This window comes from Streptomyces sp. NPDC048417 (assembly GCF_040651615.1).
Lineage (GTDB): Bacteria > Actinomycetota > Actinomycetes > Streptomycetales > Streptomycetaceae > Streptomyces.
Genome location: NZ_JBEZKI010000009.1, coordinates 57,072 through 112,481 on the forward strand (window position 1 = coordinate 57,072; position 55,410 = coordinate 112,481).

The window sequence follows — 55,410 nt, forward strand, 5'->3', positions numbered from 1 at the left end:
CCTTCCCGAACTCGCCCTCCCGCACATCCCCTCCGGCGGCTACCACCTCTGGCTCCGCCTCCCCGAGGGCGTCGACGACACAACCCTGACCGCCGCCGCTCTGCGCGCGGGCGTCGCCGTCACCCCCGGCCGCCCCTACTTCAGCGCCGAACCCCCGGCCGGCCACGTCCGCCTGAGCTTCGCGGCGGTCGCCGGGACGGGGGAGCTCCTGGAGGGCGTACGACGACTGCGGACGGCCTGCGACGAGGTCCTGCGCCCCGCGCCCTGAAGCCCGACCCCCGGATCCGGGTTCCGAAATCCGATCGACGCCGGCGCCGCCCACCGGCGAGGATCCCCCCATGAGCGACGCACCCAGCCTCCCCGCGGGCTACGAGTTCTCCGCCGACACCGACCGGATGGACGTCGAACGCGTCCACCACTGGCTGTCCACCGACGCCTACTGGGCGACCGGCCGCCCCCTTGAGCAGCAGCGGCGGGCCATGGCGGCCTCCCTCAACTTCGGGACGTACGACACGGTCACCGGGGAGCAGGTGGCGTACGCGCGCGTGGTGACCGACCAGGCGCTGTTCGCCTGGCTCGCCGACGTGTACGTCGACCCGTCGGTGCGCGGCAAGGGCGTCGGCACGGCGATGGTCGGGGCGATCCGCGAGCACCTGCGGCCGTACGGAATCCGGCGGGTGCTGCTCGCCACGCACGACGCCCACGGGGTCTACGAGAAGCTCGGATTTTCCCCGCTCGAACACCCGGACCAGTGGATGGCGCTCTACTACGAGCCGCCGAAGTGACATTCCGGCCGACTTGTCCGACACCTCCTGACCTTTGGGTAACGTTTCTCCCACCTCGTGCAATTCACGTATCAAGAGCCCTTGACCTGCGCACTTGAGCGTCACACCATCGCCGCATGTCACTTCGGGTCACGTTCGTCGCGGCCGCGCGCAGCTCACCGCTGCTCGCGGAGCGCTTCGAGGACGCCCGCCCCCTGGACCAGGCGGGCTGGGACGAGGTGCAGCGCGTCGCCGCCGACCTGCTACCGCTCGCGGCGGCCGAGCTGCGCTACTGTTCGCCGACTCCGCGCAGCCGCGCGACCGGCGAGGGTCTGGGGTACGCCCCGCTGGTCCAGCTCGCCCTGCGCGACTGCGACATGGGCCGCTGGCGCGGGCTGACGCTGGGCGAGGCGATGGCCAGGGAGCCGGACCAGGTGGACGCCTGGCTCTCCGACCCGCGCGCCACCCCGCACGGCGGCGAGTCGCTGCTGTCGTTCATCTCCCGGGTCGGCGGCTGGCTCGACACCCGCCCGGTGGACGACGGCGGCCGGATCGTCGCCGTCGCCGAGCCCTCGGTGATCCGCGCCGCCCTCGTCTACGCCCTCAAGGCGCCGCCGTCGACCTACTGGAACATCGACGTACGTCCGCTGTCCACGACCACGGTGACGGGCCGCGGAGGCCGCTGGAACCTGCGGTTCGACGTGTCGCCGACCCAGGCGTCACGCATCTGAGCGCTCCGCCGGAAGTGCCGGAGCGAGCCGTCGGCCAGGCGCGGCGCCGTCGTGGCCGGCCGTGCCCGGCGAGGGTGGGCGGCGGCCCGGTCCGCCTGTCCGGTCTCAGGCCTCGCGCACGTAGTCGGTGGTCAGGACCAGGTCCTTCGCCGGGCCGCCGACCCGCCACACCGTGCGCCAGTGGTCGGCGTCCCGGACGGTGAACTCGCCCCGGTAGAGGTCGGCCGCACACGGGTGGTCGGCGACATACCGCCCCGACGTCAGGTCCAGGTCGTGGAAGGGCCGCCCGTCGGCGAACCGCACGTCCGCCGTCCCGGACCGCGGCCCCGGCAGGAACCGCAGCGTCCGCTCGGCCGGCCGTGCCACCCCCTGCCAGGTGAACGTCCCCGACTCCTCGTGCAGCAGCCCGCCCCCGTCCAGCGCGCGGAACACCGTGGCCCCCTCGAACCACCCCTCGTCCCCGCTCGCCAGATCCCGCACGCTCCGCTCGACACGCCAGCGCCCGAGCAGATGCGCGAGCACATCCGCCACCGGCCAGAAATCATCCACGGTCTTGCCTTCGGTCTTGCCTTCGGTCTTGCCTTCGCTCATGGCTTCGGGCGGGGCGAGCCGGTCGGGGCCTTGCGCCGGGCCTGCTGCCGGATCTCCTGGTAGGCGACATGGCTGGTCGCCCGGAACGCCTCCTCGTACGCGGCGAGCGCCCCGCCCAGCCCGCCACCCGCCGTGCCCCGCCGCCGGATGTGCCGCGCGAGCCAGGCGAAAGCCGTGAGGACGACGGCCAGTCCGGCGACCACGATCAGGTACGGCAGCAGCGTCTGCATGCCCCGACCTTACGCCCGCGGTGTCACCCGGCCCGGAGCCGCGGCCGACGTCCGCCCCATTGACGCGCTCATGCCCGGTACCTATCTTTCCGTTCGAAGTGCTGACCGCTGTCCGATATTTCGAACCTGAACGAACCTGGTCGTACCCGGTAGCACCTGGTCGATCCAGGTCAACTCCTTCACGAGCCGCGGAGTATCCATGTCACGCACCACCCGCACCCGGCTGAGACTCGGCCTTGGAGCAAGCGCTTTCCTGCTCGCCGCAGGCCTGGTCCCCGCCCCCGCCCACGCCGAGGACGTCACCGACTACGCGATCACCGTCGACCCGACGGCCCAGGGCGCCGAGATCGACAGGACGATGTACGGCGTCTTCTTCGAGGACATCAACCGCGCCGCCGACGGCGGCCTCTACGCGGAACTGGTCCAGAACCGTTCCTTCGAGTACACGACCGACGACAACAAGTCGTACACCCCGCTCACCGCCTGGACGGTCACCGGCACCGCCCAGGTCGTCGACGACTCCGGCCGCCTCGACGACCGCAACCGCAATTACCTCGCCCTGTCCGCCGGTTCGGCCGTCACCAACTCCGGCTACAACACCGGCATCCGGGTCGAGGACGGCAAGAAGTACGACTTCTCGGTCTGGGCCCGCGCCGAGGGCCGTACGGCCCTCACCGTCAGCCTTGCGGACTCCGGCGGCACACTCGCGAGCGCCCGCCGGGTGGCCGTCAGGAAGAACGGCTGGGCCCGGTACAAGGCGACCTTCACCGCCACCCGCACCAGCTCCACCGGCCGCCTCACCGTGGCCGCACCGGACGCGGCCGCGCTCGACATGGTCTCCCTCTTCCCGCGCGACACCTACCGGCACGAGCCCAACGGCCTGCGCAAGGACCTCGCCGAGAAGATCGCCGCCCTGCACCCGGGCTTCGTCCGCTTCCCCGGCGGCTGCCTGGTCAACACCGGCTCGATGCAGGACTACAGCGCGGCCTCCGGCTACCAGCGCAAGCGGTCGTACCAGTGGAAGGACACCGTCGGCCCGGTCGAGACCCGCGCCACGAACGCCGACTTCTGGGGCTACAACCAGTCGTACGGCCTCGGCTACTACGAGTACTTCCGCTTCGCCGAGGACATCGGCGCCATGCCGCTGCCCGTCGTCCCCGCGCTGGTGACCGGCTGCGGCCAGAACAAGGCCGTCGACGACGACGCGCTGCTGAAGCGGCACATCCAGGACACCCTCGACCTCATCGAGTTCGCGAACGGCCCGGTGACCAGTGAGTGGGGCCGGAAGCGGGCCGAGATGGGCCACCCCAAGCCCTTCCACCTCACTCACATCGAGGTCGGCAACGAGGAGAACCTCCCCACCGAGTTCTTCGCCCGGTTCACGCGGTTCCGGGCCGCCATCCAGGCCAACTACCCGTACATGCAGGTCATCTCCAACGCCGGCCCGGACGACTCGGGCACCACCTTCGACACGGCCTGGCAGCTCAACCGGGACGCCAAGGTCGACATGGTCGACGAGCACTACTACAACAGCCCGCAGTGGTTCCTGCAGAACAACGACCGCTACGACTCCTACGACAGGAGCGGGCCCAAGGTCTTCCTCGGCGAGTACGCCTCCGGCGGCAACGCCTTCAAGAACGGTCTCGCCGAAGCCGCCTACATGACCGGCCAGGAACGCAACGCGGATGTCGTCAAGCTGGCCTCCTACGCGCCGCTGTTCGCCAACGAGGACTACGTCCAGTGGAGCCCGGACATGGTGTGGTTCAACAACCACGCCTCCTGGGGCTCGGCGGACTACGAGGTCCAGAAGCTCTTCATGAACAACGTCGGCGACCGGGTCGTCCCCTCCACGGCCACCGGAACCCCCTCCCTGCTCGCCCCGATCAGCGGCGCCGTCGGCCTGTCGACCTGGAACACCAGCGCCGCGTACGACGACGTCAAGGTGACCGACGCCGAGGGGACCACCCTGCTCAGTGACGACTTCTCCGGTGACGCCTCCCGGTGGACCCACACCGGCACCGGCAGCTGGACCGTCCAGGACGGGCAGTACGTGGAGACCTCGGACACCGCCGAGAACACCATGGTCTCCGCCGGCGACCCCTCCTGGCACGACTACGACCTGCACGTGAAGGCCGCCAAGAAGTCCGGCAAGGAGGGCTTCCTCGTCGCCTTCGGCGTCAAGGACACCGGCACCTACTACTGGTGGAACATCGGCGGCTGGAACAACACCCAGACCGCGGTCGAGCAGGCCGTGGACGGCGGCAAGTCGACGCTGGTCGCCAAGCCGGGGTCGGTGGAGACCGGCCGGGCCTATGACGTGGACATCAAGGTGCGGGGGCGGCAGGTCACCCTCTCCCTCGACGGGCAGGAGTGGGGCAGCTTCACCGACGACAAGCCGGCCGAGCCGTTCCGGCAGGTCGTCACCAGGGACAAGAAGAGCGGCGACCTGATCGTCAAGGTCGTCAACGCCCAGTCCTCGGCGGCCCGTACGGCCATCGACCTCGGGGGCGCCGAGGTGTCGAGGAAGGCGAAGGTGACCACGCTCGCGGCGGCGCCGGACGCGGTGAACACCGAGACGTCCACCGCGGTCGCCCCGGTCGCGTCCACCTTCACCGGAGTCGCCGGCAGGTTCACGTACACCTTCCCGGCGAACTCCGTCACCTTCCTGCGGATCAGGCAGAAGTAGTTCCCTGCGTGGGCTGCTGCCCGACCGGCAGCAGCCCACGCTCGGCGAAGACCTTCTTGGCGACCAGGGTGGCGTTGAGCGCCTTGGGGAAACCGCAGTACCCGGCGGAGTGCAGCAGCGCCTCGACGATCTCCTGGGGAGTGAGTCCCGCGTTCAGGGAGAAGTTGATGTGCACCTCCAGCTGGGGCTCGCAGCCGCCCAGCGCGGTGAGCATGCCCAGGGTCACCAACTGCCGGTCACGGGGCACCAGTTCGGGCCGGGAGTAGATCTCCCCGAAGCCCCAGGCGACGACCTGGTGGCCCAGCTCGGGGCTGATGTCGGCCAGCGACTCCAGGACCCGCTCCCGGAGCCCGCCGTCGACCTGGCTCATGACCTCGAGACCGTGGGCGAAACGCTCGTCACGGGTGGTGCTCTCGCTCGTGTCAGCTCGTGCGTCCATGGAGAGAACGCTAGGAGTTGGAGCGTGCTCCAGGTCAAGCCCGCTTCGCGATCAGCCCCTGGCGCGGATGGTCTCCGCCGCGGCCCGCAGTTCGCCGAGCACGGTCCGTACCGCTCTGCGGGCCGTGCGCTCGGGGCGGTGGAGCGCGTCGATGTGGCGGTGGGCCTCGATGCCGTCGAGGGGTCTGAGGGTGACGCCCGGGTGCGGACGGGACGTCCAGCGGGGCATCAGAGCGATCCCGCCGCCCGCGGCGACCAGCTCGGCGACGACCGAGGTCTCGTTGACGCGATGGACGATGTCGAGCCGGTGTCCGGCCGCGGCGGCGATGGCCTCCACGGTCGCGAGCAGCGGAAAGCCGTCGTGCACGGTGATCCAGGGCTCGCCGGACACGTCCCGCGCGGTCAGGGCGGTCCGCGCGGCCAGCGGGTGGCCGACCGGCAGGGCGATGTCGAGGGGTTCGCGCAGCAGCGGGGTGGCCGTGGCGGTCCGCGGCCAGGGCGGAGCGTGGTCGAGACGGTGGGCGAGGACCAGGTCGTAGGCGCGGGTCAGGGGCGGGAAGTCGGCCTGGGCCACGTCCTCGTCGTGCAGGGTGATCCTCGGGGAGCCCGGGCCGCGCACCTGTCGTAGCAGCAGCGGATAGAACGCGGCGGCCCCGCTGTGGAAGGCCGCCACCGACACCGTGCCCTCGGGCTCCTCGACGTACTCCTCGACGGTGTGGCGGGCCCGGGCCAGGGCCGTCTCCACCCCGATCGCCGCGTCGGCCAGGGCCTGCCCGGCCGCCGTGAGCACCAGCCGGCGCCCGGCGCGCTCGGTGAGCGGTACCGGGAGGGAGCGCTGGAGCAGGCGCAGCTGCTGCGAGATCGCCGAGGGCGTCACCCGCAGCGCCTCCGCGACCGCCGTGACGCTGCCCAGTTCGCCCAGCTCCCGCAGGACGCGCAGCTGCCGTTCGTCCATGCCGTCAGTGTAGCTTCACTACAGGGTTGGTTGAGCAAGTCGTCGTTTACTTCAAAGTGCTGGCCAGGGATCGTGAACGGCATGCCGCACACCCGTCGTACCGATGGGGTGCTCCTGGCTCTCGCCGCCGTCTGGGGTTCCAGTTACCTGACGGCGAAGACGGCCACGGACGCCCTCCCCGTGCTGATCGTCCTCTTCCTGCGCTACGCCATCGGCGCCCTCGTCTGCCTCGCCGCACTACGCGGCGTCGGTTCCCTCACCCGGGACGAGAAGCGTTACGGCTCGCTCCTCGGCCTCACCCAGGCCGCCGTCCTCGTCCTGGAGACCTACGGTGTCGCCCACACCAGCGCCGGGAACGCGGGCCTGATCATCAGCCTGACCCTCGTCCTCACCCCGGTCCTGGACCGCGGGCGGCTGCCGGGGAGGTTCTTCCTCGCCGTCGGTGTGTGTGTCGTCGGCGTCGGGCTGCTGGTGTCCGGCAACGGGCTGCGCGCCCCCGGCGCCGGGGATCTGCTGATGCTCGGTGCCGCGGTGGTCCGGGCCGGTCATGTGGTGCTGGTCGGGCGGGTGACCGCGGGCCGGGCCGTGCGCCCGTTCCAGGTCACGGCCGTGCAGACCGCCGTCGGCGCGGTTCTCTTCCTCGTGCCCGCCGCGCCCGGCCTGCCGGTGCTCGCCCGGACCGGCGCCGCCACCTGGGCCCAGTTGGTCTACCTGGCCCTGTGCTGCGGCCTGTGCGCGTTCCTCGCCCAGACCTGGGCGGTCCAGCGCACCTCCGCGACCCGGGCCAGTCTGCTGCTGGGCACCGAACCGGTGTGGGCCCTCCTGGTCGGTGTCGGTCTCGGCGGCGAACGCCTCACCGCGCTCGGGGTGCTGGGAGCGGCGCTGATCGTCTCCGGGACGTACTGGGGCCAATCCGTCGAACGCGTCCATCGCGCGGCCTCCTCGGAGGCGGTGCGCGATGCGGCCCTCCGCCGTGCCGGCGCGGACCTCTCACGGGCGCGTTAACCAGAAGAACACCTTTCTGAAATCCTCAGTTCCCTTTGAAGTCGCGAATTCTTTCCCGGGTCGCACGCGGATTCGGAATTCGACTTATTACTTCATAGGTGAGGCACAACCATCAGCAACAACTACCCGTCTAAGTCGGCGAAACACCGACCAGCGGGGAGTAACACCCCCGTTTTTCTCTGGGGGCCACACAGAATGAATCGCACGACCCTGACCGGGCGCGAACAGGGGGTGAAACCGGCGGGGGGCGAAGAGCGGGAGACCGAACCCGCGCGACGGCTCGACGCCGATCCGCGCTGGGCGGCCGCCCTGCTCGCGGCGCTCCTCACCACCGCCGCGTTCTGTACGGCCGACGTCGTGGCCCGCAGCTACCCCTTCGGCTCCCACACCCGCAGCGTCAACGACCTCGGCAACCAGTACGTGCCCTTCCACGCCCATCTGTGGGACCTGTTGCACGGCAGGGCCGACGGCGGGGTCGTCTTCAACTGGCAGTCCGGCTACGGCTCCAGCTTCCTGCCGGACATCGGCACCTATGTCAGCAGCCCGTTCGCCCTGCTGGTCGGGGTGTTCCCGCGTGACGAGATCGACCTCGCGGTGTATGTGATCACCGTCCTGAAGACGGCGGTCGCCGGTGCCGCCATGGCCTGGCTGCTGCTCAGCCTGCGCCGCGGCCGCTGGTGGGCGGCCGGGATCCTGGGCACCTCCTACGCCCTGTGCGGCTGGAGCCTCGCGCTCGCCTCGTTCAACCCGATGTGGCTCGACGGGCTGATCGCGCTGCCGCTGCTCTGCCTGGTCGGCGAGTGGGCCATGGCCGGCCGGCGCCCGCTGCCCAGCGTGCTGATCGTGGCGCTCGCCTGGATCGCCAACTTCTACACCGCCTACATGGCCACCCTCGGTGCCGCCCTGGTGCTGCTGCTCCGGCTGGTGCTCGCCGAACTGCCGTGGCGGCGGGCGCCGGCGGTGGTCGGCCGGGCCGCGGTCGTCGTCGGGCTGGGGGTCGGCCTGGCCGCGCCGCTGGTGATCGTCGTCTACTCCGGCACCAAGCACGCCTACCCGGGCCGCGAGGGCCACTTCGCCCCGGTCGGGGCTGACGACCTGTTCGCCCGGCTGCTGCCGACCACCTACAGCTACAGCTCCCCGGCCCTCTACGTGGGCATCACCGCGCTGGTGCTCGCCCTGGCCCTGCCCTTCCACCGCAAGGTCCCGGTCCGGGTGCGGGCGGGCTGGACGGTTCTGGTACTCGCCGTGGCGCTGTCGCTGCAGTGGGCGCCGACCAGCCTGGCCTGGCACGCCTTCGCCGCCCCGAACGGCAGCTCCTACCGCCAGGCCTTCGTGCTCTGCGCCCTGCTGGTCATAGCGGCTTGGCATGCTCTTGCCTACGGTCTGCCGGACTGGCGTGCCCTGGGTCCGGCGGCCGTGCTCCTGGCCCTGGTCGCCGCCGTCGCCGGCCGCAGCACCCTCACCCAGCAGCACTCCCACCACACCTGGCCGGTGGTGCTGCTCGCCGCCGCCGGCGCCCTCGGCGGACTCGCCCTCCTGAGCCTCAGGAACGGCCGGCCCCTCCTTGCCGGACTCGCCGCCGTACTGCTGATCGGCGCCCAGTTCGGCGAGGCCGCCGCCACCTCCGCCGTGGCCACCCACATGCGCCTCGGCCAGATGGACGACTACGCCCCCTGGGGCGACCGCCAGCAGCGGGAGTCGGACGCCGTCGCCGAGGCCGATGCCTGGCCGAGGTACCGCACCGAGCCCGGCCGCGACCAGACCGTCGCCAACGACCCGATGATGGTCGGCGGCCAGGGCTCCCAGTACTACAGCAGCCTCACCGCCGACGTCCTCAGCCGCACCATGACCTCCCTGGGCGACGGCTGGACCTCGCGCGGCCGCAGCCTGCAGAGCCTTGACAACCCCGTCACCGACGCGGTCTTCTCGGTGGGCGCCCGGGTGCACAACCCGCCGGACCCGCACCAGAAGTGGCTGCCCCAGGGCGGCGGTCCGTCGACCGTCACCCGCGAGGACGTCCCGCCGCTGGTGACCGTGCGGCCGGCCGCCGCGCGCACCACCCCGGCCGCCTTCGGCCCCTCGCCGTACCGCAACCAGGAACTGCTGCTCGGCACCCGCGTCTACACCCTGCCCCGCACCACCCTCAGCGGTGCGCGCAAGGGCGACGAGGCGCGCGGGCTGCTGGTCGACGGAGCGCAGACGCTCACCGCACGCTGCCGGGCCGGCAGCGAGGCGTTCCTGTGGGCGCCGCACTACTCCGGCACGGCACAACTGGCCGGCGGCGAGCAGCAGCTCTACCGGTCCGACGCCGAGGGCACGAAGATCGCCGCGATGCAGCCGCTCGGCACGGTCCGCGCCTCGGGGCAGATACGGATCGACCTGAAGCCCAACCGGCTCAGCCGCGTCCCGGCGCAGGGCGCGGTCGGCTGCCTCGACACCGGCAGACTGCACGCCGCCGTACAGCAGTTGAAGGCCACGGGGGCTACCGAGGTGACCGTCTCCGACGGCACCCTGCACGCCCGGCTCCCCGCCGGCAGCACGGGAACCGCCGTCGTGGCCGCCCCGCGGATCGCCGGCTGGCGCTGCTCGGCCGGCGGCGACGAGGTCGCGGCGAGCGAGTTCCACGGCCTGATCGCCGTCCCGCTGGGCGCCTCCGCCACCAGCCTCACCTGCACGTTCCACCCGCCCGGACTGCGCCTGGGCACGGCCGTCGGCGGCGCCTCGCTGCTGACCCTGATCCTGCTCGGCGCCTTCTCGGCCCTGCGCCGCAGAACCGCCGTCCGCTCCGGCGAGCGCACGACCACCGCTCACTGACCCGTCCCCAGGGGGAGAAACCCATGCTGATATCGATCGTCGCGCCCTGTTACAACGAGGAAGACGTCATCGAGCGCTTCCACGAGCAGGTCCAGAAGATCGCCAACGAGCTTCTGCCGCTCGGTCACGACATGGAGTTCGTGTACGTCGACGACGGCAGCCGTGACCAGACACTGTCCCTCCTCAGCCAGATCGCCGACGGCGACTCGCGCGTCCGGTACGTCTCCTTCAGCCGCAACTTCGGGAAGGAGTCGGCGCTGCTCGCCGGCCTGAAGCACGCCACCGGCGACGCCGTGATCGTCATGGACGCCGACCTCCAGCACCCGCCGGAACTCATCAAGCGCATGGTCGAACTGCGCGGCGAGGGCTACGACCAGGTCATCGCCAAGCGCACCCGGCAGGGCGACCGCTTCACCCGCACCCTCACCGCCCGCCTCTACTACCGGCTCATCAACCGGCTCGTCGACGTCGAACTCGTCGACGGCGTGGGCGACTTCCGGCTGATGTCGCGCCGGGTGGTGGACGCGATCGTGGACCTCACCGAGTACAACCGGTTCTCCAAGGGCCTGTTCGCCTGGGTCGGCTTCCCCAGCACCACCTTCGAGTACGAGAACGCGGTGCGCGAACACGGGAGCAGCTCCTGGTCGTTCCGCAGCCTGCTCAACTACGGCCTCGACGGGCTGCTCTCCTTCAACAACCGCCCGCTGCGCGCCGCGCTCTACCTCGGCCTGACCTTGCTGGCCCTGGCCGGCGCGTACACGGCGTGGATCGTGGGCGGCGCGATGATCAACGGCGTCCAGACGCCGGGCTATGTCACCATCATTACAGCCGTCACCGCCCTGGCCGGCGTACAGATGATCATGCTCGGGGTCATCGGCGAGTACACCGGCCGGATCTACTACGAGGTCAAGGGGCGCCCGCACTTCCTGGTGAAGGCGACGAACGTGGATCGAGCGGACAGCCGCACCCGCGGCACGACGAAGGACCTCATTCCCTGATGCCGAACGCCACCCCGTCGACCGCCACCGGACCCACTCGCCCGATATCGGGGCAGATCATCACCTTCGCACTGATCGGGGTCATCAACACGGCGACGTACTACGGCCTCTACCTGCTGTTCCTGATGTATTTGCCGTACCTCGCCGCGCATATTCTCGCGTTTCTGCTGAGCATGATCGGTTCGTTCTTTCTCAACGCGAAGTTCACTTACCGAATACGGCCCACCTGGCGTAAATTCCTGCTGTTCCCGCTGACCAACGCGACGAATTTCGTGATCACCACGGTGGGGGTGTACGTGATCGTCGACGTCCTGCACGCCGGCAGCCGGTTCGCTCCGCTGATGGCGTCGGCGGCGGCGATTCCGGTGACTTTCGTGGTGTCGCGCTGGGTCATGCTGCCGAAGGTGGAGGCGGCGTAGGGAGAGCGAGCATCTCGTCGATCGCGGACCGGATCTCCTCGTCGTCCAGGAACGCGCGGTAGTCCCGATACGGCGACAGCCGCCGGTCGGTCTCCCGCATCCTGTGCAGGGCGGCTCGCACGGCCGGTGAGGCCGTCCCGAGGCGGACGATCGCACGCAGTGCCATGAGGAAGCTGCCGTAGGACTCGTCGCCGTCGGCGACGGGCAGGACGTACGTCTCCAGGACGGACAGGCTCGACTCCGTCTCGCCCGTGATCGGCCACAGGGCGACCGCCGCCCCTATCTCGCACCAGGTGTCGCCGTCGTCCATGATCTGCCGTATCCGGTCGGCGTACGGCAGGGCCCCGGACCGAAGTCGCCGAGCAGGGAGGCGGCGTCGCACGGCCGGTCCTCGGACAGCGCCGCCTCGCCGATTCGCCCGTATGCCCGTGACGGGCAGCACCAGCCAGCTACGACGATCACAGACGCCAGGTCACGACTTGCTGTCGGCCTGCGGGCGGACGGTGAGCACCAGCTTGCCGGTGGCGCCTCCCGCCTCGGCCAGCGCGTGGGCCTTGGCCGCCTCGGCGAGCGGGAAGGTCGCGGCGACGTGTGGGCGCAGCCGACCTGCCTCGGCGAGGGCGGCGAGGCCGGTCATGCCGGCCCGGTCGTGCTCGACGACCAGGTTCGTGGCCCGCACCCCCAACTCGGCGGCGCGTTCGGTCACTTCGTCGAATTCGACGGGCAGGCTGGAGACCAGGATGCCGCCGGGCCCGAGGGTCTGGAGGGAACGCAGCCGGTCGGCGCCGCCGACCACGTCGAGAACCACGTCGATGTCGTGGGCCTCCTTGACGACGTCGGCGGCGCGGTAGTCGATGACGTCGTCCGCTCCCAGGTCGCGCACGAGGTCGCCCTTGTCGTCGGACGCCGTGCCGATCACGTACGCGCCGCGCGCCTTGGCGACCTGTACCGCGATGTGTCCGATGCCGCCGGCCGCTCCGAGGACCAGCACCCGCTGCCCGTCCCGCACGTCGGCGGTGTCGACCAGCGCCTGCCAGGCGACGAGGCCCGCCATCGGCAGCGCGGCGGCATCGGTGTGGCTGAGCGCGGCGGGCTTGGGCGCGAAGGCGCGGGCGGGACCGGTGACGTATTCGGCGTAGGCTCCGGCCCCGTTCGGGTACGGCAGCATGCCGAACACCTCGTCGCCCGGCTCGAAGAGCGAGACGCCCAGGCCGACCGCCTCGACGACGCCGGACACGTCCCAGCCGAGCGTGAAGGGCGGCTCCCCCAGGAACAGGCCGAGCCTGCGGTGCTGGGCGTCGGTGGGGTTGACCCCGGCGGCGTGTACGGCGACGAGGACCTGACCGACGCCGGGCTCCGGGCGCTCGCGCCGGACGGGGCGGAGCACGTCCGGGTCCCCGAGGGTGTCTTGGCTGATGACCTGCATGGTGTGCGTGTTCATGGCTCCAGGCTGCGGCCGGGGCCCTGACCTCGCCAATGGCAAGATGGTCATAAACCCATAGAATCGTGCCATGGTCGCGCTCGAACCCTTAACCGCCCCTGACAGCCCGCCGCACCGGGTCGTGGTCCTCGCTCTCGACGGCGTGTACCTCTTCGACTTGGGCATCCCCGAACGGGTCTTCGGCGGGGTCCGCTACGCCGGGCTTCCGAAGGCGTACGAGGTGGCCAGCTGCGCCGCGACCGAGGACCGCACGGTCACGACCAGCGCCGGCCTCACCCTCACGCTCGACCACGGGCCCGAGGCGCTGGAGAGCGCCGACACGGTCGTCCTCCCGCCCTGCGACATGTGCCGCTTCACGGCCGACCTGCCCGGCCCGGTCCGCTCGGCGCTCGCCCGCATCCGCCCCGGCACCCGCATCGTCTCCCTGTGCACCGGAGCGTTCACCCTGGCTGCGGCCGGCCTGCTCGACGGGCGGCCCGCGACCACGCACTGGGCGCTCGCGGACGAGTTCCGCCGGCTGTTCCCCCGCGTGGCGCTTGACCCTGCCGTGCTGTTCGTCAACGACGGTGACGTGCTCACCTCGGCCGGTGTCGCCTCCGGGATCGACGCGTGCCTGCACCTGGTGCGCCGCGACCACGGAAGCGCCGTCGCCAACCAGGTCGCCCGGCAGTGCGTGGTTCCGCCCTGGCGCGAGGGCGGCCAGGCCCAGTTCATCGTCCAGCCCATGCCCGCGCAGGGCGCCACCGGTACCGGAGCGACCCGCGCCTGGGCCCTGGGGCACCTCGACCGGCCGCTCGCCCTGCGGGAGCTTGCCGCGCACGCCCGGATGAGCCCGCGCACCTTCTCGCGCCGCTTCCAGGAGGAGACGGGCACCAGCCCCGGCCGCTGGCTCACCCAGCAGCGGGTGAACCATGCCCGCACCCTCCTGGAGACCACCGACCTCTCGGTCGACCGGATTGCTGCGGAGGTCGGCTTCGCCACGGGGAACTCGTTGCGGCAGCACCTGCATGCGGCCATCGGCGTCTCGCCCCAGGCGTACCGCACCACGTTCCGAATCCGCAGCGAGATGCCTGACGAAGACTGAGCACCTCGCCCATGGCCGACGGTATCGGCGCAGGCGAAACAGGCGAGCGACGGCACCGGCGTTCGGCCCCGTCTACCAGCCGCGCTCTGTCGCCAACCTCGGTGGCTGGAGCGGCTAGTTGACGAGAAGAACGTCGCCGGCCGGTTCAGGAAGCGGCCTCGGGGGTGGGCGAGATGGCCGGCGTGAGAGTCCGCCCGCTGGTGCGGGTGAGTGGAGACGGGGCCGGGCGGCATCCTGGACGCGGACGAGCTCGCGGCGTCCGGGATGCTCGGCGCGAGCCTCGCCGACTGAAGTGCTCGGTCACCCGCCCTCGGGTATGCGGCGAAGGGGTCCGTTGCATAAAAGTGCAGAGAACCGTATAGTCATGCCATCCAGAGGAGGATGGACATGGCGGTACGTGCGGCGGTTGCCGGAGCTAGCGGGTACGCGGGCGGAGAGGTCCTGCGGCTGCTCCTCGGGCACCCCGAGGTCGAGATCGGTGCCCTGACCGGCAACTCCAACGCCGGGCAGCGCCTGGGCGCGCTCCAGCCGCATCTGCTGCCGCTGGCCGACCGCGTACTGGCGCAGACGACCGCCGAGGCCCTCGCCGGGCACGACGTCGTCTTCCTCGCGCTGCCGCACGGCCAGTCCGCCGCCGTCGCCGAGCAGCTCGGTCCGGACGTCCTCGTCGTCGACATGGGCGCCGACTTCCGCCTGAACAACCCGGCCGACTGGGAGCGCTTCTACGGCTCCCCGCACGCCGGCACCTGGCCCTACGGCCTCCCCGAACTGCCGGGTGCCCGCGCCGCGCTGGAGGGGTCCAAGCGCATCGCGGTACCCGGTTGCTACCCCACCGCCGTCTCCCTCGCCCTGTACCCGGCCTACTCGGCCGGGATCGCCGAGCCCGAGGCGGTGATCGTCGCCGCCTCCGGTACCTCCGGCGCCGGCAAGGCGCCCAAGCCCCATCTGCTGGGCAGCGAGGTCATGGGATCCATGACGCCGTACGGCGTCGGCGGCGGCCACCGGCACACCCCCGAGATGATCCAGAACCTCAGCGCCGTGGCGGGGGAGCGCATCGCCGTCTCCTTCACGCCGACCCTCGCGCCGATGCCCCGCGGCATCCTCGCCACGTGCAGCGCCGCGGCGAAGAGCGGGGTGACGGCCGAGACCGTCCGCGCCGCCTACGAGAAGGCCTACGCCGACGAGCCCTTCGTCCACCTCCTCCCCGAGGGCCGGTGGCCCGCGACGGCGTCCGTCTACGGTTCCAACGCCGTTCAGGTGCAGGTCGCGTACGACGACGCCGTGGGCCGCATCATCGCGATCAGCGCCATCGACAACCTGACCAAGGGCACCGCCGGCGGTGCCGTCCAGAGCATGAACCTCGCCCTGGGGCTCGACGAGACCACGGGGCTGACCACGATCGGAGTTGCGCCGTGAGCGTGACGGCAGCGAAGGGATTCACGGCCGCGGGCATCGCCGCCGGGATCAAGGAGAGCGGCAACCCGGACCTGGCCCTCGTGGTCAACACCGGGCCCCGCCGTGCCGCCGCGGGCGTCTTCACCTCCAACCGTGTGAAGGCCGCGCCGGTCCTGTGGTCCGAGCAGGTGCTCAGGAGCGGCCAGGTCTCGGCCGTCGTCCTCAACTCCGGCGGCGCCAACGCCTGTACGGGCCCCAAGGGCTTCCAGGACACCCACGCGACGGCCGAGAAGGTCGGCGAGGTGCTGGGCCGTGGCGCCATCGAGGTGGCCGTCTGCTCGACCGGTCTGATCGGCGTGCTCCTCCCGATGGACAAGCTGCTGCCGGGGGTCGAGACCGCGGCCGTCGCCCTGAGCGAGCACGGCGGCGAGAAGGCCGCCATCGCCATCAAGACCACCGACACCGTGCACAAGACGTCCGTCGTGACGAAGGACGGCTGGACGGTCGGCGGGATGGCCAAGGGCGCCGGCATGCTCGCGCCCGGCCTGGCCACCATGCTGGTCGTGCTCACCACGGACGCCGTCGTCGAGAGCGAGGCCCTGGACACGGCGCTCCGGGCCGCCACCCGCACGACCTTCGACCGCGTCGACTCCGACGGCTGCATGTCCACCAACGACACCGTGCTGCTGCTCGCCTCCGGTGCCGCCGAGGTCACCCCGGAGTACGAGGAGTTCGCCGAGGCCGTCCGCGCCGTCTGCGACGACCTCGGCCAGCAGCTGATCCGGGACGCCGAGGGCGCCAGCAAGGACATCAAGGTGGAAGTGGTCAACGCCGCTTCCGAGGACGACGCCGTCGAGGTGGGGCGCTCCATCGCCCGCAACAACCTCCTCAAGTGCGCCATCCACGGCGAGGACCCCAACTGGGGCCGCGTCCTCTCCGCCATCGGCACCACCGCGGCCGCCTTCGAGCCCGACCGGCTCAACGTCGCCATCAACGGCGTCTGGGTCTGCAAGAACGGCGGCGTCGGCGAGGACCGCGAGAAGGTCGACATGCGCTACCGCGAGGTGCACATCGTCGCCGACCTCGCCGCCGGCTCCGAGACCGCCACCATCTGGACCAACGACCTGACCGCCGACTACGTCCACGAGAACAGCGCCTACTCCTCATGAGCACCACGCGTAAGCACACCGCGCTGCCCAAGGCACAGATCCTCATCGAGGCACTGCCCTGGCTGACCCGGCACCACGGCAGGACCGTCGTCATCAAGTTCGGCGGCAACGCCATGATCGACGAGGACCTGAAGGCCGCCTTCGCCCAGGACGTCGTGTTCCTGCACCACGCCGGCCTCAAGCCGGTCGTCGTGCACGGCGGCGGCCCGCAGATCAGCGCCGCCCTCGACCGGCACGGCATCGTCAGCGAGTTCAAGGCCGGACTCCGGGTCACCACCGAGGACGCCATGGACGTCGTACGGATGGTGCTCGCCGGCCAGGTCCAGCGCGAACTGGTCGGACTGCTCAACCAGCACGGACCGCTGGCCGTCGGGCTGACCGGCGAGGACGCCCACACCATCACCGCCACCAGGCACCGGCCCGAGATCGACGGCGAACTCGTCGACATCGGCCGGGTCGGCGAGATCACCGCGATCGACACGGGCGCGATCGAGGCCCTGCTCGCAGACGGCCGTATCCCGGTCGTCTCCTCCATCGCCCGCTCCGAGGACGACGGACATGTCTACAACGTCAATGCTGATACGGCGGCTGCGGCACTCGCTGCTGCGCTGGACGCCGAGACTCTCATGGTCCTCACCGACGTCGAGGGCCTTTACGAGGACTGGCCGAACTCCGACGAGGTGATCAGCCGCCTCACCGCTTCCCAACTGGAGAAGCTGCTGCCGGAGCTGAGCTCCGGCATGGTGCCGAAGATGGAGGGCTGTCTGCACGCCGTACGCAACGGCGTCACCACCGCCCGCGTCATCGACGGCCGGGTCCAGCACTCGATCCTGCTGGAGATCTTCACGGACGAAGGCATCGGCACGATGGTCGTGCCCGACGAGCAAGAGGGGAAGCAGTCGTGAGCAACCAGGAACTGACCACCCGGTGGCAGGGCGCGCTCATGAACAACTACGGCACCCCACGGCTGCCCCTCGTCCGAGGCGAGGGCGTCAGGGTCTGGGACACCGAGGACCGCCCGTACTACGACTTCGTCGGCGGTATCGCCACCAACGCGCTCGGCCACGCCCACCCGGCGATCGTCGAGGCGGTCAGTAAGCAGATCGCGTCCCTCGGCCACATCTCCAACTTCTTCATGGCCGAGCCCACCGTCACCCTCGCCGAACGGCTGCTCCAGCTCTTCGGCCGCGACGGCAGGGTCTTCTTCTGCAACTCCGGCGCCGAGGCCAACGAGGCCGCCTTCAAGATCGGCCGGCTGACCGGGCGCACCCACATGGTCGCCACCGACGGCGGCTTCCACGGCCGTACGATGGGCGCCCTCGCGCTCACCGGGCAGCCCGCCAAGCAGGACCCGTTCCGCCCGCTGCCCGCCGACGTCACCCACGTGCCCTACGGCGACGCGCAGGCGCTGGCCGCCGCCGTCACCGAGGACACCGCCCTGGTCGTCATCGAGCCCGTGCAGGGCGAGAACGGCGTGGTCGTACCCCCGGTCGGCTATCTCAAGGCGGCCCGGGCGATCACCGCGGCCACCGGCGCCCTGCTCGTCCTCGACGAGGTGCAGACCGGCATCGGCCGGACCGGCACCTGGTTCGAGTACCAGGCCCACGAGGGCGTGCTGCCCGATGTGGTCACCCTCGCCAAGCAGCTCGGCGGCGGACTGCCGCTCGGCGCGACCGTGGCCTTCGGCCGGGCAGCCGACCTCCTCCAGCCGGGCCACCACGGCACGACCTTCGGCGGCAACCCGGTCGCCTGCGCCGCCGGCCTCGCCGTCCTCGACACCATCGAGAACGAGGGGTTGCTGGAGAACGTCAAGCGGCAGAGCGAGAAGTTGCGGGACGGGATCGAGGGCCTCGGCCACCGGTTGATCGATTATGTCCGGGGTGCGGGCCTCCTCCTGGGTATCGTGCTCACCGAGCCGCTGGCAGCACAGGTGCAGCAGGCGGCTCAGGAGGCCGGGTTCCTGGTGAACGCGCCCGCCCCGGACGTCGTTCGGCTGATGCCCCCGCTGAACCTCCGCGACGACGAGGTGGACGTGCTGCTGCGGGCCCTGCCCGGCATCCTCGACGCAGCGAGCGGGGACGGACGATCCGGAGAATGAGACGACGATGAGCCAGGCGCAGGAGTTCGACCAGTCGGGCGGGGCGGGGCCCGCGGTACCGCAGACCCGGACCGCCCGGCACCGCCGGATCGTGGACATCCTCAACCGGCAGCCGGTGCGCTCGCAGAGCCAGCTCGCGAAGCTGCTCGCCGACGACGGGCTGACGGTCACCCAGGCGACGCTCTCCCGGGACCTCGACGAGCTGAACGCGGTGAAGATCCGCAACACCGACGGGGAACTGATCTACGCGGTGCCGAGCGAGGGGGGTTTCCGTACCCCGCGTGCGCCGCTCGGGGGGTCGGCGAAGGAGGAGCGGATGCGGCGTCTCTCCCAGGAGCTCCTGATCTCCGCGGAGGCGTCGGCGAACCTGGTCGTCCTGCGGACCCCGCCCGGCGCGGCGCAGTTCCTCGCCTCGGCGATCGACCAGGCGGAGCTGCAGGACATCCTCGGGACGATCGCCGGTGACGACACGCTGCTGCTGATCAGCCGCGAGCCGACCGGCGGCCAGGCCCTCGCGGACCACCTGCTGCGCCTGGCCCAGAACGGCCACTGACCCGCGTGCGGGGCCCGGCCCGCCGACGGACAATGGACATGTGATCTTCCGCGGCGGGCGGACAGGCGGGAGAGCAATCCCCTGGCGGCCGTCGAACGTATACAGAGGTGTGTCGGGATTCCGGTTCCCCGTCGGCCGCCTCCCGGACGAGGCTCTGCTGTCCGGGCTGGCCACCGGAGATCCGGAGCTCGCTGTGATCTTCGTACGGAGGTTCCAGCACCGGGTCTTCGGAGTCGCCATGGCCGTCACCGGGGACCAGCAGCTCGCCGAGGACGTCGCCCAGCAGACGTTCGAGCGCGCCTGGCGGCATGCCCAGATCTACGACTCGCGCCGCGGCTCGGTCGCGACCTGGCTGACGACCATCGCGCACAACCTCGCCGTCGACGCCGTCCGCGCCCGGCGGACGGAACCGATGGCACCCGAGGACCTCGACCCCCTCCTCGAAGCCGTCACCGAGACCCCCGAGCAGTGGGCGCTGGCCGACGAGGCCTCCACCCAGCTCCGGGCCGCACTGGCGCGGCTGCCGCGGGAGCAGGCCAGGGCCCTGGTGATGGCAGGCATCTACGGCATGACCGCCCAGCAGATCGCCGACGCGGAGCAGATCCCGCTGGGCACCGCCAAGACGCGGATCAGAGCGGCGATGGCGAAACTCCGTACCGCACTCGCGTCTCCGAAGCGAGGCGACCATGTCCAGTGACGCGCACTGCGAGAAGCTGCGGGAGGTCGGCGCCGAACTGGCGCTGGGCGTACTGCCCGGCCGCGAGCGGGCCGAGGCCGTCGCCCATCTGGACCGGTGCGCGGACTGCCGGGAGTACGTACGCCAACTGACCGGGATCGGCGACCGGTTGATCGGCCTGCTGCCGGAGCGCGAGCCACCGGCCGGCTTCGAGGCCCGGGTGGCGCGCAGTCTCACCGAGCAGGCGGCGGGATCCGAAGGGCAGCGGCCCGCCGCCCGCGCCCCCCGGGACTGGCGCAGCCACGCCCGGCGGGCCCGGCTGCGGCTCGCGGCGGTCGCCGCCGCCCTCGCCGTCGCCGTCGGATTCGCCGGCTGGGCGGTCGGCACCGCCGTCCAGGAGGTCACCGCCTCGGCGCCGCCCGCCGTCGAGTCCGAGCCCGTGCTGGTCGGGGACATGATCCCGGCCGGCGGGAGGCAGTCCGTCGGCGAGGTCTACGCCCACCCCGGCAGCCCCGCCTGGATCTTCGTGTCCGTCGCCCTCACCGGCACTCCGTACACCGGCAAGGTCACCTGCCTCCTCGAACACGCCGACGGCACCACCGTCAGGGTCGGCGAGTTCCCGCTGCGGGCCGGACGCGGCAACTGGGGCGTGGCGGTACCCGTCGACCTCACCAAGTACACCGGCGCCCGTCTGACCTCTCCCGCCGGCGCCGTCCTGGCCACCGCCGAGCTGCAGAAGGGCAAGGTGGTGGCCCCGCAGACGTGAACCGCCCCTCTCGAGCACGCACCGGCAGGGCTTGGCCTCGAGCACGCACCGGCAGGGCTTGGCCTCGAGCACGCACCGGCAGGGCTTGGCCCGCGAGGCTCAGGACAGCACCGCGCCCGCGTTCAGCCGGTGCAGCCGGGCGTACATCCCCTCCTGCCGGAGCAGGTCCGCGTGCGCGCCGTCCTCGACGACCCGGCCGTGGTCGAGCACCACGATCCGGGTGGCGTCGCGGACGGTCAGCAGATTGTGCGAGATGACGACGGTCGTCCGCCCGGCCATCAGCCGGCGCAGCGGGTCCATGATCCGCCGGCCCGAGCGGACGTCGAGCCCGGCGGTCGGTTCGTCCAGGAGCAGCACCGGCGCGTCCCGGATCATCGCCCGGGCGATCGCCAGCCGCTGGCACTGGCCGCCGGAGAGCGTCCGGCCGCGCTGCCCGACGAGCGTGTCGTAGCCCTCCGGAAGCCGCTCGACGAACTCGTGCGCGTCCGCGGCCCGCGCCGCCGCGACGATCTCCGCCTCCGTGGCCGCCGGCCGGCCGTAGGCGATGTTGTCCCGCACAGTGCCGTGGAAGACGAGCGTTTCCTGCAACACCACCGCGATGCTCTCCCGCACGTCCGACAGGCTGAACTCGCGCAGGTCGGTCCCGTCCAGCCGGACCGCGCCCCGGTCGGGGTCGTAGAACCGCAACTGCAGCTTCGCGAGCGTGGACTTGCCCGCCCCGCTCGCCCCGACCAGCGCCAGCGTCTGACCGGGCGCCACCTCGAAGGACACGTCCGACAGCGCCCAGGCCGCCGTACCGGGATAGCGGAACCACACCCCGTCGAACTCCAGGGCACCCCGCGCCCGGTTGATCCGCCGGGCCCCCGGCGCCTCGGTCACCTGGGGGCGCTGGTCCAGCAGTTCGATGATCCGTTCCGCCGAGGCGGAGGCCGCGTAGAAGGTGGTGCCGAGCCCGGACAGGCCGTGCACCGGGCTGTACAGCTTGCCGATCAGGGCGAGGAACACCAGCAGTCCGCCGAGGGTGAGCTGGCCCTCCGCCAGCTTCCAGGTGCCGAGGCCCAGCACCGCGAGGCCGCCCGCCACCTCGATGAACTCGACGACGGGTCCGTACACGGCACGGATCCGCGCCGAGGCCATCGCCGCCCGGAACCTGCCGACGTTCTCCCGGTCGAACCGGCGTGCCTCCCAGCCCTGCCGGTTGTACGCCTGCACCAGCACCACGTTGCCCAGCGACTCCTCGGCGATCGCGCTGAGCGAGCCGCCGCGACGCCTGCGCTCCCGCGACGCCTCCTTGATCAGCCGGGAGAAGTGCCGGGCGGACCCCCAGAACAGCGGCACGATGACGAGGGCGAGCAGGGTCAGATCCCAGCGCAGATAGAACAGCAGACCGACGAAGACACCGAGGCGGATCACGTAGTACAGGGCGTCCGCCACGCCCGAGAGCAGGAACGTCTCCACCGCGTCGACGTCGCCCGTGACCCGGGAGAGCACGTCCCCGAGCCGCCGGCGCTCGAAGAAGCCGAGCGACAGCCCCTGGACGTGCCGGAAGACATCGGAGCGCAGCGACAGCAGAAAGCGTTCGCCGACCCAGGTGGACGTCACGTCGTCGGCGAAGCCCAGCACGCCGGAGCAGACGACGAGACCGAGATAGGCCGGTGCGACCCACAGGAACGGCCGCAGATCCCGAGGTACCAGCACGTCGTCCACGACGGTCTTGAACAGCCAGAGTTCCGCCGCGTCCACGACCGGGGCGGTCAGGCTCAGCAGGACGACGGGTACCAGCCAGCGGCGGCCACCGCGGGTGTACGGCCAGAACCGTCGGAACACCTCACGCGGGGACACCGCGGGCGCGGCCGTGACGACGGCGTCGGACGGCTCGCCGGGCGACGGCGGATGCGGCAGGAAACGCACCATGACACAGATTCCCCGGGAGCCGGCGGCAGAGCGGACCGGCTTTCCCGGTCGCCGGTCCGCTCACCCTTCCCGTGCGCTCAGTAGCCGTTGTGCCCGTGCCGGTCGCCGTGGTCGTGGCGGTGGCCGTGCCGGTCGTCGTGGCCGTGGCCGTGGTCGTGGTCGTGACGGTGCCCGTGCCGGTCGTCGTGGTCGTGGCCGTGGCCGTGGTCGTGGTCGTCATGGTGCCGGTGCATGGCCGGCATGAGGTTGCTGAAGATGGCCATGGTGTTCCTCCCGGAACTCGCTTCACAGGGGATACGGCCGAGAGGGGAGATGAGATGGCGTATTACGGGAGAAATTCGAAAAACTTCGCAGCAAGGTCCCGCAGTCGTTTCGTCCGCGGGTGGACGGGGGCTGATCGGGCCCCGCGGCGGAGCCGCAGATCGCCACAGCCCGGCGCCCCTGAAGGGGCCCAAGGGGCCCCGGGTGGACGCAGGAGGCGCCCCGCCGGCGCCGGTGAGCGACACTCCGCCCTCAGCCCAGACGCGCCGCAAGCCCCCCGGTGCACCGCACCTCGTCACCAGCCGTGATCAGCAGCGCCTCGACATCCGGCAGGGACTCCAGCCAGGCCAACCCGGCCCGCGAACCCATCGCGAACGCCGCCGTGGCCCAGCAGTCCGCCCACGTCAGCCGCGGCCCCACCACTGTCACCGCCACCAGGTCCGTCACCGCCGACTTCCCGGTCCGCGGGTCGACGATGTGGGCGCCCCGCTCCGCCGTACCGGAGGTGGCCACCGCCAGTTCGTCCACGCCCGCCGCCGTGATCACCGCCGCCAGTCCGCCCGGCCTGAGCGGATCGGCGATCCCCACCCGCCACGCCCGCGTCGGCTCGGGCGCGCCGAACATCTGGACGTCGCCCCCGCCGTTCACGCTCACCCCGGTCACCCCGGCCACCCGCGCCAGCGCCCGCGCCGCCCGCTCGACGGACCAGCCCTTGACGATGCCGGTGGGGTCGAGGCGCCCCCGGTAGCGCGTGCTGAACCAGCCGTCGCTCACCCGTTCCGCCTCGGCCGCGAGGTCCAGCACCTCGGCCATCTCGGGGGCGCACTCCGCGAGGCCGATCTCCTCCCGCGCCAGCCGGGACACCTGGCTGTTCTCGCGGTAGGTGCTGAACACCTCGTCGACCCGGTGCAGCCCGGCGACCGACTCGTCGAGGGCCGCCCGTACGGCGTCCGGATCCCCGCCGCGGACGTCGAAGGAGAAGACGGTCCCCATGACCTCCTCCGCGTGACGTACCGCGACCGGAGCCTGCGCGGACTCGGCCACGGCCTCAGCCACCGGCCTGGTCCAGCGCCGACTGCAGGGACTGCTTGTAGCCGGTGCTGGTGTAGGTGGCCCCGGAGACCGAGTCGATGTTCGCGTTCCCGGCCGCCACCGCCTCCTGGTTGAGCTTCGGTACGGACAGCGCGGTCTTCTGGTCGCTGGTGCCGCCGCTGGGCGCCTGTACGGCCTCCGCCTTGGTGATCTTTCCGCCGGCGACGGTGATCCGGACCTGCACCGGCCCGTACTGGGTCTGCGCGACCTGCCCGGTCACCGTCTTGGCCTGCGCCTGCGCGGAGCCGGAGGAGGACGAGCCGGACGAGGAACCCGACGAGCTGGACGCGGCGGCTTCCTTCATCTTGTCCAGCGCCGACTGGAGCGACTGCTTGTAGCCGGTGCTCGTGTAGGTCGCGCCGGAGACCGAGTCGATGTTCGCGCTCTGCGCCGCCACCGCCTCCTTGTTCAGCTGCGGCACCGACAGCGCGGTCTTCTGGTCGCTGGTGCCGCCCTTGGGCGCCTGGACCGCCTCGGCCTGGGTGATCTTGCCGCCTGCGACGGTCAGCCGCACCTGCACGACCCCGTACTGGGTCTGGGTCGCGTCACCGGTGACGGTGGTGGCGCCGCCGGCGGCCCCGGTGCCGCCCTGCGGCGACTCCTGGCCTGCCGCCGCGGCCGAGGGGGCCGCGCCCGCCGCCGACGCGGACGCCGGGTCGGACGACGGCTTCAGCGACAGCAGCAGCACGACACCGGACACGGTCGCCGCGGTGGCCAGCACCACACGCCTGACGGGGTGACTCTTCCTCATCGTTTCCGAACTCCCGATTCCCTGGATTCCGTGGTCCCGTCGCTCACATCTCGAACGACTCGTGATGGATGCGGCGGGCGGGAACCCCCGCGCCGCGCAGAGCGTCGTACACCTGCTGCGCGAACCCGGGCGGGCCGCACATGAAGACGTCGTGGTTGTCGATGTCCGGGATCTTCCGCTGGAGGTTCTCCGCGGAGATGTCCGGCCGCTCGCCCTCCGGGCTGTTGACCGCGTACATCAGCCGGGCCCCGCGCTCGCCTGCGATCTTGGCGAGTTCGTCCCAGAGCGCCAGGTCCTGCGTGGTGTTGGCCCGGTAGAGCAGGGTCAGGTCGCCGGCGGCGCCGGGCAGCGTCTCGAACAGCGCCCGCATGGGCGTGATCCCGACACCGCCCGCCACCAGCAGGACCTTGCCGCGGCTGCGCCGGGACGCGGTCATCGCCCCGTACGGCCCTTCGGCCCACACCCTGGTTCCGGGCCGTAGTTCGCGCAGCCGCGCGCTGTGGTCGCCGATCGCCTTGACGGTGATCCGCAGCATGTCGGGGCGGGGCGCCGCCGACAGCGAGTAGGGGTGCGAGCTGAACCGCATGCCGGGGGCCATGAACCGCCAGCGGAAGAACTGGCCGGCTTGCGCGCCCATCCGGTGCAGCTTGCGCCCGCCGATCAGCACCGACACGATGCCCGGCGTCTCCTCGATGACCGCCTCGACCCGCATCCGGTGCCGCAGGTTGAGCCGGATCGGGGTGAAGATCCGGTACCAGACGACCAGCGCGGTGACGGCGCCGTACAGGCCGTACCAGAAGGTCTTGGCGATCGGCGTGAGGGCGAAGTCGTTGCCGGTGGTGATCTGGTGCCAGAAGGTCAGGAACACCGCCGCGTACGTGAGCAGGTGCACGTGGTACCAGGTGTCGTACGGCATCCTGCGCCGGACCGGGCCGATCGACGTGAGGCCGATGACCACGAACAGGCCGGTGCCGATGGCCGCCTTGCCCATGTCGGGGAGCTGGTTGATGGAGTCGATGGTCTGCTGGACGATGTCGTTCAGCGTCTTGCCGGCCTGCAGGGCATAGCCCCACATGATGAGGAAGACGTGCGCGAAGACCAGGCAGAGGGTGTAGCGGCCGCTCATCGCGTGCCAGCGGGCGACGCGGTCGGAGCCGACCCGCCGCTCCAGCGCCGGCACCCGGGCCATCTGCAGCACGACGAGTGCCATCAGGTATCCGGCCAGCAGACCGGTGATGCGGCCGGCGTTGAGGATCTTGCCGTTCTGGTCGGCGATGGACGGGGTGTTGTGCCACCACAGCCACAGCACGGCCGCCGCGCCGGCCCATACGGCGAGCAGCAGCGGTACGGCCGGGGAGCGGCGCGGGCGGATGCGGCGCATCGTCTGGCGGCGGGCGGCACGTCCGCCTGCGAGCGTGGTGGTCACGGTTCCTCCGTGGGGACTTGACCCTTGGCCCACAGATACGCGCCGCACGGCCCGAGTGTTCAGAGACCCGCGGAGTCCAGTGCGGACTGGAGTGACTGCTGGTATCCCTCGCTGGTGTAGGTGGCCCCGGAGACGGTGTCGATCTGCGCGCTCTGTGCCGTCAGCGTCTCGCGGCGCAACTGCGGGATGGCGTAGCTGTTGATCTGCTGGTCACGGGGGTTCTCCGTCGGGTACTGCACGGCCGTGACGTCGGTGATCTTTCCGCTCTTGACGGTCACCTTCACCTGGACGGGGCCCCAGCGGGTCTGGACCGTGTCCCCGGTGACGGTCCGGGTGCCGGAGCTGCTGCTCCCGGACTTGCCGGAGCTGCTGCTCGCGCCCGGTGAGTCGCTCGCGCCGGCCGACGGGGCAGGAGCCGCCGAGTCGCTGATCACGGTCGGGGTGGTGTGCGGCTTCAGCGCCAGCAGCATCACCATCCCGGAGACGGTGGCGGCACTCGCCAGCATGATCCGCCGCAGCGGCCGGTTCTTGTTCAGTGCGTGCACGACAGGGGCCTCACAGCTCGAAGGACTCGTGGTGGATACGGCGATCGGGCACCCCGGCGGCGCGCAGCGCCCCGTACAGCTCCTGGGCGAAGCCGTGCGGACCGCAGATGTACACGTCGTAACCGGCAAGGCCGGGGAAGGCCGCCCGCAGCGACTCCGCCGTCAGGGCGGGGCGCTCGCCCTGTGAGCCGTTGAGGGCGTACAGCACCTGGGCCCCGCGCCAGCGTGCGATCGCCTCCAGTTCGCCGCCCAGCGCCAGGTCCTCGGCGGTACGCGCCCGGTAGAGCAGCGTGACCTCGCCGGGCAGGGTCTCGAAGAGCGCCCGCAGCGGGGTGACGCCGACGCCGGCCGCGATCAGCAGGGTCCGGTGACTGCTGGCCCGGTCCGCGGTGAGTGCGCCGTACGGGCCCTCCGCCCACACCCGGGTACCTGGGCGCAGCAGTGCCACCGCCGTGCTGTGGTCACCGAGTGCCTTGACTGTGATCCGCAGCAGGTCCTCGCGCGGCGGTGCCGACAGGGAGTAGGGGGTCGACGTCCAGCCCATGCCGTCGCCGCCGAAGAAGCGCCAGCGGAAGAACTGCCCGGCCTGGGCGCCCAGCTCCTCGATCCGCCGGCCCTGGACGATGACCGAGTAGACGCCCGGCGCCTCCTTCTGCACGGAGTGCACCCGCAGCCGGTGCCGGAGGTTGAGCCGCACGGGCCCCAGGATCCGGAACCACAGCACCAGCGCCGCGACCCCCAGGTACAGCGCGTACCAGAAGGCGGTGGCGACCGGCTTGCCGTTGAAGTCGTTGCCCAGCGTCAGCTGGTGGAAGAAGGCGAGGAAGACGGCCGCGTACGTGAGCAGGTGGACGTAGTACCAGAACTCGTAGCTGGTACGGCGCCGCGCCGCGCGCATCGAGGTGATGCCGACGGCGAAGAAGATCATCGTACCGGCGGTCGCCTTCAGCATGTCGGGGTAGTCCAGGACGACGTTCAGCGTCTCGTGGACGAGCGAGGCGTGGTCCTGGGCCGCGTACCCGGTGAGGATCAGCGCGACGTGGACGACCAGCAGACAGACCGTGTACCGGCCGGCCATCGCATGCCAGCGGGCGACCCGGTCCGAGCCGATCCGCACCTCCAGCATGGGCACCCGGGCCATCAGGCCGACGAGCACCGCGCAGGCGTACCCGCACAGCAGCCCGGCGATCCGGCCGGCCCCGGTCAGCCAGCCCGCCGCACCGACGACCGAGCCGGTGTCCGACCACCACAGCACGACCACGGCCGCCGCACCGGCCCACAGCAGAGCGAGCACGGCGGCGGCGGGGGAGCGGCGCGTGGCCACGGCGTGCATGGCCGAGGCCGTACGCCGTTCGTCCACGGTCGTCATGAGTCGTGTCCTTTCTCCGGTCAGGACGCCACTGTGCAACCCGAACTTCTGAGCAGCCTCTGAACCGGGACCGCCTGAGCCGGCTCAGAGGAAACTCAGAGCACCGGGGGTCCCTCAGCGCGGCTCGAAGGAGCGATGCTGGTAGACGCGATGAACACGACCCGCTCCGGCCGCCCTGCCCTCACCCGACCCGACGGCACCCCGCTCCGGGTCCTCGTCGTCGACGACGACCCCGACCTCGCGGAGGTGCTCACCGGTGCCCTGCGCTACGAGGGCTGGGAGGTCCGCGAGGCCGGCGACGGCGCGACCGCGCTGACCACCGCCCGCGAGCTGCTCCCGGACGCGGTGGTCCTCGACGTGATGCTCCCGGACACCGACGGCTTCGCCGTGCTCCGCTCGCTGCACCAGGTCAAGCCGGATGTCTGTGTGCTCTTCCTCACCGCCCGGGACGCCGTCGAGGACCGCATCACCGGCATCACCGCGGGCGGCGACGACTACGTGACCAAGCCCTTCAGCCTGGAGGAGGTGGTCGCCCGGCTGCGCGGCCTGCTGCGCCGGGCCGGCATGGCCCGCCAGCAGGAGGACGGCCCCCGGCTGGTCGTCGGCGACCTGACCATGGACGAGGAGGCCCGCGAGGTGACCCGGGCGGGCGAGCTGATCGAGCTCTCCCCGACCGAGTTCGAACTCCTCCGCTTCCTGATGCGCAACCCGCGCCGCGTCCTCAGCAAGGCACAGATTCTCGACCGCGTCTGGTCCTACGACTTCGGCGGCCGCGCCCACGTCGTCGAGCTGTACATCTCCTACCTGCGCAAGAAGGTGGACGCGGGCCGTGAGCCCATGATCCACACGGTCCGCGGCGCGGGTTACGTCCTCAAGCCGGTGACCAGGTGAGTCTCGTACGACGGCTACGAGCGCTACGGCGCCTGCCCCGCCCCCGCACCCTCCGCGCCCGCCTCACGGCCGGCCTGGTCGTTCTGCTCGCGCTGAGCTGCGCGGCCGTGGGGATCGCGGCGGTGGTCGAGCTGAACGGCTTCCTCACCGGGCGCCTGGACCAGCAGCTCCAGCAGACCGGGCCGAGCTTCCCGCAGTCGCTGGAACACGGCACGTACAAGCCCAGTGACCGCGACGGCGACGAGCATGGCGACACCCGGCGCCAGGCCGCCGGCACCTTCGGCGCCCGCCTCCTCAACGGCCGGGTCACCAACGCGGCCCTGATCCCGTCCGGCGCCGACCCCGACCTGACCGTCGGCCTCACCGCGGGCGACCGTGCGGCCCTCGCCCGGATTCCGGTGGACGGCAGGGCGCACACGGTCCCCCTCGCCTCGATCCACGACTACCGGCTCCTGGCCTGGACCGGCCGCGACGGCGACGTCCTGATCACCGGTCTGCCCCTGGAACCCGTCCGGGCCACCGTGCACCGCCTGGAACTGGTCTCCGCCGCGGTCTTCGGCCTCGCCCTGGCCGTGGCCGGAGTGGCCGGCGCCCTCTGGGTCCGCTGGTCCCTGCGTCCCCTGAGCCGCGTCGCGGCGACGGCCGCCCGGGTCAGCGAACTCCCGCTCGCCAGCGGCGAGGTGGCCCTGCCGCCCCGCGCCCCCGAGTCCGACCCCCGCGGCGAGGTCGGCCGGATGGCCACCGCGTTCAACCGCATGCTGGGCCACGTCGAGGACGCGCTCACCAAACGCCACGCCAGCGAGGAACGCCTGCGCACCTTCGCGGCCGACGCCAGCCACGAACTGCGTACCCCGGTCGCCTCGGTCCGCGGCCACGCGGAACTGGCGCTGCTCCACCCGGGCCCGCTGCCTCCCGAGATCACCCGGGCCCTGGAACGCATCGCCGCCGAGTCCGCCCGGATGGGCGAGATGGTCGACGACCTCCTCCTGCTGGCCCGCCTGGACGCGGGCCGCCCGCTGGAGAGTCACCCGGTCGACCTCACCCGCCTGACCCTGGACGCGGTCACGGACGCCCGCGCCACGGGTCCCGACCACCGCTGGACCCTGGACCTCCCCGAGGAACCGGTGACGGTGACCGGCGACACGCACCGCCTGCAACAGGTGCTGGCCAACCTGTTGGCCAACGCCCGTCTGCACACCCCTGCGGGCACGAAGGTGACGGTGACGCTGGAGACGGACGGCACCAGGGCGGCCCTCCAGGTCCACGACGACGGCCCCGGCATCCCGCAGGATATCCAGTCCGGCGTCTTCGAACGCTTCACGAGAGCAGAACACCGCCGCCGCGCGGACGCCTCCGGCGGGGGAGCGGGGCTGGGCCTGTCGATCGTGGCGGCGGTGGTGGAGGCGCACCGGGGGACGGTGACCTTGGAGAGCCGCCCGGGCGCGACGACGTTCACGGTCGGACTTCCGGCGACGGGTGCGCGGAGCGCCGCAGAGCTGTGAGGCGGAGCGGCCGGCCTGCGCGGCGGCGTCGGCCGAGGCGAGGCCCGCGTCGGCCGCGGCCCGCCGGTCGCGTGCGGGCTGCCAGTCCGGCAGCCCGAACCAGCCGTGGACGTGGCCGGGCGGGGTCCGGCTGACGGCCTGGCCGCGGGCGTCACGCAACCGCGCCGCATGCGATACGGGAATCGACGAAGTCGACCGTCGCGGTGCGGTTGACGGTCATCTCGATCTCGTGGATCAGGTCTGCCTGGAAGCCGGATGCGCGGCCGGCCTCATGGAACGCGCGGGCCGCACACCGCCCATCCGCGAACGGAGAGGCGGACTCAGTACCGCGTGAGGGCCGTGTCCCCACTCACCGTCCCGACGGCGATATGCGGCCCCTTTCCCGGATCCACCCACCGCACGATCTCCCGCATCGCGTCCACCGGCACGGACACGCACCCTGCGGTGGCCCCGTTCCCGTTGACATGCAGGAAGATCCCGGCCCCGCGCCCCCGGACCGGACGCTCGTAGTTGAACCCGATGACCAGTGCGTACGCGTACTGCGTCCCGTACGACGACAGCCGTTCCGCCTCGGTGGCCCGGCAGTCGGCCGGCAGTGGCTCCACCCAACGGTTGTAAGAAGCCGAGTCGTTGTCCTGGCACCACCAGGAAGTATCCGTCACCGCCCGGTACTTGACGGAGGTACCCGTCGGCGCGGCCTGGAGGCCGAACCCGAACGGAAGGTCGTACAGCCCCGTCGGGGTGGTGTTCGTGTCCTGCTGCCGCGCGGCCCCTTCGGCCAGGCCCTTCGCCCCGAACCGGGCCGCGGCCGTCCCCACCCGCACCCACTGCCCGTCCCGACGCTCCCACCAGGTCAACGTCCCCGAGGTCGAGTTCAGGGCGGACGCCTGCGCGGTGATCAACTGGTCGCCGCCGCCCGTGTCGGCCATACGCGCGGGCAGCGGTGCGGTGTCCCCGTCCCCCGGTGCCGCACCGAGCAGCAGCAGGGACGCGGAGACAAGGGTGACGACGACGCCTGGACGCATGGCTCAGACGGTAGACGGCGGCAGCGGCAACGGCAGCCCGGGTAGGCCATCCAGGCTCACCGCGATGTGGTCCTTCTTCTCGAAGTACGCGCTCAGCGAGGCGTCGTCCTCGCGCGCGAACCGCTTCCCGTGCAGGTCGCGGTCGGCCTCGTACGCCATGTAGGGGACCGCGTAACCGCAGCTGTCCCGGATGAGTTCGGCGTGCACGACGATGATCGCGCGCAGGCCGTGCCGGGCCGGGTCGATGTCCGGGAACCGGGTGAGGAGTTCCCGGAAGCGTGGGTCGTCGCGGAAGACCGCCTCGCCGTGCCCGTGCACCCGCACGATGTTCGGCGGCCCCTGGAACGCGCACCACATCAGGGTGATGCGGCCGTTCTCCCGCAGATGGGCGATGGTCTCGGCGTTGGAGCCGGCGAAGTCCAGGTAGGCCAGGGTGAGTTCGTCCAGTACCACGAAGGAGCCCTGGAGGCCTTTGGGGGAGAGGTTGACCGTGCCGTCGCCCGCGAGCGGGGCGGTCGCGGTGAAGAACAGGGGCTGTTCCTCGATGAACGTGCGGAGCCTGCCGTCGATGCGCTCATAGGTCTTTCCCATACCGGGAAATTATCGGCGCGTTTACTTCGCACGTCTAAGGAGTTCCGGCATCCGGACGACCCCGGGGCCCCATGCCTGCGGACATCACTGTGGCCGCCCCGGCCGGCGCTGTACACGGGGCGGCCACAGCTGCCTGTCACGTCACTTGGTGAGCGTGCAGGCGGCCAGGGTGTCGAGGCCGGTCGGCTTGGTCGAGGTACGGCCGATCGCGATCGCGATCCGGTCGATGGTCGACTTCCGCTTGTCCGCCAGGGGGCCGAGGATCGCGTTCTGCACGAAGTTCGGGCCGCCCTGGCCGACCGTGGTCTGAAGCCGGTTGTCGGCCTCGTCGATCTGAGTCTGGAGCAGAGTGAGGTTCCGGTCGACCTCCGCCTGCGCGGACGCGGGGATCGCCGGCAGCTGCGAGGCGACGTCGGGGCAGGTGATCGTGCCCACCGCGGAGTCGCCGGTGCTCGTGCCGGTGCCGCCGGTCGACTGCTGCTGGGTGGCCGTCGTGCTCGGCGTGGCCGAGGCCGAGGCCGTGCCCGTCGCCGTACCGCTGCCCGTGTCCGTGCCGGTCCCGCTCGCGTTCAGGGTGCACGGCGCCAGCGCGTCCAGGCCGGTCGGCTTGGCGGCCGTACGGCCGATCGCCGTCGCGATCCGGTTGACGGTCGCCACGCGCTTGTCCTTGAGGGGACCGAGGATCGCGTTGTTCACGAAGTTCGGCCCGCCCTGGCCCACCGTGTCGACCAGCCGCTTGTTGGCCTCCTGGATCTGCGTCTGCAGGAGGGTGAGGTTGCGGTCGACCTCGGCCTGCGCGGAGGCGGGGATCGCGGGCAGCTGGGAGGCGACGTCCGGGCAGGTGATGGTGGAGGGCGAGGCGGCGAGGGTGCGCGCGTTGCTCGTGCCACTGCTCTTGTCGGGTGTACCGGCGAGGGCCGAACCGGCGATGACCGCACCGGAGAGCGCCACGGCGGCAGCGCCGCCGATCAGCACGACGCGACGCTTGTTGTACTTCGGAAGAGCCCTGGACATGCGGATGCCTCACTTGGGTCAGAGGTGGGTTTACCAACGCGGCGCCGGCGTTCAGGCATGGGTACGAGAAAGCGGTTTCATTTGTTCAAGTCTCTTTCACAAATCCGCGACATCGCTCGAGAGGTCCTCGTGACCGGAGCGAGTTCGATTGACGAATCATGCAGGGCTCTGCATACTCATGCATAGCAAGTGGATGTACGGGAGGAGGGACCCATGACCGAGCGCGTCGTACTCGCCTACTCGGGCGGGCTGGACACCTCCGTCGCCATCGGCTGGATCGCCGAGGAGACGGGCGCCGAGGTCATCGCCGTCGCGGTGGACGTCGGCCAGGGCGGCGAGGATCTGGACGTCATCCGCAAGCGCGCCCTGGCGTGCGGCGCGGTCGAGGCCGAGGTCGCCGACGCCAGGGACGAGTTCGCCGAGGAGTACTGCCTCCCGGCGATCAAGGCCAACGCCCTCTACATGGACCGCTACCCGCTGGTCTCCGCCCTCTCCCGGCCGGCGATCGTCAAGCACCTGGTCGCCGCCGCCCGCAAGCACGGCGCCACCACGGTCGCCCACGGCTGCACCGGCAAGGGCAACGACCAGGTCCGCTTCGAGGCCGGTATCGTCGCCCTCGCCCCCGACCTGACCTGCATCGCCCCGGTCCGCGACTACGCGATGACCCGCGACAAGGCGATCGCCTTCTGCGAGGCGAAGCGCCTTCCGATCGCGACCACCAAGAAGTCCCCGTACTCCATCGACCAGAACGTCTTCGGCCGCGCCGTCGAGACCGGCTTCCTGGAAGACATCTGGAACGGCCCGATCGAGGACATCTACGAGTACACCCAGAACCCGGCCACCCCGCGCGAGGCGGACGAGGTGGTCATCACCTTCGAGCAGGGCGCCCCGGTCGCGATCGACGGCAGGCCCGTCACCGTGCTCCAGGCGATCCAGGAGCTGAACGAGCGCGCCGGTGCCCAGGGCGTCGGCCGGATCGACATGGTCGAGGACCGGCTGGTCGGCATCAAGTCCCGCGAGGTGTACGAGGCTCCGGGCGCCATCGCGCTCATCACGGCCCACCAGGAACTGGAGAACGTCACCGTCGAGCGCGAACTCGCCCGCTACAAGCGGCAGGTGGAGCAGCGCTGGGGCGAACTCGTCTACGACGGCCAGTGGTTCTCCCCGCTCAAGCGCGCCCTGGAGGGCTTCGTCGACGAGGCGAGTCAGCACGTCTGCGGTGACATCCGGATGACGCTGCACGGTGGCCGCGCGGTCGTCACCGGCCGCCGCTCCGACTCCTCCCTCTACGACTTCAACCTCGCCACCTACGACACCGGCGACTCGTTCGACCAGGCCGCGGCCAAGGGCTTCATCGACATCTACAGCCTGTCGTCCAAGATCGCGGCGCAGCGTCAACTGCGGGCGTAGCCCGCCGCGACGTCCGGCCGGCAGTAGCGTGACAACCGCCTCCCCGTTCATGGCCGGGGAGGCGGCGCCACATCCGTATCTCTCTAGGAGCAACGCAAGTGAGCAGCAACAGCGGTGACGTACGGCTCTGGGGCGGCCGTTTCGCCGACGGACCCGCCGAGGCCCTGGCCAAGCTGTCCGCGTCCGTCCACTTCGACTGGCGGCTCGCGCCCTACGACATCGCCGGTTCGCGTGCCCACGCGCGCGTCCTGCACAAGGCGGGCCTGCTCACCGAGGACGAACTCCAGCGCATGATCGCCGGCCTCGACCTGCTGGAGGCCGATGTCGCCGACGGTTCCTTCGTGGGCACCATCGCCGACGAGGACGTCCACACGGCCCTGGAGCGCGGCCTCCTGGAGCGCCTCGGCCCCGACCTCGGCGGCAAGCTCCGCGCCGGCCGCTCCCGCAACGACCAGGTGGCGACCCTCTTCCGGATGTACCTCCGGGACCACGCCCGGGTGATCGGCGGTCTGATCGCCGACCTCGAGGACGCCCTGATCGGCCTCGCGGAGGCCCACCCGGACGTGGCCATGCCCGGCCGCACCCATCTCCAGCACGCCCAGCCGGTGCTCTTCGCCCACCATGTCCTGGCCCACGTCCAGTCCCTGTCCCGGGACGCGGAGCGGCTGCGTCAGTGGGACGAGCGCACGGCCGTCTCCCCGTACGGCTCCGGCGCCCTCGCGGGCTCCTCGCTCGGCCTGGACCCGGAGGCGGTCGCCGCGGACCTCGGCTTCGAGCACGGCAGCTCCGCGAACTCCATCGACGGCACGGCCTCCCGCGACTTCGTGGCGGAGTTCGCCTTCATCACCGCGATGATCGGGGTGAACCTCTCCCGGATCGCCGAGGAGATCATCATCTGGAACACGAAGGAGTTCTCCTTCGTCACCCTGCACGACGCCTTCTCCACGGGCTCGTCGATCATGCCCCAGAAGAAGAACCCGGACATCGCGGAGCTGGCCCGCGGCAAGTCGGGCCGCCTGATCGGCAACCTGACCGGCCTCATGGCCACCCTCAAGGCCCTGCCCCTCGCCTACAACCGCGACCTCCAGGAGGACAAGGAGCCGGTCTTCGACTCCTGCGACCAGCTGGAGGTCCTGCTCCCCGCCTTCACGGGCATGATGGCCACCCTCACCGTCAACCGTGAGCGCATGGAGGAACTGGCCCCGGCCGGCTTCTCCCTCGCCACCGACATCGCGGAGTGGCTGGTCAAGCAGGGCGTCCCGTTCCGCGTGGCCCACGAGGTGGCCGGCGAGTGCGTCAAGGCGGCCGAGGCCGAAGGCAAGGAGCTGGACGAGCTGACGGACGACCAGTTCGCGAAGATCAGCGCCCACCTGACCCCCGAGGTCCGCTCGGTCCTCAACGTCCCCGGCGCCCTCGCCTCCCGCAACGGCAGGGGCGGCACGGCCCCGAGCGCGGTGGCGGTACAACTGGCGGAGATCAAGGCAGACGTGGCCCAGCAGCACGAGTGGGCCGACGCGAAGAAGTAGAACTTTCAGCGCCCGAGCGTCAGCGCCCCGTCAGGGGCGCGGGGCGTTATCGATGTGCGGCTCCGCCGCGTGGGCACGAGCAACCACGAAGCACCCGCACTCGCGAATGCTCCGCACCCCCTCGAGCTCTGAGGCGAAGGTCATCGCGGGTTACGTTGGTCAGGAGCCGAACCGCAGCCGACCCGACGGAGCCCGTGATGCCCTTCGCCCGCCTAGCGACCGCGACCACGCCGACCTCCCACATCGGCCTCGGCCTCGCCGCAGTCGCCCGCCCCGGCTACATCAACCTCGGCCGCGAGGAGGACCTCGGCGAGGACCGCAGTGTCGGTGCCCTCCGCCACCGCACGCACGAACTCCTCGACGCCGCCTACGCCCAGGGCGTCCGCTACTTCGACGTGGCCCGTTCCTACGGCCGCTCCGAGGAGTTCCTCGCCGACTGGCTGAACACCCGCCCCGACGCCGCCGCCGACGTGGTCGTCGGCAGCAAATGGGGCTACACCTACACCGCCGGCTGGTCGGCGGACGCCGAGACCCACGAGGTCAAGGACCACAGCGTCCAGACCTACGACCGCCAGCGCGCCGAGACCGCCGAACTCCTCGGCGACCACCTCGACCTCTACCAGATCCACTCGGTGACCCCGGACAGCCCGGCCCTCGCCGACAAGGAGCTGCACGCCCGCCTCGCGGAAGCGGCCGCCACCGGCCTCACCGTCGGCTTCTCCACCAGTGGCCCCGCCCAGGCCGACGCCGTCCGCGCCGCCCTCGCCGTCACGGTCGACGGCGAGCCCCTCTTCCGTACCGTCCAGTCGACGTACAACGCCCTGGAGACCTCGGCAGGACCCGCCCTCGCCGAGGCGCACGACGCCGGACTGACGGTGATCGTGAAGGAGGGCATGGCCAACGGCCGCCTGGCCGCCCCGCACGCCCCCGACGCGCTGCGGGCCGTGGCCGAGGAGACCGGCCTCGGCTGCGACGCCGTGGCCCTCGCCGTCGTCCTGCGGCAGCCCTGGGCCGGAGTCGTCCTCTCCGGCGCGGCGACGCTCACCCAGCTCGACTCCAACCTCCACGCGGCCGCGGTCGACCTCGACGAGGACCAGCTGACCCGCCTCGCCACCCTGGTCGAGGAGCCGCACGCCTACTGGGAGCGCCGCGGCAGCCTGCCCTGGCACTGACACGAAACCACCCCTGACCGGCCACCCGTGAGTCACGCACGCCCATAATGAGACATGGATGTCTCACATGGGTTACTCTTGTCTCATGGCCCTCGATCGTGAGCAGGTGCTGCGCAGCGCGGCCGCCCTGCTGACCCGCAAATCCACCGCGACCATGGACGAGGTCGCCAAGGCCGCCGGGATCAGCCGGGCCACCCTGCACCGGCACTTCGCGGGCCGGGACGCGCTCGTCCGCGCACTGGAGGCGCTCGGCATCGAGGAGTGCGACGCGGCCCTGGACGCGGCCCGTCTGGACGAGGGCCCGGCGGCCGACGCCGTCCACCGCCTGGTCCGCGAGATCGAACCGGCCGCCGGCCTGCTGGCCTTCCTCTACACCGAGAACCAGCTCTTCGAGGGCGAGCAGCAGAACCAGGGCTGGACCCGCATCGACGACCGCATCGCGGCCCTCTTCCGACGCGGCCAGCAAAACGGCGAGTTCCGTATCGACCTCACCCCCGCCTGGCTCACCGAGGCGCTGTACGGGTTGCTCGCCTCCGCCGCCTGGGCGGTGACGGAGGGCAGGGTCGCCCCCAAGGACTTCACCCACATGATCGTCGAGCTGCTGCTCGGCGGTGCACGACGAAGAGAGGAATCATGACCAGCACCGTGCGGCCGGCGTTCGCCACGGAGACGGAGGAGAAGCGCCCGGGCCGCTGGCTCGCGCTCTCCGTCCTGGTGCTTGCCGTGTTGCTGGTAGCCGTCGACGCGACCGTCCTCGGCCTTGCGACCCCCTACATCAGCGAGGACCTCGAACCCTCCGGCACCCAGCTGCTCTGGATCGGTGACGTCTACTCGTTCGTCATCGCGGGACTGCTGGTCTCCATGGGCAGCCTCGGCGACCGCATCGGCCGCAAGCGGATCCTGCTCGGCGGCGCGACGGCGTTCGGCGCGGTATCCGTGCTGAACGCGTACGCGACGACCCCCGGGATGCTGATCGCGGCCCGCGCTCTGCTGGGCGTCGCCGGCGCGACCCTGATGCCCGCCACCCTCGCCCTGATCCGCAACCTCTTCCACGACCCGCACGAGCGCAGCCTCGCCGTCGGCATCTGGGGCGCCACCGCCTCCGCCGGTACGGCCGTCGGCCCGATCGTGGGCGGCTTCCTGCTCGAACACTTCTGGTGGGGCTCGGTCTTCCTCATCAACCTGCCGGTGATGGTGGTCCTGGTCCTCGTCGGCATCAGGACGCTCCCCGAGTCCCGCAACCCCGACCCCGGCCCCTGGGACCTGATCAGTGTCGTACTGTCGCTGGTCGGCATGATCGCGGTCGTGTACGCGGTGAAGGAGGCCGCGACCCACGGCCTCACCGGAGTCACCGCGGCCACCGCCCTCCTCGGCACCGCGGCCCTCTACGGCTTCGTCCGCCGTCAGCTCACCATGCCCAAGCCCCTGCTGGACATGCGGCTGTTCCGCCGGCGCGGCTTCAGCGGCGCGGTCCTCGCCGACCTGCTGACCGTGCTCGGCATGTCGGGCCTGGTGTTCTTCCTCTCCCAGTACCTGCAACTGGTCCAGGGCAGGCACCCGTTCGAGGCGGGCCTGGCCGAACTCCCGGCCGCCGTGGGTGCGGTGGCGGCGGGCCTGGTGGCCGGCCGGGCGGCCCGCCGCCACTCGGTACGCGCGGTGGTCTCCGGCGGCCTGGCCGGCGTCGGCGTGGCCCTCGCGGCGCTGACCACGCTCTCGCAGTCCACCGGCTACCCGATCCTCGGCGCGGCCCTCCTGGTGGTCGGCGTCGGCGCCGGCTTCTCCTTCACGGTCACGGCGGACGTGATCCTCTCCAGCGTCCCCAAGGACCAGGCCGGTGCCGCCTCCGCGGTCTCCGAGACGGCGTACGAACTGGGCGCGGCCCTGGGCATCGCCCTCCTCGGCTCGATCGTGATGGGCGTCTACCGCGGATTCCCGGCCCCGGCGGGCACGCCGGCCGCCGCCCACGAATCCCTGGGCGCGGCGGTGCAGGCATCGACGGCCATGCCCCCGCACACGGCCGCCGAGATGCTGGCGGCGGCCCGGGACTCCTTCGTGCACGGCCTGCACCTGGCCTCGGGCGCGGGCGCCGTGGTCCTGCTGGCGACGGCGGCGGCGGCCTGGTTCTTGCTGAAGGGGCAGAAACTGGAAGGCGCCCTGTCGGCGTGACGCCTCACTTCTGGTAGCCGAGCACCGTCATCATCCCGCTCTCCGAGTGGTACTGGTTGTGGCAGTGCAGCATCCACAACCCGGGGTTGTCGGCGTCGAAGTCGAGCACCAGCTTGCGGTGCGGCAGCACGATCGTCGTGTCCTTCCGGGCCCCCGCCGAGTTCAGCCCGGTGACCGAGAACGTGTGCCCGTGCAGATGCATCGGATGCCACATGTCGGTCGCGTTGATGAGCGTCAGCCGCACCCGCTCACCGGCCCGCACCGCATGCCGCTGCCGCACGTCGTACGGCTTGTGGTCGAACCCCCAGTCGTACCTCTCCATCGTGCCCGTGATCCTGATCCGCAGGTCGCGGTCGGGTACCCGGTCGTCCATGCGGACGGACTCGGCCGGCAGCAGCCGGCGGGCCGGCACGACCTCGCGGTCCAGCTCGTTCGGGCGGGCATCCGGCGCCGGAAGGTTTCTTCCCTTGTTGGTACGGAGGATCGCGAGCGCCTTGCCCTTCTTGCCCTCGGCGAGTGCGACCAGCGGGAAGACGCCGTCCTTGGCGGTGACGAGGACGTCGTACCGCTCGGCCATGCCGATGAGCAGGGCGTCGGTCTTCGTGTGCTGCACGGGGTAGCCGTCGGTGTGGGTGACGGTCATGGCGTGGTCGCCCAGCGCGACCCGGAAGGCCGTCTCGGAGCCCGCGTTGATGAGGCGGATCCGGACGCGGTCACCGGGGTTGCAGCGGAAGACGGAGGGGTCGGTGCGCAGCCGCCCGTTGGCCAGGTAGTGGGGGTAGGCGACGTTGCCGCCCTCGCCGTGCAGCATGCTGCTGTGGGAGTCGCGCAGCACCCGGTCGGGGCCCATCCGCTTCTTGGACTTGGACGGTGCCGAGGGCGCCTTCGCCGACCGGTGCGGGCTCGGACTGCCGTGGCCGGGGCCCATGCCCATCCCCATGCCCATCCCCATGGAGCCGCCGGGCTTGAGCTGGTCGAGCACCTGCTCGGGGTCGGAGCCGTCGATGTCGTCGACCCAGTCGTCCAGGACGACGACCCACTCCTTGTCGTAGGCGAGGGGCTCCTTCGGGTCGTCGACGATGAACGGCGCGTACAGGGCGCGGTCGGGCTGCATACCGACGTGCGAGTGGAACAGGTACGTGCCCGGGTGGGCGGCGACGAAGCGGTAGACGAAGTCCGTCCCCGGCTCGATGGGCGGCTGGGTCAGATCCGGAGCACCGTCCATGTCGCAGCGCAGCCGCACCCCGTGCGCGTGCAACGTGGTCTTCTCGGCCAGCCGGTTGCTGACGGTCAGGCTCAGGACGTCACCGGCGGTGACACGCACCAGCGGACCCGGAACCGACTCGTTGTAGGCCCAGCTGTGCACCGACCGCCCGCCCAGGTCCAGCATGCTCTCGGCGGCCGTGAACGTGACCATGCGGACGGGGCCGGAGCCGCGCTTCCGCTCGGCCGCGAGCACCTCTGGATCCGACGGGTTGACAAACCCCTTGGGCCCCTGCGGGACGAATGCCGCGGTCCGGGCCGTGTGCTGCGGGCCGGATCGCGAGGGGGAGTCGGAGTCGGAACAAGCAGCCAGGAGCCCCGCGCCGGCGGCAGCGAACGGAGCACTGAGCAGGGTACGCCGAGAAGGTTTCTGCATGTCTGAATAAGACATGCTGTGTGCTCATATGGCCGGTAAATGCGGAAGAATGACCGAAGTGTCGGGTCAGATTCCACCGCCAGGCGGACGTGGACGGATGTCAGGCGGATGGCAGACAGAAGGGCACAGACCCCGGTCCGTGCCCTTCCGCCGAAAGAGTGTCAGGCGGCCTTCGCCTTCGTGGCGTACATGTCCACGTACTCCTGCCCGGACAGCCGCATGACCTCGGCCATCACCGAGTCGGTCACGGCCCGCAGCACATAGCGGTCCCGGTCCATCCCCTCGTACCGGGAGAACTCCATGGCCTCGCCGAACCGGACGGTGACCTTGCCCGGCCGCGGGAGGCCCGCGCCGCCCGGCTGCAGCTTGTCCGTGCCGATCATCGCGAACGGCACCACCGGCGCGCCGGTCATCAGCGTCAGCCGCGCGATCCCGGTACGGCCCCGGTACAGCCGACCGTCGGGGGAGCGGGTGCCCTCCGGGTAGATCCCGAAGATCCTGCCCTCGTCCAGGACCCGCTTGCCGGTCATCAGTGCGGCGACACCGCCGCTCGCGCCGTCCCGGTCCACCGGGATCATGCCGACGCCGGTGAAGAACCAGGCCATCAGCCGGCCCTTGAAGCCCTTACCGGTGACGTACTCGTCCTTGCCGATGAAGAACACCTGCCGCTTGCTGACCAGCGGCAGGATCATCGAGTCGATGAACGTGAGGTGGTTCCCGGCGAGGATCACCGGACCGTCTCCCGGGATGTGCTCCACGCCCTCCACCTGGAGGCGGAACATCAGGCGCATGATCGGTCCGAGCCCTGCCTTGATGAGCGCGAAGCGGGACAACGGGTCCTCCGATGTCGAGGGGCGGTATGAGTCTGTGCAGGTGAGGACATTACTCGCGGCCCCATGGGGAGCGCACATCGAGTACGGCCGGTTCACCGAGGTCTTACGCACTGTTGACGCTGGTTTACCTGCGGTGCCGCCCGGGAGCCGGCTTGCGGCGAGGCCACGGCGATGTGACGGAAATCGCCGACGGACCGTCAGGACACGCCGTCCACCAGCCATACGGCGTCACCCGGGCGTTGGGCCGGCGGTCTCCCGTCGGTCATGTCGGCAGCCCTACGATCAGCCGGAATCCACGGGTGAAGGTCAGGAGGGCGCTCATGAACACGAACGAGTCGAACGAGCGGACGCAGGTGAACGGCACCACCGGACGGCGGGCGCTGCTCGGAGCGGCGATGCTCGGCGCCGGCGGAGCGGTCCTCGGACTGCCCGGCGCCGCCAGAGCGGCCGAGGCGAAGCGGTCCGGCCACGGCCACGGCGGCCTGAAGAGCCTGCCGAAGCCGACGATCATCGGCCACCGCGGGGCCAGCGGCTACCGCCCGGAGCACACCTTCGGCTCCTACAACCTGGCCCTCGGCCTCGGCGCCGACGTCGTCGAGGCCGGCGACCTGTGTCCTACCAAGGACGGCCACCTGGTCTGCCGCCACGAGCCGGAGATCGGCGGCACCACGGACGTCGCCGACCACAAGGAGTTCGCCGACCGCAAGGCCACCAAGGTCCTGGACGGCGTCCCCACCACCGGCTGGTTCACCGAGGACTTCACGCTCGCTGAGCTGAAGACGCTGCGCGCGATCGAGCGCATACCGGCCAACCGCCCGCACAACACGCTCTACAACGGCCACTGGGAGATTCCCACCTTCGAGGAAGTCCTCAAGTGGCAGGACGAGCAGACCCGCAAGCGCGGCAAGCAGGTCTGGATCTACCCCGAGACCAAGCACCCCACCTACTTCCGCAAGCTGGGCCTCGGTCTCGAGGAGCGGGTCGCCAAGCTGCTGCGCAAGTACGGCAAGGACAAGCGGAACTCGCCGGTCATCCTGCAGTCCTTCGAGCCGACCAGCATCCAGCGCCTGAACACGCTGGTCGACAACCCGCTGGTCGTGCTGCTCTCCGCGGCGAACACCCAGCCCTACGACTTCGTCGCGACCGGCGACCCGCGCACCGTCGCCGACCTGATCACGCCGAAGGGCCTGCGGGAGATCGCCGGCTACGCGCAGGGCATCGGCCCCACCCTCGACCTGGTCATCCCGAAGGACGCGGGCGGCGACTTCACCACGCCGAGCACGCTGGTCGCGGACGCGCACAAGGTGGGCCTGATCCTGCACCCCTACACCATGCGCAACGAGAACCCCTTCCTGCCGCCGGCCTACCGCAAGGGCAGCGACGTCACCGCGTACGGCGATGTCTTCCCGGTCTTCCAGACCTACTTCGAGACCGGCATCGACGGCGTCTTCTCGGACAACGCCGACACCGCGGTCCTGGCCCGCGACGCCTTCGTCAACGGCTGAGCCCCCGCGCCCCGTTCGGGGTGTCTCCCGGCCGCCCCGGCAACCTGTCCCGGGGCGGCCGCGTCGTTCCGCACATGACGCACGACCTGGTTGCCGCCCTGGGCCCCCTGCTCACCGCCGAGGCCTCGGCCGAGGCGTACGCCTGCGGAAGCGACGCCGGCGACCTGGAACAGACCGTCTGGCTCCGCCTCCTGGAGCGGCTGGAGACCCACGGCCCGCCCCGTGCCCCCGAGGACTGGCTGCGCAGAGCCGTCCGCGCCGAGTCCCGCCGCACCCGCCGTACGGCACGCCGCGAACGCCCCTACGGCACCGAACCCGCCGACCACACCACTCCCACGCCCGAACAGCGCGTCCTCGCCACCGCGCACCGCCGTGCCGTGCGCGAGGCGGTCGCCCGCCTCCCCGGCCGCTGCCCCCGACTCCTTGAGGCCCTGCTCTCCCCGAAGGACCTGACATACCGGGAGATCGCGGGGGAGTTGGGTATCTCACAGGGCAGTCTGGGACCGGAACGTTCCAGATGTCTGGGATGTCTGCGCCGATTGTTGACGCCGGAGGTTGCGTCCCGCGAAGCGCGGGGATAGGAGTGGGAACGACAGGCGATCAGGTGAGCGGGAGGCGTGCGCACATGGGCATGAGCGTGACCATCTCGGTGGCGACCGAGCAGGATGCAGAGCAGATCTTCAGGCTCCAGTACCTGTGCTTCCAGAGCGAGGCGGCGCTGTACGGCAACTACCGCATCGACCCCCTCGTCCAGAGCCTCGACTCGGTCCGCCAGGAGCTCGCCACCGACTGCGTCTTCGTCGCCCGACTCGGCGAGGAGGTCGTCGGCTCGGTCCGCGGCTCGGTCACCGAGGACGGCGCCGCCGCCATCGGCAAACTCTGCGTCCACCCCCGCCTCCAGGGCCACGGCATCGGCGCGCGGCTGCTGCGCGCGGCCGAGGCGGCGCTGGTCGAGGAGCGCGGCGCCAAGAGGTTCCGCCTCTTCACCGGCCACCGCAGCGAGGGCAACCTCCGCCTGTACCGCCGGGTCGGCTACGAAACGGTGGGCACGTCGAAGGGCGCGGACGGCGTCCCGATGATCGTCCTGGAGAAGCCGGCCGGTGCTTACGCAGCGACGGCTTGACAACTACCCCAGGGGCGCGAGGAACTGCGCGACCGGCCATGACGCACCCGCTGTCGCGCACGTTCCTCAGGCCGCTTCCCCCTTGGCGCCCTTCCGCAACCAGTACAACGCGGAAATCGGCAACAGCACAGGAATGAACACGTACCCCATGCCGTAGTCGGACCACACGGTCGCGTCCGGGAACGCGGACGGGTCGACCACGGTCCACGTACCCACGATCAGCACCCCGGCGAGCTCGGCGGCACAGCACACCTGCGCCGCCCTGCGCGCCGCCTCGCCACCCCTCACCAGCGTGTACGTGATGAACCCGTACACCACCCCCGCGACCGCCGACAGCGAGTACGCGAGCGGCGCCCGGTCGAATCCGGTCGCGATCTGGTACACGGATCGCGACACGGCCCCGACGACCATCACACCGTAGAACCACACGAGAAGCGTGCCCGGCCCACTGGTGAGCCGCTTCGGCCTCTGCTCCACGGTCGTCATCTCACCCTCCCCAGATGTCATAGAGCCGCACCTCCAGCACGGCCAGCACCACACCGCCCGCGGCGACCGTCACGGAGCCCCACCGGGTCCGCTCGGCCAGCGACATGAAGCCCGCCGCCGGGACGCACGCGAAGGCGCCCACCAGATACGCCACGAAGATCGTCGTACCCTGCGCCGGCTTGTCGCCCCGGGCCAGCAGCACGATCCCGGCCACCAGCTGGATCACCGCCAGCACCGACACCACGGCCATCCCGATGAAGTGCCAGTCCTTCGTCGGCTGGTCCCGGTACGCGGCCCAGCCGCACCACGCGGCGAGCAGCAGCGCGGCGACTCCGGTCACCAGCAACAGGGCATTGAGCATGCGGTGACCTTATTACGGCGGAAACGGCCCCACGCCGTCACCCCTGCCGTACACCGTAGGGTCTAGACCATGACGATCCACGCACAAGCCCTGCTTTTCGACAACGACGGCACCCTGGTCTCCTCCCTCGACTCCGTGGAGCGCTGCTGGACCCGCTGGGCGGCGGAGTACGGCGTCACCGAGGAGTTCGCCCGAGTCGAACTGCACGGCCGGACCGCCGCGGACATCGTCGCCGACCTGCTCCCCGCCCACCTCGTCCCGGAGGCCGTCGCCCGGGTCGAGCAGCTGGAGGTGGAGGACGTCCCGGACGGCGGTGTCCGGCTGCTTCCCGGCACCACCGCCCTCCTCGACTCCCTCCCCGCCGACCGCTGGGCCGTCGTCACCTCGGCCACCCGCCGGCTCGCCGAGGCCCGCCTGGACGCGGTCGGGATACGGCCGAAGACGCTGATAGCCGCGGACGACATCACCCGCGGCAAGCCCGACCCCGCGCCCTATCTCCTCGCCGCCCGCCGGCTGGGCGTCGACCCGGCCCGCTGTGTGGTCTTCGAGGACGCCCCGGCCGGACTCCAGGCGGGCCGCGCAGCCGGGATGACCACCGTGGCGTTGGCCACAACCCACCAGGCACACGAGCTGGACGCGGACCTCGTGGTGCAGGACCTCTCGGCCCTGTCGGCACTGGTCACCGACCACCTCGTCGAGATCGCCACGCGCCGCTGACGGACGTCCGCCGCCGTCCAGCATGCGGACAGCGGCGGGCTGTCAGGACCGTAGGTCTGGTTTACTGATCGCATGACCACGACGAGCGACCGCACCCCTGCGACCGAGGCGACCATGACGCCCGGTGCTCGTTGTATGTGTCGAATGTGCGCCTTCTAGAGGGCCCCCGCACCACCCCAGAGCCTCGCGCCCCGAAGCGAGCCGCCGCCGTGGCCTGTCCGTACGCCCTGAGCCGTATGTGACCCGGCTGCCCCCGCGCACATTTTCCCTCCCGTACCAGGGCACACCCACGCCCGCGTACTCGACAGTGATGGAATCCCAGTGATCACCACAACGGGCCTGACGAAGATCTATCGGTCCCACCGTTCCCACGGCCGCGAGGTCACCGCCCTCGACGGCGTCGATCTGCACGTCCGCGAGGGCGAGGTGTACGGCGTGATCGGCCAGTCCGGCGCCGGCAAGTCCTCGCTCATCCGCTGCGTCAACCTCCTGGAGCGTCCCACCGCCGGCACCGTGACGGTCGACGGCCAGGACCTCACCGCCCTCGCCGGACGCGGCCCCCGGGCCGGCCGGGAGCTGCGGCAGGCGCGCAGCCGTATCGGCATGGTCTTCCAGCACTTCAACCTGCTCTCCTCCCGGACCGTCCAGGACAACGTCGAGCTGCCGCTCGAAATCCTCGGCATCTCAGGGAAGGAACGTTCCCGCAAGGCGCTGGAGCTGCTCGACCTGGTCGGGCTCGACGACAAGGCGAAGGCCTACCCGGCCCAGCTCTCCGGCGGCCAGAAGCAGCGCGTCGGCATCGCCCGCGCACTCGCCGGCGACCCCAAGGTGCTGCTCTCCGACGAGGCCACCAGCGCCCTCGACCCGGAGACCACCCGCTCCATCCTCCAGCTGCTGCGCGACCTGAACCGGCAGTTGGGCCTGACCGTCCTGCTCATCACGCACGAGATGGACGTGGTGAAGTCGATCTGCGACTCGGCCGCCCTCATGGAGAAGGGACGCATCGTCGAGTCCGGGACCGTCAGCGAGCTGCTCGGCACGCCCGGTTCCGAGCTGGCCGCCGCGTTGTTCCCGGTCGGCGGCGAGGCCTCCGGTGACGACCGCACCGTCCTGGACGTCACCTTCCACGGCGAGGCCGCCACCCAGCCGGTCATCTCCCAGCTCTCCCGCACCTACAACATCGACATATCGATCCTCGGCGCCGCCATCGACACCGTCGGCGGCCTCCAGATCGGCCGGATGCGCATCGAACTGCCCGGCCGCTACGAGGAGAACGTGGTGCCCATCGGCTTCCTGCGCGAACAGGGCCTGCAGATCGACGTGGTGGGCCAGGAGCCCGCGCTGGTGAAGGAAGGTGCCAAGTGAGCTGGACTGACTGGTCTGCGATGCAGCCGCTGCTGTCCCAGGCGTGTTGGGACACCCTCTACATGGTCGGCTGGTCCACGCTGATCGCCGTGGTCGGCGGACTCCCGCTCGGCGTCCTGCTCGTCCTCACCGACCGCGGCGGACTGCTCCAGAACGTGCTGGCCAACAAGGTCATCGGGCAGATCGTGAACGTCGCCCGCTCGATGCCGTTCATCATCCTCATGGTCGCGCTGATGAACTTCACGCGCTCGATCACCGGGACCACCATCGGCCGTGAGGCGGCCATCGTGCCGCTCGCCATCGGCGCGATCCCCTTCTTCGCGCGGCTGGTCGAGACGGCTGTCCGCGAAGTGGACGGCGGGCTCGTCGAGGCCGTGCAGTCGATGGGCGGCAACACCTGGACCGTCGTGCGCAAGGTGCTCGTACCGGAGTCGCTGCCCTCGCTCATCTCCTCCACCACGACCACGATCGTCGCGCTCATCGGATACTCGGCCATGGCCGGCACGGTCGGCGCCGGCGGGCTCGGCGACATCGCGATCCGCTACGGCTACCAGCGCTTCGAGACCGAGCTGATGTGGATCACCGTGGCGATCCTCGCCGTCGTCATCTCGCTCATCCAGTTCGCCGGCGACTACACGGCCCGCTCCCTGCACCGCCGCGGCGGCCAGTCAGGCCCGGTGCCGAAGCTGCGGCTGCTGAAGGCCTCCACGGCCGCCGGCAAGACCGTCTGAGCCCCCGGCACCCTCCCGCAGATTTCCCCGCACCACCCATCGCGGGGTCGCTCCATCCTTAAGGAAAGGCACTTTTCGTGCGTAACACCGCCAAACTCACCGCCGCCGTCCTCGCCGCCGGAGCCCTCACCTTCGGGCTCACCGCCTGCGGCTCGGACAAGGACTCCGCGTCCTCCTCCGACTACAGCGGACCGCTGGTCGTCGCCGCGAGCCCGACCCCGCACGCCGAGATCCTGAACTACGTCAAGGACAACCTGGCGAAGAAGGCCGGACTCGACCTGGAGGTCAAGGAGTTCCAGGACTACATCGTGCCGAACACGGCGACCGAGGACGGCTCGGTGGACGCCAACTACTTCCAGAACCAGCCCTACCTCGACGACTTCAACAAGAAGCGCGGCACCCACATCGTGCCCGTCGTCACGGTGCACCTGGAGCCGCTCGGCCTTTACTCCCACAAGGTCAAGAGCGCCGACGCGCTGAAGAGCGGTGCGACCGTCGCCGTCCCGAACGACGCGGTGAACGAGGCACGTGCCCTCAAGCTGCTGGCCGCCAACGGGCTCATCACCCTCAAGGACGGCGCCGGCAGCGAGGCGACCCCGCAGGACATCGCCAAGAACCCGAAGAACCTCCAGTTCAAGGAGGTCGAGGCGGCCCAGACCGCGCGCTCCCTGGACGACGTGGACGCCGCGGTGATCAACGGCAACTACGCCATCTCGGCCGGTATCAAGCCCGCCAAGGACGCCCTCGTCCTGGAGTCCGCGAAGAACAGCCCGTACGGCAACTTCCTCGCCGTGAAGAAGGGCAACGAGAAGGACCCGCGAGTGAAGAAGCTCGCCAAGCTCCTCACGTCGCCCGAGGTCAAGAAGTTCATCGAGGACAAGTACCAGGGCTCGGTCATCCCGTCCTTCTGATCGCCTTTCGGCGGCACGTATACGGCGTATCGCCACGCACGGGGTCCACTCGCTCACCGCGGGTGGACCCCGTCGTGCGGTTCAGTGGTTTCATGCTGCATGCTGGGCAGTTCGCACGCCCTGAAGGATTTCCGAAGGTTACGGAGTGGCGCATGACTAGCACCTTCCCCAACATCTCCATCAGCACGGAGCGGTTGGTGCTGCGTCCCCTCGACGAGGACGACGTGCCCGCCCTGACCGAGATGATGAACGACGAGCAGGTCGCCGCCTGGACCGACGTGCCCCAGCCGTTCACCGAGGACGCGGCCCGGCACTGGATCACCGAGTACGCCCCCGCCGAACGCACCGACGGCCGGGGCCTCGACCTCGCGGTCACCGAGTTCCTCACCCAGCGCCTGGTCGGCGTCATCCAGCTCACCAAGACCAACTGGCACATCCGGTCGACCGAGTTGTCGTACATCATCGCCCCCTGGGCCCGCGGCGAGGGCTACGCCTCCGAGGCCGCGCTCGCCACCGCCCACTGGCTCTTCGGCGACCAGAAGCTCGAACGCATCGAGATCCGCACCGCCGCCGACAACACCGCCTCCCAGCAGGTGGCCCAGAAGATCGGCGGCATCAGCGAGGGCGTGCTGCGCAACGCCTGCATAGTCCACGTCCGCACAGAGGACGGCACCTGGGCGGACGTGCGCACCGACTTCATCGTGTGGAGCCTGCTCCCGGAGGATCTGGAAGGCGCGGGCGAGGAACTCGCCGAGAGCGGTGGCTTCACCTCCTGGAACTGACGCCGACGGGATTCGCCCCGTCGCGCGCCGGACAGCTCCACCAGGTACTCTCACGGAGCCCGCTCATGGGCCCGGCCCCTGACGACCTGCGAAAACCCTGGAGACTGACGACGATGGCCGACCGGGTCACGGTGATCGGCTGGGACGGCTCGCCCCTGACCGCCGCGGCACGCGGCGCGCTCGGCGCCGCCACGCTCGTCGCGGGCGCGGCCCACCATCTGGCCCTTCCCGAGGTGCCAGGGGCCGCCGAGCGCATCCGCCTCGGCAGCGTCGCCCTCGCCGCCCGCCGCATCGCCGGCCATCGCGGCACCGCGGTGGTGTTCGCCGACGGCGACCCCGGCTTCTTCGGCGTCGTACGGACCCTGCGCGCACCCGAGTTCGGCCTGGAGGTCGAGGTCGTCCCCGCCGTCTCCTCGGTGGCCGCCGCCTTCGCCCGCGCCGGCATGCCCTGGGACGACGCACAGGTGGTGGTCGCACACCGGCGCACCCTGCGACGCGCGGTGAACGTGTGCCGCGCCCACACCAAGGTCGCCGTCCTCACCTCGCCCGGCGCCGGACCCGCCGAACTCGGTCTGCTGATGGAGGGCGTCCACCGCACCTTCGTCATCTGCGAGGAACTCGGCACCGACCGCGAGCAGGTCAGCGTCGTCACCTCCGACAAGGCCGCCGACCACACCTGGCGCGACCCCAACGTCGTCATCGTCATCGGCGGACCTTCCGGGCCGCTGCCGGCGGGCGAGGGCGGTGGCTGGATCGCCGGCCGGGACCCCTCGGCTGGCCCTCGCGGCTGGGTGCAGCCCGACGCGGAGTACGGCGAGGGAGCCGCGCTGGGCGAAGGGGAAACGGATCTGCTGAGGGCCGCCCAACTCGCCCGGCTGGGCCCCCGGGTGGGGGACCTCGTCTGGGACATCGGCTGTGGCAGCGGCGCGTTCGCCACCGAGGCCGCGCGCGCCGGGGCAGCCGTCATCGCCGTCGACCGGGACCTCGCGGCCTGCGTGCGCAGCGATGCGGCCGCCCGCAAGTTCGGGGTCCAGCTCCAGATCGTGCACGGCGGCGCGCCCCATGTGCTGGAGAACCTGCCCGAACCCGACGTCGTCCGGGTCGGCGGCGGAGGAGCCGCCGTGGTCGCCGCGGTCGCCGACCGCCGCCCGGAGCGCATCGTCACCCACGCCGCCACCCGCGACGCGGCCGAACTCATCGGACGCGATCTGACCGAGCACGGATATCAGGTCGAGTGCGCCCTGCTGCAGTCCGTCGAACTCGACACCAGGGCCTGGACGGAGACCGAGCGGAACGTCGCGTTCCTGCTCACGGGGACGTTGCTGCGGCGCGAAGCGCCTCGTTGAGAGGTGCTGGCCGGGCGACGGGCGGGCCGTCCCGAGCGCGCCCCGTGATCCTGTTGTCATACTGCGCGCGGTAGGCTGGCCGATCGCTGCACCGCACCGGTGGCCCGGACATTCGTTCGTCAATATCCGGAAAACGCGCCCCTTTTGGGACGGGTGTGGTACGGCAGAACCGGGGACGCGCAACGTGGCGCAGTCCACAGCGGGCTGTCGCGGATCACGCTGCCGCGACGGTCGAACGGCCGGGACAATGCCACTGAATGGCTTTGTCGCCTTTTCCGGCGGGTCGTTCGTGCCGCTGGGCACGCACGCTCGTTCTTCACTGCGGGGCGGTCGGTGCGCCGCCCCGAGTGAGTTGGTCGTAGAAGGCACTAACCGATGGGCGAGGGGTACGCATGACGGACACCGGCCAGGTCCCGGGCGAGGGACTGCCGGAGAGCGCAGGCATGGTGGAACAGCCGGGCGTTCCCGCGCACGGCGCGTACACCTACCTCTCCGAGTCGCCCGCCGAGGACGAAGACCTGCTGCTGCCCGGCGCTCAGGGCGCCTGGGGCAACGAAGTGCCGCCGCCGGCCCCGGAACCGGTCGTCGAGACCGTCCACGAGCCCGGCCCGCACGAGACGGACGGCCGGGACAGCGGCTCGGTCGATCTCACCGCCGTCCGGCTGCCCAGCTCGGTGCCGGCGTCCCCGATCCTCTCCGTGCCCCACGACCCGGCGGCCGCCCCGGCCCCGCGCCGTCCGCTGCACCTCGGTCCGCCGATCCCCGACACCTCCACCAGCCCGGTCCGCTCCCTCGCCGACCGCGGCCCGGCCGGCACACCGGCCCGACAGCCGGGTGCGCCGACGGCCGGGCCCGAGTACCTCGACGCCCAGCCGCCTGGCGATGCCGTGCCGCAGTCCGCCGCGCCCTGGGGAGCGCCGCAGACGGCGGTGGCGGGGACCGGGGTGCCGGGCATCGCCGCGCAGGCCACCGCGGTGGCACAGGTGGCCGCACAGGCCCCGGCTGCGGAAACGGTTGCTCCGGCACCGGAGACGGTTGCTCCCGTGGCCGTCGTGGATCCCGCGGCTTTCGCGCAGGAGTCCGCGGTGGCGGACGTCGCGGGTGTACCGGCGGAGCAGCAGGCACCGGCGGACCCCGGGGTGTGGCCCGAGAACGCGTACGGCCCGGAGGGCGCGGCCCAGCCGGTCGACGGGGGCGTTCCGGTGCCCGTGGCCGAGCCGGTGGTGCCGCAGGTCGCCGAGGCTCCGGAAGGCGCTCAGGGGCCTGTGCCGGGTGTGGCGCCGGGTGCGGTGCCGGAGGCCGCTCCGGTGGTCGCGGAGGTTCCGGAGGCCGCGCAGGCTCCTGGGATTTCGCAGGCTCCTGGGATTCCGCAGGTTTCGGAGGTCCCGGAGGTTCCCGAGGCCGTCGAGGTTCCGACGGGGCAGGACGCGGTGCCGGCGCCCGGTGCCGAGGTGGCTCCTGGCGCGGTGGCCGAGCCTGAGGCCGTGCCCGTGGCGGAGGCCGCGGGCCAGCTCATGGAGCCGGTGGTTCCGGAGCCGGCCGCCCAGGCGATGGCGGCGGTGCCGGTGCAGTCCGTGCCGGCGCAGTCCGTGCCGCAAGTCGTGCCGGAGCCCCAGGTCGTGGAACCGGCCCTGCCCGAGCAGGCCGCGGAGACCGTCGCGCCCGAGGCCGTTCCGGTGCCGGAGGCGGTCGCGCACGAGCCCGCTCCCACCCCGGAAGCCGTCCCGGCCGAGCCCGGTCAGCCGGTGGCCATCCCGCCGCTCGCGCCGCCCTTGGCGGTGCAGCCCGAGGAGGCCGTCGTCGAGGCGCTCGCCCCGGCAGCCCCCGCGACCGTCGTCGAGGTCCCGCAGCCGCCGGAGCCCTTCGCCGCCGCCGAGACCGAGCAGCCCACGCCGGACGCCGTGGCCCCCGCCGAGTTCCCCGTGGCGGCTGCCGTACCGCCGGCGGAGACCGCTGCCGCCCCTGAGCCGCTGCCCGTTCAGCCCCTCGCCGGCCCCCAGACCCAGGGCACCCCGCCCACCCCCGCGGCCCAGTCGGAGGAAACCCCGGCGGCCCAGGAGCCCCTGGACGCGGCCCTTCCGACGGAGCCCGCGCCCGACCAGCGGCTCGGCGAGTTCGTCGCCGTCGACGGCCTGGTGCCGACCACCCCGCACCTCGCCCCGACCCCGCCGCACCCGCTGGTCCTCCCCGCCCAGGACCAGGGCGAGACCGTGCCGGAGCAGGCCGCCACCGTCCCAGCGCCCCGCGAGGCCGAGCCCGGTCCGGTGGCGGAGCACCACCCCGATGTCGTACAGCACGCGGAGGACCTGGAGACCAGGGCCGCCGACCAGGAAGAGAGCACGGCCCCCGTGGCAGAAGCACGTCAGTCCACCGGCCCGGCCGCGCCCGCCTACGACGACGCCGAGCGCGAGGCCGTCCTCAAGGTCATGCGCGAACGCCGTGACATCCGCAACGGCTTCCGCGACGACCCCATCCCGCACGAGGTGCTGCTGCGTGTCCTGGAGGCCGCCCACACCGCGCCCTCCGTCGGCCACTCCCAGCCCTGGGACTTCGTCGTCATCCGGTCCGCCGACACCCGGCGCAGCATGCACGAACTGGCCATGCGCCAGCGCGACGCCTACGCCAAGTCCCTCCCCAAGGGCCGCGCGAAGCAGTTCAAGGAACTGAAGATCGAGGCCATCCTCGACACCCCGGTCAACATCGTCGTCACCGCCGACCCGACCCGGGGCGGCCGCCACACCCTCGGTCGGCACACCCAGCCGCAGATGGCGCCGTACTCCGCGGCCCTCGCCGTCGAGAACCTCTGGCTCGCCGCCCGCGCCGAGGGCCTCGGCGTCGGCTGGGTCAGCTTCTTCGACGAGCGCGAGATGGTCCGCGCGCTGGGGCTGCCCGAGCACCTCGAAGTCATCGCCTACCTGTGCGTGGGGTACGTCGACGAGTTCCCGGACGAGCCCGAGCTGATGCAGGCCGGCTGGTCCAAGCGGCGCCCGCTGTCCTGGGTGGTGCACGAGGAGACGTACGGCCGCCGTGCCCTGCCCGGCGAGGACCCGCACGACCTGCTCGCCGAGACCGTGGCCGGGATCCGCCCGCTGGACGCCAAGGCGCTCGGCGAGGCCTGGGAGCGGCAGAAGCGGATGACCAAGCCGGCCGGTGCGCTCGGCATGCTGGAGATCATCTCCGCCCAGCTGTCCGGCCTGTCCCGGCAGTGCCCGCCGCCGATCCCGGAGCCCGCGGCCGTCGCGATCTTCGCCGGCGACCACGGGGTGCACGCCCAGGGCGTCACCCCCTGGCCGCAGGAGGTCACCGCCCAGATGGTGGCCAACTTCCTCGGCGGGGGAGCGGTCTGCAACGCGTTCGCGTCCCAGGTGGGCGCCGAGGTGTGCGTGGTGGACGTCGGCGTCGCCTCCGAACTCCCGGCGACGCCCGGCCTGCTGCCCCGCAAGGTCCGCGCGGGCACGTCCGACATGACGACCGGCGCTGCCATGACCCGCGAGGAGGCCAAGCAGGCCATCGAGGTGGGCATCGAGACCGCCCGCGATCTGGTGGCGGCCGGCAACAAGGCCCTGCTCACGGGTGAGATGGGTATCGCCAACACCACGGCGTCCGCCGCGCTCATCTCCGTCTACACCGGGGCCGACCCCGCCGAGGTCACCGGCCGCGGCACGGGCATCAACGACGAGACCCTCGCCCGCAAGACCGAGGTCGTCCGCCGCGCCCTGGACCTCCACCAGCCGGACCCGGCCGACCCCATCGGCGTCCTCGCGGCGATCGGCGGCTTCGAACACGCGGCGATGGTGGGCCTGTTGCTCGGCGGCGCGTCGCTGCGCACGCCGGTGATCCTGGACGGCGTGAGCGCGGGCGCCGCGGCCCTGGTGGCCCGCGCGATCGCCCCCGAGGTCCTGGCCGCGTGCATCGCGGGCCACCGCAGCGCGGAGCCCGGCCACGTCGCCGCCCTCAACAAGCTGGGCCTGCGCCCCCTGGTCGACCTGGACCTCCGCCTGGGCGAGGGTACCGGCGCGCTGCTGGCACTTCCCCTGGTGCAGAGCACGGCGAGGGCCATGCACGAGGTGGCGACGTTCGACTCGGCGGGCGTGACCGAGAAGTAGCGGGGGCGGCGCTCTGCGCGAACGGGAAGCCGACCTG

53 protein-coding genes (1 of these 53 cut by a window edge) are annotated in these 55,410 nt (G+C 71.4%); 33 read left to right on the forward strand and 20 right to left on the reverse strand.

From position 1 onward, the window contains the following. From AB0D59_RS15885 to AB0D59_RS15895, 3 genes are all read left to right on the forward strand, one after another. Window positions 1-268: the final stretch of a PLP-dependent aminotransferase family protein gene (locus AB0D59_RS15885; RefSeq protein WP_362565164.1), read on the forward strand. The gene continues 1,178 nt to the left of window position 1, outside the view; 268 of the gene's 1,446 nt are visible here — the last part of the coding sequence; its start codon lies off the left edge, out of view; its stop codon occupies window positions 266-268. Window positions 269-338: 70 nt separating this feature from the next. Beyond that, on the forward strand, window positions 339-785 hold the full coding sequence (locus AB0D59_RS15890; protein ID WP_362565166.1) for a GNAT family N-acetyltransferase: 447 nt from the start codon (window positions 339-341) through the stop codon (window positions 783-785). Between the two features lie 116 nt (window positions 786-901). Then, the gene (locus AB0D59_RS15895) at window positions 902-1,495 is read left to right on the forward strand and encodes a histidine phosphatase family protein (RefSeq protein WP_362565168.1); all 594 of its coding nucleotides are present in this window, start codon (window positions 902-904) and stop codon (window positions 1,493-1,495) included. A gap of 105 nt (window positions 1,496-1,600) precedes the next feature. On the opposite strand, the gene AB0D59_RS15900 is transcribed toward AB0D59_RS15895, so the two are convergent. Next, on the reverse strand, window positions 1,601-2,044 hold the full coding sequence (locus AB0D59_RS15900; RefSeq protein ID WP_362565538.1) for a DUF6314 family protein: 444 nt from the start codon (window positions 2,042-2,044) through the stop codon (window positions 1,601-1,603). Between the two features lie 38 nt (window positions 2,045-2,082). Beyond that, on the reverse strand, window positions 2,083-2,316 hold the full coding sequence (locus AB0D59_RS15905) for a hypothetical protein (protein ID WP_362565169.1): 234 nt from the start codon (window positions 2,314-2,316) through the stop codon (window positions 2,083-2,085). A 199-nt stretch (window positions 2,317-2,515) separates the two neighbouring features. Between AB0D59_RS15905 and AB0D59_RS15910 the strand changes: the two genes are divergently transcribed. After that, window positions 2,516-5,002 (forward strand): alpha-L-arabinofuranosidase C-terminal domain-containing protein, encoded by a 2,487-nt coding sequence (locus tag AB0D59_RS15910; RefSeq protein ID WP_362565170.1) that lies wholly within the window; start codon window positions 2,516-2,518, stop codon window positions 5,000-5,002. Here AB0D59_RS15910 and AB0D59_RS15915 read toward each other — a convergent pair. Together AB0D59_RS15915 and AB0D59_RS15920 are read right to left on the reverse strand one after the other, a co-directional pair. After that, window positions 4,989-5,441: a carboxymuconolactone decarboxylase family protein gene (locus AB0D59_RS15915; RefSeq protein WP_362565172.1), complete on the reverse strand. Its 453-nt coding sequence runs from the start codon at window positions 5,439-5,441 to the stop codon at window positions 4,989-4,991. The genes AB0D59_RS15910 and AB0D59_RS15915 overlap by 14 nt on opposite strands. A 51-nt stretch (window positions 5,442-5,492) precedes the next feature. Next, window positions 5,493-6,395, reverse strand: a complete 903-nt coding sequence (locus tag AB0D59_RS15920; RefSeq protein ID WP_362565173.1) for a LysR family transcriptional regulator — start codon at window positions 6,393-6,395, stop codon at window positions 5,493-5,495. A gap of 81 nt (window positions 6,396-6,476) precedes the next feature. Between AB0D59_RS15920 and AB0D59_RS15925 the strand changes: the two genes are divergently transcribed. The 4 genes from AB0D59_RS15925 to AB0D59_RS15940 all read left to right on the forward strand — a co-directional run bounded on the left by AB0D59_RS15925 (window position 6,477) and on the right by AB0D59_RS15940 (window position 11,631). Continuing rightward, window positions 6,477-7,400, forward strand: coding sequence for a DMT family transporter (locus tag AB0D59_RS15925; RefSeq protein ID WP_362565174.1), 924 nt, complete (start codon window positions 6,477-6,479; stop codon window positions 7,398-7,400). Between the two features lie 195 nt (window positions 7,401-7,595). Beyond that, window positions 7,596-10,214, forward strand: a complete 2,619-nt coding sequence (locus AB0D59_RS15930; protein ID WP_362565176.1) for a YfhO family protein — start codon at window positions 7,596-7,598, stop codon at window positions 10,212-10,214. 23 nt (window positions 10,215-10,237) lie between these two features. Next, window positions 10,238-11,212 carry a glycosyltransferase family 2 protein gene (locus AB0D59_RS15935; protein ID WP_362565177.1) on the forward strand — a complete coding sequence of 325 codons (975 nt, stop codon included), beginning with the start codon at window positions 10,238-10,240 and terminating at the stop codon, window positions 11,210-11,212. Further along, a complete protein-coding gene (locus tag AB0D59_RS15940) occupies window positions 11,212-11,631 on the forward strand; it encodes a GtrA family protein (RefSeq protein ID WP_362565179.1) in 420 nt (139 codons plus the stop codon). The genes AB0D59_RS15935 and AB0D59_RS15940 overlap by 1 nt, the downstream gene beginning before the upstream one ends. On the opposite strand, the gene AB0D59_RS15945 is transcribed toward AB0D59_RS15940, so the two are convergent. Both AB0D59_RS15945 and AB0D59_RS15950 read right to left on the reverse strand, forming a co-directional pair. Further along, window positions 11,603-12,013 carry a hypothetical protein gene (locus tag AB0D59_RS15945; protein ID WP_362565180.1) on the reverse strand — a complete coding sequence of 137 codons (411 nt, stop codon included), beginning with the start codon at window positions 12,011-12,013 and terminating at the stop codon, window positions 11,603-11,605. The two genes, AB0D59_RS15940 and AB0D59_RS15945, sit on opposite strands and share 29 nt — an antisense overlap. Before the next feature lie 90 nt (window positions 12,014-12,103). Beyond that, entirely contained in the window at window positions 12,104-13,072 is a 969-nt protein-coding gene (locus AB0D59_RS15950) for an NADP-dependent oxidoreductase (RefSeq protein ID WP_362565182.1), read from the reverse strand. A gap of 70 nt (window positions 13,073-13,142) precedes the next feature. On the opposite strand from AB0D59_RS15950, the gene AB0D59_RS15955 reads away from it, so the two are divergent. The 8 genes from AB0D59_RS15955 to AB0D59_RS15990 all read left to right on the forward strand — a co-directional run bounded on the left by AB0D59_RS15955 (window position 13,143) and on the right by AB0D59_RS15990 (window position 20,813). Beyond that, complete coding sequence (locus tag AB0D59_RS15955) at window positions 13,143-14,156, forward strand: helix-turn-helix domain-containing protein (RefSeq protein ID WP_362565183.1); 1,014 nt, start codon at window positions 13,143-13,145, stop codon at window positions 14,154-14,156. A 387-nt stretch (window positions 14,157-14,543) separates the two neighbouring features. Then, window positions 14,544-15,572: an N-acetyl-gamma-glutamyl-phosphate reductase gene (argC, locus tag AB0D59_RS15960; protein WP_362565184.1), complete on the forward strand. Its 1,029-nt coding sequence runs from the start codon at window positions 14,544-14,546 to the stop codon at window positions 15,570-15,572. Continuing rightward, a complete protein-coding gene (argJ, locus tag AB0D59_RS15965) occupies window positions 15,569-16,720 on the forward strand; it encodes a bifunctional glutamate N-acetyltransferase/amino-acid acetyltransferase ArgJ (protein WP_362565186.1) in 1,152 nt (383 codons plus the stop codon). The genes argC and argJ overlap by 4 nt, the downstream gene beginning before the upstream one ends. Next, complete coding sequence (gene argB / locus AB0D59_RS15970) at window positions 16,717-17,625, forward strand: acetylglutamate kinase (protein WP_362565187.1); 909 nt, start codon at window positions 16,717-16,719, stop codon at window positions 17,623-17,625. The genes argJ and argB overlap by 4 nt, the downstream gene beginning before the upstream one ends. A gap of 38 nt (window positions 17,626-17,663) precedes the next feature. Beyond that, the gene (locus AB0D59_RS15975) at window positions 17,664-18,818 is read left to right on the forward strand and encodes an acetylornithine transaminase (protein WP_362565540.1); all 1,155 of its coding nucleotides are present in this window, start codon (window positions 17,664-17,666) and stop codon (window positions 18,816-18,818) included. 7 nt (window positions 18,819-18,825) lie between these two features. Next, window positions 18,826-19,371: an arginine repressor gene (locus tag AB0D59_RS15980; protein WP_362565188.1), complete on the forward strand. Its 546-nt coding sequence runs from the start codon at window positions 18,826-18,828 to the stop codon at window positions 19,369-19,371. Between the two features lie 109 nt (window positions 19,372-19,480). Then, window positions 19,481-20,068 (forward strand): sigma-70 family RNA polymerase sigma factor, encoded by a 588-nt coding sequence (locus tag AB0D59_RS15985; protein WP_362565190.1) that lies wholly within the window; start codon window positions 19,481-19,483, stop codon window positions 20,066-20,068. Beyond that, window positions 20,058-20,813: a hypothetical protein gene (locus AB0D59_RS15990; protein WP_362565192.1), complete on the forward strand. Its 756-nt coding sequence runs from the start codon at window positions 20,058-20,060 to the stop codon at window positions 20,811-20,813. Before AB0D59_RS15985 ends, AB0D59_RS15990 begins: the two co-directional genes overlap by 11 nt. 99 nt (window positions 20,814-20,912) lie before the next feature. Here AB0D59_RS15990 and AB0D59_RS15995 read toward each other — a convergent pair whose 3' ends face one another. From AB0D59_RS15995 to AB0D59_RS16025, 7 genes are all read right to left on the reverse strand, one after another. Next, complete coding sequence (locus AB0D59_RS15995; protein WP_362565193.1) at window positions 20,913-22,727, reverse strand: ABC transporter ATP-binding protein; 1,815 nt, start codon at window positions 22,725-22,727, stop codon at window positions 20,913-20,915. A gap of 77 nt (window positions 22,728-22,804) precedes the next feature. Continuing rightward, a complete protein-coding gene (locus AB0D59_RS16000) occupies window positions 22,805-22,990 on the reverse strand; it encodes a hypothetical protein (protein WP_362565195.1) in 186 nt (61 codons plus the stop codon). A gap of 250 nt (window positions 22,991-23,240) precedes the next feature. Next, window positions 23,241-24,044 carry an FAD:protein FMN transferase gene (locus AB0D59_RS16005; RefSeq protein ID WP_362565196.1) on the reverse strand — a complete coding sequence of 268 codons (804 nt, stop codon included), beginning with the start codon at window positions 24,042-24,044 and terminating at the stop codon, window positions 23,241-23,243. Continuing rightward, window positions 24,037-24,831, reverse strand: a complete 795-nt coding sequence (locus AB0D59_RS16010; RefSeq protein ID WP_362565197.1) for an FMN-binding protein — start codon at window positions 24,829-24,831, stop codon at window positions 24,037-24,039. Before AB0D59_RS16010 ends, AB0D59_RS16005 begins: the two co-directional genes overlap by 8 nt. 43 nt (window positions 24,832-24,874) lie before the next feature. Next, entirely contained in the window at window positions 24,875-26,257 is a 1,383-nt protein-coding gene (locus AB0D59_RS16015; RefSeq protein ID WP_362565199.1) for a ferredoxin reductase family protein, read from the reverse strand. A gap of 59 nt (window positions 26,258-26,316) precedes the next feature. Continuing rightward, window positions 26,317-26,802, reverse strand: coding sequence for an FMN-binding protein (locus AB0D59_RS16020; protein ID WP_362565200.1), 486 nt, complete (start codon window positions 26,800-26,802; stop codon window positions 26,317-26,319). Between the two features lie 10 nt (window positions 26,803-26,812). Further along, the gene (locus AB0D59_RS16025) at window positions 26,813-28,171 is read right to left on the reverse strand and encodes a ferredoxin reductase family protein (RefSeq protein WP_362565202.1); all 1,359 of its coding nucleotides are present in this window, start codon (window positions 28,169-28,171) and stop codon (window positions 26,813-26,815) included. A 150-nt stretch (window positions 28,172-28,321) separates the two neighbouring features. Here AB0D59_RS16025 and AB0D59_RS16030 point away from each other — a divergent pair, with 150 nt between their 5' ends. Together AB0D59_RS16030 and AB0D59_RS16035 are read left to right on the forward strand one after the other, a co-directional pair. Next, window positions 28,322-29,062: a response regulator transcription factor gene (locus AB0D59_RS16030; protein WP_360490404.1), complete on the forward strand. Its 741-nt coding sequence runs from the start codon at window positions 28,322-28,324 to the stop codon at window positions 29,060-29,062. After that, window positions 29,059-30,564: a HAMP domain-containing sensor histidine kinase gene (locus tag AB0D59_RS16035; protein WP_362565203.1), complete on the forward strand. Its 1,506-nt coding sequence runs from the start codon at window positions 29,059-29,061 to the stop codon at window positions 30,562-30,564. The genes AB0D59_RS16030 and AB0D59_RS16035 overlap by 4 nt, the downstream gene beginning before the upstream one ends. A 320-nt stretch (window positions 30,565-30,884) precedes the next feature. Here the strand turns inward: AB0D59_RS16035 and AB0D59_RS16040 are convergent, their stop codons facing one another. From AB0D59_RS16040 to AB0D59_RS16050, 3 genes are all read right to left on the reverse strand, one after another. Continuing rightward, on the reverse strand, window positions 30,885-31,589 hold the full coding sequence (locus AB0D59_RS16040) for a L,D-transpeptidase family protein (RefSeq protein WP_362565204.1): 705 nt from the start codon (window positions 31,587-31,589) through the stop codon (window positions 30,885-30,887). Window positions 31,590-31,592: 3 nt separating this feature from the next. Then, on the reverse strand, window positions 31,593-32,180 hold the full coding sequence (locus AB0D59_RS16045) for a pyridoxamine 5'-phosphate oxidase family protein (RefSeq protein ID WP_362565206.1): 588 nt from the start codon (window positions 32,178-32,180) through the stop codon (window positions 31,593-31,595). A 141-nt stretch (window positions 32,181-32,321) separates the two neighbouring features. After that, window positions 32,322-33,194: a hypothetical protein gene (locus tag AB0D59_RS16050; RefSeq protein WP_362565207.1), complete on the reverse strand. Its 873-nt coding sequence runs from the start codon at window positions 33,192-33,194 to the stop codon at window positions 32,322-32,324. A 213-nt stretch (window positions 33,195-33,407) separates the two neighbouring features. On the opposite strand from AB0D59_RS16050, the gene AB0D59_RS16055 reads away from it, so the two are divergent. The 5 genes from AB0D59_RS16055 (at window position 33,408) to AB0D59_RS16075 (ending at window position 39,468) form a co-directional block, all read left to right on the forward strand. Continuing rightward, the gene (locus AB0D59_RS16055) at window positions 33,408-34,604 is read left to right on the forward strand and encodes an argininosuccinate synthase (protein WP_362565208.1); all 1,197 of its coding nucleotides are present in this window, start codon (window positions 33,408-33,410) and stop codon (window positions 34,602-34,604) included. A 98-nt stretch (window positions 34,605-34,702) separates the two neighbouring features. Next, window positions 34,703-36,130 (forward strand): argininosuccinate lyase, encoded by a 1,428-nt coding sequence (gene argH / locus AB0D59_RS16060; RefSeq protein ID WP_362565210.1) that lies wholly within the window; start codon window positions 34,703-34,705, stop codon window positions 36,128-36,130. Window positions 36,131-36,327: 197 nt separating this feature from the next. Further along, entirely contained in the window at window positions 36,328-37,302 is a 975-nt protein-coding gene (locus tag AB0D59_RS16065) for an aldo/keto reductase (protein ID WP_362565211.1), read from the forward strand. Window positions 37,303-37,387: 85 nt separating this feature from the next. Then, window positions 37,388-37,939: a helix-turn-helix domain-containing protein gene (locus AB0D59_RS16070; RefSeq protein ID WP_362565212.1), complete on the forward strand. Its 552-nt coding sequence runs from the start codon at window positions 37,388-37,390 to the stop codon at window positions 37,937-37,939. Continuing rightward, complete coding sequence (locus AB0D59_RS16075; protein ID WP_362565214.1) at window positions 37,936-39,468, forward strand: MFS transporter; 1,533 nt, start codon at window positions 37,936-37,938, stop codon at window positions 39,466-39,468. The genes AB0D59_RS16070 and AB0D59_RS16075 overlap by 4 nt, the downstream gene beginning before the upstream one ends. Before the next feature lie 4 nt (window positions 39,469-39,472). Here AB0D59_RS16075 and AB0D59_RS16080 read toward each other — a convergent pair whose 3' ends face one another. Then, window positions 39,473-41,107: a multicopper oxidase family protein gene (locus AB0D59_RS16080; protein ID WP_362565215.1), complete on the reverse strand. Its 1,635-nt coding sequence runs from the start codon at window positions 41,105-41,107 to the stop codon at window positions 39,473-39,475. A gap of 161 nt (window positions 41,108-41,268) precedes the next feature. Beyond that, window positions 41,269-41,940, reverse strand: coding sequence for a lysophospholipid acyltransferase family protein (locus AB0D59_RS16085; RefSeq protein ID WP_362565216.1), 672 nt, complete (start codon window positions 41,938-41,940; stop codon window positions 41,269-41,271). Window positions 41,941-42,260: 320 nt separating this feature from the next. Here AB0D59_RS16085 and AB0D59_RS16090 point away from each other — a divergent pair, with 320 nt between their 5' ends. From AB0D59_RS16090 to AB0D59_RS16100, 3 genes are all read left to right on the forward strand, one after another. Further along, window positions 42,261-43,445: a glycerophosphodiester phosphodiesterase gene (locus AB0D59_RS16090; protein ID WP_362565218.1), complete on the forward strand. Its 1,185-nt coding sequence runs from the start codon at window positions 42,261-42,263 to the stop codon at window positions 43,443-43,445. 74 nt (window positions 43,446-43,519) lie between these two features. Continuing rightward, window positions 43,520-44,026 carry a sigma-70 family RNA polymerase sigma factor gene (locus AB0D59_RS16095; RefSeq protein WP_362565219.1) on the forward strand — a complete coding sequence of 169 codons (507 nt, stop codon included), beginning with the start codon at window positions 43,520-43,522 and terminating at the stop codon, window positions 44,024-44,026. Window positions 44,027-44,070: 44 nt separating this feature from the next. Further along, entirely contained in the window at window positions 44,071-44,568 is a 498-nt protein-coding gene (locus AB0D59_RS16100) for a GNAT family N-acetyltransferase (protein WP_362565221.1), read from the forward strand. A gap of 66 nt (window positions 44,569-44,634) precedes the next feature. On the opposite strand, the gene AB0D59_RS16105 is transcribed toward AB0D59_RS16100, so the two are convergent. Further along, a complete protein-coding gene (locus AB0D59_RS16105; protein WP_362565223.1) occupies window positions 44,635-45,054 on the reverse strand; it encodes a hypothetical protein in 420 nt (139 codons plus the stop codon). A 1-nt stretch (window position 45,055) separates the two neighbouring features. Beyond that, window positions 45,056-45,415 (reverse strand): hypothetical protein, encoded by a 360-nt coding sequence (locus AB0D59_RS16110; RefSeq protein ID WP_351700601.1) that lies wholly within the window; start codon window positions 45,413-45,415, stop codon window positions 45,056-45,058. Window positions 45,416-45,484: 69 nt separating this feature from the next. On the opposite strand from AB0D59_RS16110, the gene AB0D59_RS16115 reads away from it, so the two are divergent. The 7 genes from AB0D59_RS16115 (at window position 45,485) to cobT (ending at window position 55,373) form a co-directional block, all read left to right on the forward strand. Continuing rightward, the gene (locus AB0D59_RS16115) at window positions 45,485-46,132 is read left to right on the forward strand and encodes an HAD family hydrolase (protein WP_362565225.1); all 648 of its coding nucleotides are present in this window, start codon (window positions 45,485-45,487) and stop codon (window positions 46,130-46,132) included. Window positions 46,133-46,453: 321 nt separating this feature from the next. Beyond that, window positions 46,454-47,497, forward strand: coding sequence for an ATP-binding cassette domain-containing protein (locus AB0D59_RS16120; protein ID WP_362565226.1), 1,044 nt, complete (start codon window positions 46,454-46,456; stop codon window positions 47,495-47,497). Window positions 47,498-47,517: 20 nt separating this feature from the next. Next, entirely contained in the window at window positions 47,518-48,228 is a 711-nt protein-coding gene (locus AB0D59_RS16125; protein ID WP_362565542.1) for a methionine ABC transporter permease, read from the forward strand. Between the two features lie 77 nt (window positions 48,229-48,305). Beyond that, on the forward strand, window positions 48,306-49,139 hold the full coding sequence (locus AB0D59_RS16130) for a MetQ/NlpA family ABC transporter substrate-binding protein (RefSeq protein WP_362565228.1): 834 nt from the start codon (window positions 48,306-48,308) through the stop codon (window positions 49,137-49,139). A 152-nt stretch (window positions 49,140-49,291) separates the two neighbouring features. Continuing rightward, window positions 49,292-49,921: a GNAT family N-acetyltransferase gene (locus AB0D59_RS16135; RefSeq protein ID WP_362565230.1), complete on the forward strand. Its 630-nt coding sequence runs from the start codon at window positions 49,292-49,294 to the stop codon at window positions 49,919-49,921. Window positions 49,922-50,034: 113 nt separating this feature from the next. After that, window positions 50,035-51,267, forward strand: a complete 1,233-nt coding sequence (gene cbiE, locus AB0D59_RS16140; protein ID WP_362565231.1) for a precorrin-6y C5,15-methyltransferase (decarboxylating) subunit CbiE — start codon at window positions 50,035-50,037, stop codon at window positions 51,265-51,267. Between the two features lie 392 nt (window positions 51,268-51,659). Further along, complete coding sequence (gene cobT / locus AB0D59_RS16145) at window positions 51,660-55,373, forward strand: nicotinate-nucleotide--dimethylbenzimidazole phosphoribosyltransferase (RefSeq protein ID WP_362565233.1); 3,714 nt, start codon at window positions 51,660-51,662, stop codon at window positions 55,371-55,373. Window positions 55,374-55,410: the final 37 nt, after the last annotated feature.

Bases quoted from the DNA above. Each gene is read 5' to 3' on its own strand.
- AB0D59_RS15890 (WP_362565166.1), top strand. From the start codon at position 339: ATGAGCGACGCACCCAGCCTCCCCGCGGGCTACGAGTTCTCCGCCGAC.
- AB0D59_RS15895 (WP_362565168.1), top strand. From the start codon at position 902: ATGTCACTTCGGGTCACGTTCGTCGCGGCCGCGCGCAGCTCACCGCTG.
- AB0D59_RS15905 (WP_362565169.1), bottom strand. From the start codon at position 2,316: ATGCAGACGCTGCTGCCGTACCTGATCGTGGTCGCCGGACTGGCCGTC.
- AB0D59_RS15910 (WP_362565170.1), top strand. From the start codon at position 2,516: ATGTCACGCACCACCCGCACCCGGCTGAGACTCGGCCTTGGAGCAAGC.
- AB0D59_RS15915 (WP_362565172.1), bottom strand. From the start codon at position 5,441: ATGGACGCACGAGCTGACACGAGCGAGAGCACCACCCGTGACGAGCGT.
- AB0D59_RS15920 (WP_362565173.1), bottom strand. From the start codon at position 6,395: ATGGACGAACGGCAGCTGCGCGTCCTGCGGGAGCTGGGCGAACTGGGC.
- AB0D59_RS15925 (WP_362565174.1), top strand. From the start codon at position 6,477: ATGCCGCACACCCGTCGTACCGATGGGGTGCTCCTGGCTCTCGCCGCC.
- AB0D59_RS15930 (WP_362565176.1), top strand. From the start codon at position 7,596: ATGAATCGCACGACCCTGACCGGGCGCGAACAGGGGGTGAAACCGGCG.
- AB0D59_RS15935 (WP_362565177.1), top strand. From the start codon at position 10,238: ATGCTGATATCGATCGTCGCGCCCTGTTACAACGAGGAAGACGTCATC.
- AB0D59_RS15940 (WP_362565179.1), top strand. From the start codon at position 11,212: ATGCCGAACGCCACCCCGTCGACCGCCACCGGACCCACTCGCCCGATA.
- AB0D59_RS15950 (WP_362565182.1), bottom strand. From the start codon at position 13,072: ATGAACACGCACACCATGCAGGTCATCAGCCAAGACACCCTCGGGGAC.
- AB0D59_RS15955 (WP_362565183.1), top strand. From the start codon at position 13,143: ATGGTCGCGCTCGAACCCTTAACCGCCCCTGACAGCCCGCCGCACCGG.
- argC (WP_362565184.1), top strand. From the start codon at position 14,544: ATGGCGGTACGTGCGGCGGTTGCCGGAGCTAGCGGGTACGCGGGCGGA.
- argB (WP_362565187.1), top strand. From the start codon at position 16,717: ATGAGCACCACGCGTAAGCACACCGCGCTGCCCAAGGCACAGATCCTC.
- AB0D59_RS15975 (WP_362565540.1), top strand. From the start codon at position 17,664: ATGAACAACTACGGCACCCCACGGCTGCCCCTCGTCCGAGGCGAGGGC.
- AB0D59_RS15980 (WP_362565188.1), top strand. From the start codon at position 18,826: ATGAGCCAGGCGCAGGAGTTCGACCAGTCGGGCGGGGCGGGGCCCGCG.
- AB0D59_RS15990 (WP_362565192.1), top strand. From the start codon at position 20,058: ATGTCCAGTGACGCGCACTGCGAGAAGCTGCGGGAGGTCGGCGCCGAA.
- AB0D59_RS15995 (WP_362565193.1), bottom strand. From the start codon at position 22,727: ATGGTGCGTTTCCTGCCGCATCCGCCGTCGCCCGGCGAGCCGTCCGAC.
- AB0D59_RS16000 (WP_362565195.1), bottom strand. From the start codon at position 22,990: ATGGCCATCTTCAGCAACCTCATGCCGGCCATGCACCGGCACCATGAC.
- AB0D59_RS16010 (WP_362565197.1), bottom strand. From the start codon at position 24,831: ATGAGGAAGAGTCACCCCGTCAGGCGTGTGGTGCTGGCCACCGCGGCG.
- AB0D59_RS16025 (WP_362565202.1), bottom strand. From the start codon at position 28,171: ATGACGACCGTGGACGAACGGCGTACGGCCTCGGCCATGCACGCCGTG.
- AB0D59_RS16030 (WP_360490404.1), top strand. From the start codon at position 28,322: ATGAACACGACCCGCTCCGGCCGCCCTGCCCTCACCCGACCCGACGGC.
- AB0D59_RS16040 (WP_362565204.1), bottom strand. From the start codon at position 31,589: ATGCGTCCAGGCGTCGTCGTCACCCTTGTCTCCGCGTCCCTGCTGCTG.
- AB0D59_RS16045 (WP_362565206.1), bottom strand. From the start codon at position 32,180: ATGGGAAAGACCTATGAGCGCATCGACGGCAGGCTCCGCACGTTCATC.
- AB0D59_RS16050 (WP_362565207.1), bottom strand. From the start codon at position 33,194: ATGTCCAGGGCTCTTCCGAAGTACAACAAGCGTCGCGTCGTGCTGATC.
- AB0D59_RS16055 (WP_362565208.1), top strand. From the start codon at position 33,408: ATGACCGAGCGCGTCGTACTCGCCTACTCGGGCGGGCTGGACACCTCC.
- AB0D59_RS16065 (WP_362565211.1), top strand. From the start codon at position 36,328: ATGCCCTTCGCCCGCCTAGCGACCGCGACCACGCCGACCTCCCACATC.
- AB0D59_RS16070 (WP_362565212.1), top strand. From the start codon at position 37,388: ATGGCCCTCGATCGTGAGCAGGTGCTGCGCAGCGCGGCCGCCCTGCTG.
- AB0D59_RS16075 (WP_362565214.1), top strand. From the start codon at position 37,936: ATGACCAGCACCGTGCGGCCGGCGTTCGCCACGGAGACGGAGGAGAAG.
- AB0D59_RS16080 (WP_362565215.1), bottom strand. From the start codon at position 41,107: ATGCAGAAACCTTCTCGGCGTACCCTGCTCAGTGCTCCGTTCGCTGCC.
- AB0D59_RS16090 (WP_362565218.1), top strand. From the start codon at position 42,261: ATGAACACGAACGAGTCGAACGAGCGGACGCAGGTGAACGGCACCACC.
- AB0D59_RS16095 (WP_362565219.1), top strand. From the start codon at position 43,520: ATGACGCACGACCTGGTTGCCGCCCTGGGCCCCCTGCTCACCGCCGAG.
- AB0D59_RS16100 (WP_362565221.1), top strand. From the start codon at position 44,071: ATGGGCATGAGCGTGACCATCTCGGTGGCGACCGAGCAGGATGCAGAG.
- AB0D59_RS16105 (WP_362565223.1), bottom strand. From the start codon at position 45,054: ATGACGACCGTGGAGCAGAGGCCGAAGCGGCTCACCAGTGGGCCGGGC.
- AB0D59_RS16110 (WP_351700601.1), bottom strand. From the start codon at position 45,415: ATGCTCAATGCCCTGTTGCTGGTGACCGGAGTCGCCGCGCTGCTGCTC.
- AB0D59_RS16115 (WP_362565225.1), top strand. From the start codon at position 45,485: ATGACGATCCACGCACAAGCCCTGCTTTTCGACAACGACGGCACCCTG.
- AB0D59_RS16125 (WP_362565542.1), top strand. From the start codon at position 47,518: ATGCAGCCGCTGCTGTCCCAGGCGTGTTGGGACACCCTCTACATGGTC.
- AB0D59_RS16135 (WP_362565230.1), top strand. From the start codon at position 49,292: ATGACTAGCACCTTCCCCAACATCTCCATCAGCACGGAGCGGTTGGTG.
- cbiE (WP_362565231.1), top strand. From the start codon at position 50,035: ATGGCCGACCGGGTCACGGTGATCGGCTGGGACGGCTCGCCCCTGACC.
- cobT (WP_362565233.1), top strand. From the start codon at position 51,660: ATGACGGACACCGGCCAGGTCCCGGGCGAGGGACTGCCGGAGAGCGCA.